Raw genomic sequence first — 42,351 nt, 5'->3', positions numbered from 1 at the left:
AGCTATGAACACTTTAAAGCGAAAATTTTATTAAATAATTTATCTAAGAAAATTGGGATTCATTTAGGATAATCGGGGTGCCGTGTAATATCACTTCACCCCAACATTTGACATAGAACCTTTTTTGTTTATAGGACAAGATATTTTTATTAATGCTAACGACTTGAAAATGAGATAAACTATAGTCATACATAAAAAGAAAAAAATGGAGAAAAAGCATATGCCAAATCCAAAAAAGAAAATTGTTTTAAATGAAATACTATATTGGAAACAAAATCGATTACTACCGGACCACTACTGTGATTTTTTAATGACCCTTTATTCGGAAGGGAATGGAGACGAACTTATTGAAGAAATCAGTCATAAAAAGTCTATCATAGCGACTGAAAACAAACGTAAATGGATTTTTTCTATAAGTATCATCCTAATTAGTTTAGCCTTATTTGTAGCGTTATTTACTGTTACTAAGTGGGTTGGGCTCGTTTCAATATTCGTTGCAATCATTGCGATTATCCTTTTAATAAGTGCTTTCCTATTCTCTAAAAAGGAAGTAACGTTCGCACCATTATTACCGATTGGGGCAGCTTTACTAATATTTGGCTTATCTGTCAAAGTATCAATTGAATATTTCCCCGATCGTTCATTTGTTTTATATGGTTTACTTATCGCCAATTGTCTTATTTGGTTATTTACTGGATTGAAATTAAAATTACTTTATTTTACTTTGTCTGGCGGAATTGCACTTGTGATTGTTTTAGGATATCAATTCTTTATTTAAAAAGATTTTGTGGCGGTATAACCGTAGAAGGGTTTAAATAGCTTAAAAAGATGGGTAATATGATGATGATATTAAGAATATCGGAAATATGATGTTCATTTCAAAAATAGTTTCAAACAACTCAATCTAAATTCATGTTTGGATATGGGTATATGAAAGACAATGAAGTGGAAAGATATTTAAAGGATACTTTTAGAAAGTAGGATTGCCCTTTTAAAATGCAAAATAAGTTATTACAAATTAATTTTTCCAACATTAACTTATTATTGTCGATTTTGTGTCAATCCTTGTAAAAGTTGGTGTTTAGGTCTTTTCGTTTTTCAAATAATGAAGTACAATAATTAATGTTGACTAGATTCTATATTAATAGATGTAGAAAAATGAATTAAAAAAGGAGGGTAACCTATGAAAAACAATCCAATTATTCCTTATATTCTTATTATGGCATTCGGTATCGGACTTATCTTCTTCATGTCATTAGAAGGTGCTGGAAATAAAGAAGAGATTGCTGAAGGTCACGAAGAAGAAGCTACTACTGAAGAAGGTGGAGCTGCTGAAGAGGGCGGAGCAACTGCAGAAGGAGCAAACGGTGAAGAACTAGTTTCTACATGTATCGGTTGTCACGGTGGTGACTTAACTGGTGGTATGGGACCTAAAATTGCTGGTTTAGATGCTGAACATATTAAAGATGTATTAGCTAACGGTATTGAAGGTACACCAATGACTCCAGGTTTAAAAACTGGTGCTGAAGCGGAAGCAATCGCTGAGTACATTTCTTCATTAGAATAATAATTAAACGACGAGAGGCTGTCTTATTAAGTATTTACTTATAAGACAGCCCTTTTAACTTCATAGGTTATTGATTTTCCTCGCATTACATAACTGAATTTCTATTCCAGCATCATTTTAGGACAAATATTTTATTTTTTTTATATAATATGACATAGAAATTAGAAAAAGGCGGTTACTATATGAACGCACAAAAATTATCAAAACGATTAGAGGCAGTTGCTTCCTTTGTACCAACGGGAGCGATTGTTGCAGACATAGGCAGTGATCATGCTTATTTACCATGTTATTTAATCCATAAAGGTATTGTGAATAAAGCCATTGCAGGAGAAGTGGTGAAAGGACCCTTTGAATCTGCCGTAAAACAGGTGAAATTGGAAGGACTTGAAGAGTCTATTACGGTTCGCCTTGCTGATGGGCTAGAAGCGATAAAAGAAACTGATGGGGTAAATACGGTTACAATCGCTGGTATGGGAGGGCCTCTTATCGTTTCCATTCTAGAAAAAAAACCAGAACTTTTACAAACTGTAACAAGACTTATTTTACAACCGAACATTCATGCAAAAGTAATTAGAGAGTGGGCTTTAGCAAATGGTTGGGCGATTTTAGATGAAGTTATATTAAAAGAAGACGAAAAAATTTATGAAATTCTTGTTCTTCAACGGGGCGATATGGAGTTATCAGAACAGGAAATATTGTTAGGAAAACATCTAATGGCCAATAAATCGGACGTGTTTGTAGAAAAATGGACGAAGGAAATTCAAAATTGGAGACGTGTTTTATCTTCTATTGAACAAGCAGAAGAGACGTCAGATATTGTTGCAAAACGTAAAGAACTTTTACATTTAATCGAACTAGTGAAGGGGGCTTTACCAAATGAAAATCGCTAATGGTCATGAAATTATCCAACTTTTTGAAAGCTGGTCGCCAAAAAAATTAGCCTGTATGGAAAACGACCCAATTGGTCTTGCTATCGGAACTTTGAATAAAGAAGTGACAAAAGTATTAGTAACGTTAGATGTGAATGATGAAGTTGCAGATGAAGCGATTCAAAAAGGATGCCAATTAATCATTGCCCATCATCCTCCCATCTTCCGTAAGTTAGCCAATTTAAGAACAGATACTCCAGCTGGTAAACTGTACGAAAAACTGATTAAAAATGATATTGCTGTTTATGCAGCCCATACGAATTTAGATGTGGCAACGGGTGGAGTAAATGATTTATTAGCAGATGCATTACAACTAGAGAATAAACAAATTTTAGAAAAGACTTATCATGAGAATTTAATGAAGCTAGCTGTATTTGTTCCAGATGAGTACGCTGAAAAAGTACGTTTCGCTTTAGCTAAAGCTGGTGCAGGCCATATTGGGAACTATGACTCTTGTAGTTTCTCAACGAACGGTCAAGGCCGTTTTAGAGCGTTAGAAGGGGCAGATCCATTTATCGGAGAAATTGGTGAGATGGAAACGACAGATGAAGAAAAAATTGAAGTAGTTTTCCCCCAATCTATAAAAAACAAAGTTTTAAAAGCGTTACTTAACGCCCATCCCTATGAGGAACCTGCTTATGACGTATATACATTGGCGGTGGAAACGAAGGAAATGGGGATTGGCCGGGTTGGAACTTTAAAAGAACCGATGACTTTGAAACAGTTCGCTCAATTTGTTAAAACCCAATTAGATGTTCCAATGGTAAGACTAGTTGGTCAAACGGAGACATTGGTTTCAAAGGTAGCGGTTCTAGGTGGTGACGGTAATACGTATATTCATGCAGCTAAACGGTCCGGTGCCGATGTATTTGTAACTGGTGATGTGAAATTCCATATTGCCCAAGACGCTCAAAATCTAGGGTTAAACATTATTGACCCAGGACATCACGTTGAAAAGGTTATGATGAAAGGAGTGGCCGATAAAATGGTTCAATTATGTTCGAGCTCAAAATTATCGGTGGAATTTATCCAATCTGAAATCGTTACCGAACCTTTTATTTTTATTTAAACAAGGAAGTGTAATGAGTGGGGAATAACGGAAAAGTTTGGTTAATGATCGGAGGACTAATAGTTGTTATCGGAGTTGCTTTTTCCATCTTTTTTTCCTTCGTTTCAGAGAAACAAATAAATCAACTTGTGAAAAGCTGTGAAAACGATGGTGGAGAAGCGATTGTTACAAAACATGGGTTTCTCGTAACAACTTCCTATGAATTCGAATGTAAAAAATAAAGAACGTAACTTCTCAGTTGAGAAGTTACGTTCTTTTATTAAGCATGTACTTTTGATTGAGTGATTTGAGCATTTACTTTTTCATCAAACTCTTTTTCCGATTTTGACACAACAACTGTTGCGACACCGTTACCAATTAAGTTTGTTACGGCACGAGCTTCTGACATAAAGCGGTCTACACCGATTAATAGGGCAATCCCTTCGACCGGAATCATTGGGAATGCTGCTAATGTTGCTGCTAATGTAATGAATCCAGATCCAGTTACTCCTGCAGCTCCCTTAGATGTAATCATCAAAATACCAAGAAGAGTTAATACTTGAATCCATGTTAATTCAACATTATAAGCTTGGGCGATGAATAGGGCAGCCATTGATAAGTAGATCGCTGTACCATCTAGATTAAATGAATAACCAGTAGGAACTACTAAACCAACAACTTGTTTTGAACAACCAAAGTTTTCTAATTTACGCATCATAGAAGGTAAAGCGGATTCTGATGATGACGTACCAACAACTAAGAAAATTTCATCTTTAATATAAGCAATGAATTTAAAAATATTAAACCCATAAAATTTTGCAATGGAACCTAGAATGACGATTAGGAACAGCGCCATTGTAATATAAACAGCAGCCATCAATAAACCTAAGTTACCTAAAGATTCTAAACCGAAGTTCCCAATTGTGTATGCCATCGCACCGAAAGCACCAATAGGAGAGAACTTCATTACCATACCAACAATTTTAAAGAAGATTTCAGACACTTGCTCGAAAATTTGAATAACCGGTCTTGATTTTTCACCTAATGCCGCAGCAGCCATACCGAATAATACAGCGGCAAACAGTGTTGGTAATAATTCACCGTTCGCAAGGGCTCCTACAAAGTTTTCTGGAATAATACTAGAAATGAAGGCACCAATTCCATGTTCTGTTTCTTCAGCAGCAGTCGTATATTTTGAAATATCTGCACTATTTGCTTCAGACGTATCTAGTCCATCCCCAGCGTTTACTAATAATGCAACCCCAATACCAATTGCTAGGGCGATTGTTGAAACGATTTCGAAGTAAATTAATGCTTTACCTCCGATTTTACCAACCTTTTTCATATCTCCCATGCCACCGATACCGATGACAACTGTTAAGAAAATAATTGGAGCTATTAACATTTTAATTAATTTAATAAATAAATCCGCTAATATTTTTAAACCAGCACCAAACTCTGGCCAAATTGCTCCAACAATAATACCTAAAATAATCGCAACGATTACTTGAAACGTTAAGTTTTTAAGTAATTTCATTTCTTTTCTTTCCTCCTTGTAAACTTACTGTAAATAAAATGTTATCGCTTTCATTGAAACTATCATAACTGATAGTTTTCTGAAAAAGCGGTTTAGTTTTTAATGGTTATATCGTTCATTTCGTTCAATTTATTGTGAATTCTATCACAAAACCTCTATAAATCAACGAATTTACTGTTATAATACTGATTGAAGAGGCTTCTTTTTTGTTATAGTACAAAGGTGGAGTATATAAAAAAAACTACCTTTTTGTAAAAGGTAGTGACATTTTGTTCATTTTGTTCAATGGAATGATGGTATGGAACGATTCATTTCATCTAATAAATCATCTAAGTAGTGATCATTAATTGTATTTTCATAATGTTTATATATCGGTTGGAGTTGTTCTTTCCATTGATTTTTGTTTGTTTCATCCAATTCGTATATGATAACGTTTGGATCAGATTGAAGATCTTGTAAATTTTGCTCATTAAATTTTTGTGCTTGTTCAAACTGCCAATCTTGCATTTCCTCGAGGGAGTCTAAAATAATTTGTTGATATTCCTCATCTAATCCATTCCAAAATTGTTCATTCATTAGGACGGCATAAGCTAAAATACCATGATTGGAAAGGGTAATATGATTCTCCATTGTATGAAATTGTTTTGAGTAAATATTGGAAATCGTATTTTCTTGAGCATCAACTACATGATTTTGCAAGTCACGATAAACATTGCCAAAAGAAGTAGCAACCGGTTCTGCTTCAAGAAGAGTAAATTGCTTTCTTAAAATGTTACTAGGCATCATACGAATCTTTTTTCCTTCAAACTGTCCTACTTCTACTATCGGTGTTGTCGAAGCGATTTGTTTAAAACCATTGCTCCAAAATGTTAACCCTTTAATATGAACTGTATCAAGCTCTTTTAGAAGGGATTGACTGACGTTACTGTTTAAAACCTCCTTTAATTGCTCATTATTCTCAATAAGGAAGGGTAAATCAAGAACTTGCCAGTTTGGTAACATATCCGTCATTTTCGAAATAGTTGGAGCAATCATTTGAACTTCATTATCCAGCAGTGCCTTTAGTTCATTATCATCACTGTACAACATGCTGTTCGGATAGACTTGTACAACGAGACGACCATCACTTTTTTCCTCAACAAGTTGGGCAAATTTTTCTGCTGCTATTCCCTTTGGCGTATTTTCCGCCACAACATGGCTAAAATGAATCGTTATTTGATCCTTTAAACCTTCTTGTTCATCATCATAAGGTAATGCTGTTGGAGAAAAAATATTTTGACGATACCCAAATAGTACGATTAATATAATGATGGTAATTAAAGATCCAGTTAGAAAGTATTTCATTATCTTCACCACGATTATTGTAGAATAAATATAAATCATTATAAACATAAAGAATGCCAATAGGACAGTGAAAATTAAAGGGGGGTATTTGATGAGAAAACGTAAATTATCAATGAATAAAAAAATTATGTTTTTAACGTTTTTCATTATAGCCTTTTCCTTTTTAATAGCAGGGACTTTCGTTATCGGAAGCTTATTTCAAGAAAAAGAAGAAGACATTGGTCAAGAAGCTATGCTTGTTAGTAGAACGGTAGCGAATTTACCAGAGATTAAAACATTATTACAAAGGGAAAATTTTCAAGATTCATCAAAAAAAATCAATGAAATTATCGGTGAAATACGTTATATCAACAAAGCAGATTACATCGTCGTTATGGATATGAATCGAGTAAAGTATTCCCATCCATCAAAAAATGAAATAGGACAAGTTAGTGAATCGACCGATATGGATGCAGCCTTTGCTGAGCATTACTATTTATCAAAGGCGAAGGGGGAGGAAGGTACGATGATTCGTGCCTTTGTCCCAATTATGAATGAACTAAATATTCAAATTGGAGTCGTATTAGTCGGTTACTTACTACCATCCTATCTTCAAATAGTTGCTGATTATCAGTCAGAATTTATTGTAACGTTATCATTATCAATCTTGTTTAGTGTATGGGGGGCCCATACTCTTGGTCGCCATATTAAGAAGCAAATGTTCGGATTAGAGCCCCATGAAATTTCTAAAATGTATGTGGAAAGAACGGAAACATTCAATGCCATGCACGAAGGAATTATCGCTGTGGATAAAGAGTTAAATATTACGATCTTTAATAAGAAGGCTTGTGAAATATTAGGGGTTGGTGGAGATCCATTCCAATATTTAGGACGCAATATATATGACGTTTTACCTGACACGAGATTGCCTGAAATCGTTTTTACAGGAAAACCGGTTTATGACCAGGAAATCTATGTGAATGAACATAGTATTATTAGTAATCGAATCCCTATTCTCGTTAATGAAGAAACGGTTGGAGCTGTCGCAGTGTTTAAAGATTTAACAGCTTTTAAACAGCTTGCGGAAGAACTAACAGGTGTTAAAGCCTTTGTACAAGCATTACGTGTCCAAACCCATGAGTATAAAAACAAATTACATACAATTGCTGGACTTCTACATCTAGGGCACTCTCAACAAGCGTTAGCTTATTTGTCCCAAGTGAAGGATGAACACGACAATGTTACGAAATTTTTAAACGAACGAATCTACAATGAAAATATTTCTGGTTTATTATTAAGTAAAATAAGTCGTGGTAGAGAACTTGGTATCACGGTTAATATTGATAAGGAAAGTAAGTTTACCCAATTTCCAGAGAAACTAGATCATCATGATTTTGTCGTATTATTTGGGAATTTAATTGAAAATGCCTTTGATTCATTAGTAGCTATTGATAAAAAAGAGAAAGAGATTCATATTTCTATTGATGACAATGATGGCATACTTGCGATCTTAGTAAGCGATAATGGTATTGGTATGACAGAAGAAGTAAAGGCTCGCATATTTGAAAGTGGATTTTCAACAAAGGATAGGGAAAATAGAGGAATTGGTTTATTTTTAGTGAAGGAAATTGTCGATAAAGGAAATGGTACAATTGATGTTACGAGTGAACCAAAAAAAGGAACAACTTTCGTTATTACATTTGAAATATAAATGTGAAGACGTAGCAGCTTAATCCTTAAGTTTCAATTCAAACTTGAAATGGGGAGCACCTAGTAGACGTAAAAAAAATGAAAATGGGCACTAATTTAGGAGGGACCATGTTTGAACTTGATAAAAGTTTTGCTCGTAGAAGATGACCCAATGGTAAGAGAAGTAAATCGACAATTTATTGAGCGAGTAGATGGTTTTAAAGTGGTTGCAATGGGCAACAATGGAATTGAAGGATATAAAAAAATAGAAGAATTAAGACCCGATTTAGTAATTATGGATATTTTTATGCCTGAACAAGATGGGCTTATCACTTTGCGCAAAATTCGGAGCGCTAACATACCTGTTGATGTAATAACAGTAACAGCAGCCAATGATATGCAAACGATTCAACAAATTTTACATTTAGGCGTCTATGATTATATTATGAAGCCTTTTACATTTGAACGAATGCAACAAACGCTACTAAATTACTTTAAATTTAAGGTGAAAGCGGAAGAAGTACACGATTTAACCCAAAAAGAACTGGATGAAATGATTCATCCTTATCGTGAAATCGAGGAGTCCGTTGAAAATGAAATTTCTATTTTAACTGAGCTTCCGAAGGGGTTTAACCGTTCTACCCTTGATAAAGTATTAAAATATGTGAAGGATTCCAAAGAAGGGGTATCAGCGGATGAGGTAGCTTCGGGCATTGGGGTAGCCCGTGTAACTGCTAGAAGATATTTAGATTTTCTGGAAAAACAAAACTTTATTAAAGTGGATGTTCATTACGGTGGAGTAGGAAGACCGATTAATCATTATTTTATTTAATATTATGTTTTGAAGTGTATTTTGCATTTATTGCGAATACACTTTTCTTTTTGATAAATCTATTGAAATTGTACATTTAAAAGCCTATTTGCATATGATACCTTTAGAACAACTTTCGTTAAAAGATGCCGGAAAGGAGATTACTATGCGTCCTCAAAGTTTCTATCAACAAGTGCCACAAGGTCGTCCCTTTAATCATTTCCCTGGACCTATGCCTGGTCCTGGACGTGGGCCAATGCCAAACTTTGGTCAGCAAATGCCCCGTGGATTCCAACCGGGAATGATGCCACCACCTGGACCTATGCCTGGCCCCGGACTTGGCTCTGGAACTATTCCAGGTTTTGCACCAAAAACGTCAACACCGAAATTAGAGTCGTTTATGGATACAGCAAATAAATTCTTAGCTACTGCCCAATCTTTCCAACCATTAATCCAACAAGCTACACCGATGATTAGAAATTTACCTGCCCTATGGAAATTATATAAAGGTTTCCAAAGTATGCCTAGTTCAAATGAGACAGAGCCAAAGCAAGAAAGAAAAGGTAGTAAAAGAGATTCCTTTGATTCTATTTCAACGTCAAGCCGATCCAAAAAAGTAAGTCCAGAAAAACTTGCAACCCGTCCATCGAAACCTCTTATTTATCAACCGCCATATGATTTTTAATACTTAAAAATAGAAAAGATTAGTTGGAAGTTTTGTATTAAACGTGTTGCTCCGGTATAATAAAACTATGTACCAACAAAAGGAGTGACATAATGCAAGTCATTAAAATAAATCCAAGAGGTTACTGTTACGGGGTTGTAGATGCGATGGTTATTGCCCGTAATGCCTCATTAGATAAAACATTACCTAGACCAATTTATATATTAGGAATGATCGTACACAATAAACATGTGACAGATGCATTTAAAGAAGAAGGTATTATTACATTAGATGGGGAAAATCGAAAAGAAATTATCGAAAAAGTTGAAACGGGTACCGTCATCTTTACGGCCCATGGTGTTTCTCCAGAAATTCGTGAGATTGCTAGAAGAAAAGGATTAGTTTCCATTGATGCGACTTGTCCGGACGTAACAGTGACCCACGATTTAATTCGTGAAAAATCAGCAGAAGGTTATGATATTATTTACATTGGTAAAAAAGGGCATCCCGAACCAGAAGGGGCAATTGGAGTTGCTCCAGACCATGTACATTTAGTGCAAACGATGGAAGATATAGATAATTTACAATTAGATAACGATAAATTGCTTGTAACGAACCAAACGACAATGAGTCAATGGGACGTGAAAGCGGCTATGGATTATTTAAAACAAAAATATCCCCACATACAAGTACATGAAGAAATTTGTCTTGCTACACAAGTTCGTCAAGAAGCGGTAGCAGAGCAAGCAGGTGCTGCAGATTTATTAATCGTAGTAGGGGATCCGAAATCCAATAACTCGAACCGTTTAACGCAAGTTTCTGAAGAAATTGCCAATACACCTTCCTATCGAATTGCTGATTTATCAGAATTGAAGTTAGAGTGGTTAGAGGGGATTGAAACAGTGGCAGTTACTGCTGGTGCATCAACACCAACACCGATTGTAAAAGAAGTGATCACCTTCTTGGAGAAATATAATCCAGAAGATCCTTCAACCCATGAAATTAAAAGAACCGTTACGTTAAATAAAATTTTACCAAAAATCAAAGAACCAAAACCAGTTGATAAAATAATGCCTTATTAATAATGAACTTTAAAAAATCAGGATGAATATCCTGATTTTTTTATTTTCCTGCCCTATGAATATATTAAATATTCAAAAAGCCTTGATATTATTGGGATGAACAGTTGTTTTGTTGTGCTTTGCATTTCCAAAATGGTACAATATGAAACATGTTAGGAGGTACGAAAAATGTCGAAGTACTCAGATTATGATTTTAAGCCATTTTTAAGAGAAGCAATTGCAAAACTTGGCTTTGAAGAACCAACTCCTATTCAAAAAGAGATGATACCTCTTATTTTGAAAGGGAAAAGTGCAATTGGACAAGCCCATACGGGAACAGGTAAAACCCACAGTTTTCTATTACCGATTGTCCAACGCATTAATGAAGAAAAGCAAGAGGTGCAAGCGGTTATCACTTCTCCAACGAGGGAGCTTGCCCAACAAATTTTTGATGCATTGAATCAGTTAATTGAAGAAACGGATATTCAAGCAAAACTAATTATTGGTGGTACAGATAAACAACGGACAATTGATAAGTTAAAAACACAGCCTCATATTGTTGTCGGTACACCAGGTCGAATTCGTGATTTAGTGAAGGAAGGTGCACTACTAGTTCATACTGCTCCAATATTAGTAGTAGATGAAGCTGACCTTGCCTTTGATATGGGATTCATTGAAGATATTGATGGATTTGCAACCCATATGCCGGAAGATCTAGAAATGTTTGTATTTTCTGCGACAATTCCCGCAAAATTACAACCTTTCTTGAAGAAATATATGGAGTCGCCAGTCCATATCCAAATGAATGATAAAAAACCGGCAGCAGAAGGAATTGATTTTATCCTCGTTCCCGTTCGCTCGAAATCGAAAAATCGCCGATTGATGGAAGTAATTGAAGCAATTAATCCGTTTTTAGCTGTGATTTTTTGTAATACGAGAAAAAATGCAGAATCTGTTGCTAGCTATTTAGCAGAACAAGGGATCCGTGCTGGTCAAATTCATGGAGATTTAAGTCCACGGGACCGTAAAAAAATGATGAAACAAATTCGTGATTTAGAATTTCAATATATAGTTGCGACTGATTTAGCAGCGCGGGGTATTGATATCCAAGGAATCTCCCATGTCATCAACTACGAAATTCCTGAAGATCTTGAATTCTTTATTCATCGAGTTGGTCGAACAGCGCGTGCAGGAAATAAAGGAACTGCTATTACGTTATTTGAACCAGAAGATGAAGATGCATTAGTACGAGTTGAAAAAATGGGTATCCCATTCGTTCAAAAAGATGTGAAAAATGGGGAATGGATCGAACTAAAAGAACGCCATGCTCGAAAAAATCGTGTGAAGCATGAAAATGAAATAGACGTTATAGCAAAAGCTCGTGTTCGTAAACCGAAAAAAGTAAAACCAGGATATAAACGAAATATGCGTTGGGAAATGGAAAAAATTAAAAAGAAAGAGCGTAAAAAGCGCAATCGTATGAAGTAATAGGAGGAATTTGAGAATGTTGATAGGTTCACACGTTTCAATGAGTGGAAAAGAGATGCTTCTTGCATCAAGTAAAGAAGCTGCCTCTTATGGTGCATCAACCTTTATGATTTATACTGGTGCACCTCAAAACACTCGCCGTAAACCGATTGAAGAATTAAATATAGAAGCAGGACTAGCACATATGAAGGAACATGGTCTTTCCAATATTGTTGTTCATGCACCATATATTATCAATATTGCGAATACGACAAAACCTGAAACTTTTGCATTAGGCGTAGAGTTTTTGCAAAAGGAAATTGAACGTACTGCTGCGATCGGTGCAACACAAATTGTGTTACATCCAGGTGCCCATGTCGGTGCAGGAGCGGAAGCTGGTATTGCGAAAATTATTGAAGGATTAAATGAAGTATTGGCAACGGATCATCCTGTACAAATCGCACTGGAAACGATGGCTGGAAAAGGTTCTGAAATTGGTAGAACCTTTGAAGAATTAGCTCAAATATTTGACGGAGTAAAAAATAATGATCGTCTATCCGTTTGTTTTGATACTTGTCATACCCATGATGCAGGCTATGATATTATTAATGACTTTGACGGTGTACTAGAGCAATTTGATCGATTAATTGGTATTGATCGAATTAAAGTTGTTCATATAAACGATAGTAAAAATGTATGTGGAGCGGCAAAAGATCGCCATGAAAATATCGGTTTTGGCCATATTGGATTTGAGGCCCTCCATCGCATTGTTCACCATGAAAAATTTAAAGATGTTCCAAAAATTTTAGAAACACCTTGGGTAGGAACGGATTCAAAAAATAAAAAAGCCCCTTATTTATTTGAAATTGAAATGTTAAGATCAGGTAATTATAAACCTGAAGAAATTGAAGCATTAAAAGGTTAGTTATAAAGTAGATGACTTTTCATATAAAGTTATCTACTTTTTTTATTCTTTAGCTTAGAAGTAGGTCCAATTGAATAAACTAGTAAAAGTAAAAATTCTATTGCAATTACCCATGGGAGGAATGGATGAAAAAGAAATTACTAATTTCAATTGTTGCGTTGTTCTTATTTTTAAATCATGTTCCTTTAGTAAAAGCCTCTAGTTTAGACAATACAGTTTTGAACCAATTAGGTAATGAAAATATAAGTGTTTCATTGAGGGCTTTAAACAATGGAGAATTGCTATATGACAACAATGGTGATGTAGCTATGAAACCTGCCTCCACATTAAAATTGTTAACAGCAGCTGCAGCCCTCGATATGCTCGGTTCTGATTATCGGTTTCGTACAGAGTTTTCGATTCATGGGAATCAAAAAGGAAATGTGTTCAATGGAGATGTTTATATTAAAGGGGAAGGGGATCCTACACTTCAAAAGAAAGATTTTATAACCTTTGCTAGTATATTAAAGCATCACGGAATTGAACAAATTAATGGAAATCTTTATGGAGATGATTCGTTATTTGTTGGCGAACAGTTAACGCCGGGTATTTCGAAGGAAGATGAAAGCTACTATTTTGCTGCAAGAACTACAGCCCTTACACTATCACCGGATAATGATTACGATGCAGGAACGATGATTATTCATGTCACTCCAACTAAAGTCGGTGGGCCCCCTAACATTGTGGCTGATCCAAAGGTTAGTGGAATGGACATTCAAAATGAGGCTGTAACGGTTCAACAAAATCAAAGGAACACGATTGAAATTGAACGGCAATATGGAACAAATAAAATTATCATTACTGGCAATATTCCGGTTAATACTACTTTTAAAGATTGGGTAACCTTTTATGATCCGACCATCAATACATTACAAGTTTTAAAAACAACATTAGAGGAATTTGGTATCACCCTTTCAAACAATACAGAAATTAAGCGTAATAAAGTTCCAAAGGATGCTCAAACGATATTTGTTAAACATTCGTTATCATTAAAATCTTTAATGATTCCCTTTTTAAAATTAAGTAATAATAGTATTGCTGATATTTTAGTGAAAACAATAGGTAGGGAAGTGAATGGGAAGGGGCATCTTAAAGAGGGAATAAAAGCACTACAAGAATACGGTGCGCTACTAGGACTCGATATGGAACAATGGACGTTAGAAGACGGTTCGGGCATGTCCCATAATAATCGCGTATCAGCGAACGAATTAACCCATTTGTTAACGAATATTCAAATGGAACCCCAGTTTAACATTTTATATAAAAGTTTACCAATTGGGGGACAATCCGATCGATTAATTGGGGGATCTTTAAAAAATCGATTTAACGAAGGGATATACGAAAATCGTGTCATTGCCAAAACGGGACACATTACAGGTGTCTATACGTTAGCTGGATATGTCAAAGCAAATAGTGGGAAAACATATGCCTTTGCAATTATGACCCAACATCAAACAGCCGTTATGCTTTCTGCTATTGATGAAGTCGTGAAACAAATCATTAAGGATTATTAAGAGAGGTTCCCATTTGGAAACCTCTCTTTTTCAATAGTTCTCTAAATATTTTAGAAGTTTTTTTAATTTTTTCTTTCCAATAATACTTTCGACTTCCTTTAAAAAAGAGTTGGGGATACCTGTAATAAGCCATGTAATAGAAGCTTTTTGGGAAAGCGGTCTTAAACGTTGCACTTCCTCCAAGGTTAAATCAATATCGTATTGTCTTGCGAATTTCACAATCTCTTTATCCGATTTTGTTAAAAACTGTTCAATAAATTCAACTTGTTTCAAAGATGACATTCCTTTCTAATAATGGATGTATTCGTTAAAGGGATCTTTGTATTTCTTTTTAAGATTGTTCCCTTTACATTTAGCAATGAATAGACTATACTAACAAATTGTAAATCGTAATGATTATGAATTAGAAAGAAGAGGAAAAATGAGTCAAACATTGATTGAAATGAAAAACGTGTCTTTTCAATATGAATATACACAAGTATTAAAAAACATATCGTTTAAAGTGGATGAAGGGGCATTTCTGGCGATACTTGGTCCGAATGGTTCAGGTAAATCCACTCTATTAAAATTATTGCTAGGATTATTGAAACCGATGACAGGAGAAATTCAATTGTTCGGGCAACCCATTGATGCCTTTCGTCAAAGGGAATGGATTGGCTATGTTTCTCAAAAATCCAATGCATTTAATTCAGGCTTCCCAGCAACAGTAGAAGAAGTCGTAAAAAGTGGATTAACAAAAAAAGTTGGGTTATTTAAACGAATGCCAAAAGATGTTGACTTAAAAGTAGAGGAAGCATTGAAATCCGTTGGAATGGAAGCGTTCCGCTCCCGTAATATCGGCCAACTTTCAGGTGGTCAACAACAACGGGTGTTTATTGCTAGAGCATTGATTTCTAACCCGAAAATTTTAATTTTAGATGAACCGACTGTCGGAATCGATCATGAAAATGTCCAATCATTTTATGATATGTTAGCAACTTTAAACGAGGAACAAAATAAAACAATTATTTTAGTTACCCATGATGTCGATACCGTTTCCAACCGTATTAGCCATGTAGCTTGTTTAAACCAAACGATCCATTTCCATGGATATAAAGAGGATTTTGATACGATTTCACAAAATCAATTGGATAATTGGTATGGCCATGCGGTTCGAAAGATTCATTAAAGAGGAGAAGGCAAATGATTGAAGCAATTTTAAACTATGAATTTTTACAAAATGCCTTTTTCTCAGGGCTAATTATTGGAGTGATTGCACCGGTATTAGGTGTATTTATTGTTGTAAGAAGAATGTCCCTTATTGCGGATGCATTGTCCCATGTGACATTAGCGGGAATTGCAGGAAGTTTATATTTAAGTCAAACTTTCACTGCCTTTGCATTATTAAATCCAATTTATTTAGGAATTATTGCATCGGTTAGTGGATCCATTTTAATTGAACGATTACGTAGACTTTATAAACATTATGAAGAGCTTGCCATACCGATTATTATGTCGGGGGGAATTGGTCTTAGCGCCATTTTTATTTCATTAGCTAGTGGCTTTAATACAGATTTAATGAGCTATTTATTTGGCTCTGTTTCGGCTGTTTCTAGACAAGATTTATGGGTTGTCATCGGTATTGCGATCGTTGTCTTTTTATTTTTATTTGCTTTTTTCAAAGAAATGTTCGTTTTATCCTTTGATGAGGAATATGCCAATGCGAGTGGCCTACCCGCAAAATGGATTCACTTTTTATTTATGATTGTTGTGGCGTTAGTCATCGCAGCAAGTATGCGAATTGTCGGTATACTATTAGTTTCTTCTTTAATTACTCTTCCAGTTGCGGCAAGTATGCGAATAGCACGGGGCTTTAAACAAACAATCATTTATTCCATTTTGTTTGGGGAAGCTGCTGTGATTATCGGATTGGTCAGTGCCTTTTATTTAAACCTAGCACCCGGTGGAACGATTGTTGTTACTTCTATACTTATCCTATTAATTGTTATAATAACAAAAAAGATCATTCTACATTTAAAGCAAGGAAGGGGAGCAGTTAAATGAATATTACGAGAGCATGGGAAATTTTAAAAGATAACGGTTATAAAAAAACAGATAAACGTGAGCTAATTTTGAATATGTTTGAAGATACGGATAAGTATTTAACTGCTCGAGATCTCCTTTCTGTATTGAAAAAGGATTTCCCGGGAATGAGTTTTGATACAATTTACCGAAATTTAGCTACTTTTGTTAATCTTGGCATATTAGAAGAAACCGAGCTAAATGGCGAAAGAAATTTCCGAATGCATTGTGAATCAGAACACCATCATCATCATTTTATATGTATGGAGTGTGGAAAAGTGAAGGAAATATCTGTTTGTCCAATGGAAATGATACAAGAGAAATTGCCAGATTGTGCGATCGAATCCCATAAATTTGAGATTTACGGGAAATGCCAAAATTGTGTACATGAAACCGTTTAACTTCCTTTAAAAATTACTGTTCATTTATTTGGGAAAATATGATACATTGCAATTAAGTGAATACGTTTGCAGGAAAAAGATGCGATGATACGCTTAATAGGGAATTCGGTGAGATGCCGAAGCTGTGTCCGCAACTGTATGTGTTTGTTTCAAGAAAATGCCACTGTCTAAAGGGATGGGAAGGCTCTTGAAACGATAAACACGAGCCAGGAGACCTATCTTTTTCTGATCGTAACAAACCTCTTCGGAACTAAAGAGAATGTGCGGCATTATTTTATAATTTTTTTGTTCTATATTGTAATTTATGCCATCCGTTCTCGGTTGGCTTTTTTATTGCCATGCTTTCCTATCCGAAGGGATGTTATCACTAAGAAAGGGGTGTTCCTATTCGAAAAGATAGCCGTTACAGCTGTTATCCATTTATGAGGGAGAAAAGTTGTCTAGTTGACTTCGAGATTCGAACTGATTCTCTTACAACAAAAATAGGGGTAGTATTGCCTTTGTTGCAAGAAGAGGAGAATTGCCGAGTTGTTTTAGATGATTTGCACAAACTCCATCCGATGGCCTATCACGTAAATGGATCAGTTCGTGGGAAGTTATCGGTAACAGAAGAAGATTTAAGTTGGTTAAGCAGTCGATATGATTTTTATGTTGAACAAGTGGGGGAAGAGATAAAGCAATTTTTACTGCCTCAGGGGTGTCTAGCTGCAACATTTTTACATATTTGTCGTAGCGAAGCGAAAAAATCTTACCGGGCTCTTCATAAAGTAAGTGAGGAGAGGGAAGTACCGGAAATACTATTTAATTATTTAGGGCTACTAGCCAATGTATTTTTTGTCATGGCTGTTTATACAAATAAAATGCATGGTATTGAAGAAGTCCCATTTATAAGTAAATCCTATCCTAATAAAAAAAGAAAAAAAGAGGAAGTGTGACGATGAAATTTTTCAACAAGAAGTGGATGGCACCACTTGCCATCTCATTGCTATTAGTTGGTTGTTCTGATGGGGAACAAAAAGCAACGAATGATACAGATTCAAAAACAAACAGTACGGAAGAAAGTGGTCCCTATACAGTAGTAGATGACCGTGGACAAGAAGTAACTTTTGAAGAAGTCCCTGAAAAAATCGTTTCTCTACAACCAAGTAATACAGAAATTTTATTCGAGCTAGGTGTAGGGGATCAAATTATTGGAGCATCGGAATATGATACATATCCGGAGGAAGCTTTAAAAATCGAACGTGTAACAGATTCCATGACGGTAAATACTGAACGTATTATTGAATTAAATCCAGATGTCGTATTTGCTTATACAACTGGAGAAGAAGCTCAAATTGACCAATTGGAAAGCGCAGGACTTAAAGTATTCGTTATTCAATCAGCAACTTCTATTAACGATGTTTATGGTGATATCGAACAAATGGCTGAAGTAATGGGAGTGGAAGAAGAAGGAAAACAAGTTGTAGAAGATATTCAATCTCAAATTGCAGCTGTTCAAGAAAAAACAAAGTCGATTGAACAAAAGAAAAAAGTTTATTTTGAAATTTCACCAGCTCCAGACATTTGGTCTATCGGTTCTGGTACATTCCAACAAGAAATGATTGAGGCAGCAGGTGTGGAAAATATTTATGCTGATCAACAAGGATGGTTTGCAGTAACAGAAGAAGATCTAATTACAAGAAATCCTGAAGCGATTGTTTCGACGGTAAATTATATAGAAGATCCAAAGGGTGAAATATTAGCTAGAGAAGGATGGTCTACAATTTCAGCAGTTCAAAATAAAGAAGTGTATCTATTAAATGCGGATATTATGGATCGTCCAGGACCACGTATCGGTGAAGCAGTTGAAATGATTGCCCAAACGATTTACCCAGAATTATTTAATGAATAATTAAGTAAATAAATCTGCTTGATGACTACGATGCTTAGCCGTAGAAAGATAGCAGATTTTTTTTATTTTATTTGATATGGTTAATAAGGGAAAGAACGTATTTATTTTGTGAATTTTTTCGAGGAGCTATTTATGGGGAAAATCATTTTTATTACTGGCGGTGTTCGTAGTGGGAAAAGTGCCTTCGCAGAACGTTATGCGAAGCAACTTTTTCAAATCTATGACCGAAAGCGTCTACTTTATATTGCATCTGGGGTAGCAATTGATGAGGAGATGGCAGAACGAATTAAACGTCATCAACAAGATCGATTCAACTCTTCCGTTCAATGGGAAACAATTGAAATTGTAGATGACTTAGTATTTAATGACGAGTTGTTTGCAGAACATCCTATCGTTGTGTGGGATTGTCTTACTACTTGGTTAAATAATGTGCTCTATAAAACGGAGTTATTAAATGGAGAGGCAAGGACACATGAAATAAACCGATATATACAAGCGTTAAAGGAACAAGTACTAAAATGGAAAGAAGTAAATGATTGTATTTTATTGCTTGTATCAAATGAATTATTGGATGAAGCTCAATCTAAGTTTTCAGAAGTGAATCGATATTGCTCCCTATTAGGGAAAATGCATCAATGGATTGTTGAAAAGTGTGACGAAGCATACGAAATGGACTATAGTTTAAGGAAACGTTGGAAGTAGGGAGGAGAACTATGAAACATCATTTGATTGGATTTCTATTATCATTTCAATTTTTTTCTTCTTTCCCTATTCGTAAACAGTTGAGTATGAATGAAAAAACTATATCTGCCATGTTTTACTTTTTGCCGTTATTAGGTGTTTTAATGGGAACTTCCCTTAGCATTATAATAATACTGAACGATGCATTTTTTCAGTTTTCCCCCTTGTTATTGGCTATTATACTAGTAGTAGCAGGAATTATTATGACTGGCGGTCTCCATTTAGATGGTTGGATTGATATGAGCGATGCTTATTTTTCCTACCAAGATCAAAAAAGAAGACTTGCTATTTTGGACGATTCCCGTGTAGGAGCCTTTGGTGCCATCAGTTTATTTGTTTTAATCCTTTTAAAAGTCGGTTTTATATATGAAATTATTTATCAAGGAAATAGCATTTTTATGTTGTTTTTATTCGTCATTCCTTTTTTAAGTAGAATAGCTCTATTACTATTTTTCTTAACAACCCCTAATGGGAAAGAAGAAGGATTGGCCGTTTATTTTAAATCCAAAGTGAATGTGAAAAAGATTTGGATTGCCCTTATCCTCTATACAGCCCTATTTTGCACATTGACTTTCTATCTTTTTAACAATGTAGCATTTCTAATATTTATCTCTATGGTACTGTTTGTTTTCATTTACCGAAAATGGACGATGAAAAATTTCGGAGGCATGACGGGGGATTTATTAGGTGCCTTATGCGAAGGGATGGAGGTATTCCTATGGGGAATGGTGTTATTGTTCATTTAATCCGTCATGAAAAAACAGACGGAAATGTAAAAAGAAAATATGTTGGTTGGACGGATGAATCGATTATCACAAAAAGACAACATTTTGATGTTCCGATTCAAACAAGTGAAGTGTTTGGAAGTGATTTAAAACGGTGTATGGAGACGGCTCAACTTTATTTTCCTAAAGCAAAATACCGTTCCGATAAAAATTTAAGGGAAATTTATTTTGGCGACTTTGAAATGAAAACATATGAGCAATTAAAAGAAAATTCGACCTACCGAACGTGGATAGAAGAGCCAACGGTCATTACGCCTCCAAATGGTGAAAACTTTTTGGCTTTTAAAAAAAGAGTTCTTAAAAGTTTTCAACAAATTGTTTGTCAAAATGGACAATTTACTTTCATTGTTCACGGTGGGGTTATTCGGACTATCTTATCCTTATTTTCTCCAAAGGTTGAAAGCTTTCAACAGCTTGTTGTTACCCATAGAACAATTTATACATTAAGTTGGGCTCAAATAGAAGATGTGAAGGAGGGGAGAAGATGCGAATCATTATTGGTGGTGCCTATAATGGAAAAAGAAAATTTGTCATCGACAAACTAAAAAATAGTCCCCTTCAAAACTATTATTTCTTTGAAGGAAATATTCCATCGGAGCGAAGCTATACGAAAGATGAAGCTATTGTCATTGGAAGTTTTGAAAAAATTATTTTTCAGCACATGGATTTAGACGAAGAACAAATTGCTGCTCGCATTTACGATGAACTATTGAAGTTAGATAAAGAAACAAATGTTATTTGTATTTGTACAGATATAGGAAGGGGCATTGTTCCACTTCAAAGAGAAGAGAGAAAATTACGAGATACATGTGGAAGATTGTATCAGAAATTATTTGCAGAAGGTGAAAGTGTCATTCGAATTTGGTATGGCATCCCACAGTTGTTGAAAGGTGAAGATTGGACATGGAGAAAAAGCATCATTTAACCCTTGTTGTTCTAACGGCATTAATTGCTGCATTATGTGGGATTGGCAGTTTAATAAAAGTACCTGGTATCATTACGTCCGCTGCTTTAGATTCTGCACCAGCCTTTATTAGCGTTGTGTTTCTACCACCATTATATTCGGGTTTTGCTGGTGCAATTGGTCATCTCGCGACAGCAATCACTTCAGGATTCCCTTCTGGCCCTTTTCATGGGCTAATAGCAGTAGAAATGTTTGTGATTGTCTATTTATTTAATCTTTTACATAAAAATGGATTTAAAGTTTTGAAGTGGATGTTTTTAATTATTGCCAATGGCATTCTCTCTGCTTTTCCTTTCTATTTCCTTATCTCACCATCTTTCTTTATCGGTATTTTACCTAGCTTAATCATTGCAACTATAGTAAATGTAATCATTGCGATAGTTACAATGCCTATTTTAACTAAAGTTATAAAAGGAAGAAGGATACATAAATGAGAAATGCAAGTAAAGTAGACGAAAATACAGTAGTGACGATGGACAATTCAGGCTGTATTGGGGAAAAACAATTGGATGTAGTCTATGCGACAAATGAGGTGACGGCTTATTACACAACTCGTGTTGCATTAATAGAGCAATGGTGTGCAGGGGCTCATCCTTCCAATATATTCATGGCCAATTTCACAAGTGATGCAGCTTGGGATGATTACATAAAAGGGATTAAAAGGGCATTTGATGAAATAGAGGATACGATGCCGCCTATAAAAGGCTCTACAGAATCGAATTTTCAATCGTTGCAATCTGGGTTAAGTTTAATGATGATTGGAAAGATTCAATTTGATCTGGACACTAAAAATTGTGACTGGTATGTAATAGGAAAGCCTTTAGTTGGACCAGAAGTCATTGATGAAGAGAAACATGTTGCTAAACTAAAGGAATTGTATCAATTATTAAAAAGGGGAATTATAAAGCAAGTATGGCCAGTTGGATCGAAGGGAATCCAGGCAGAACTAGAGAGAATTTTTCCGGGAAAAGAGGTAACATGCTCCCTTCCATTACATAAAACAAGTGGTCCATCAACGTCCGTTATTGTTGCCGTGAAGAAAAATGAAGAGAACCATTTAAATGAACGATTAACGACACCATATGAAAAACTAATCATTACGTAATAACAATAAAAAAACTTCCCCTCAAGCAATGTTGAAGGGAAGTCTTCTACGATTCACCTAATTCTTTCATTTTCGGATTATTATAAACGTCCTTATTGATTTCACCTGTTATTCTTGAAGTTGTTATCCCAGCAACCATTGAACCACTGACATTTAAAGCAGTACGCCCCATATCAATTAATGGTTCAACGGAAATTAAAACACCGGCTAGAGCAACGGGTAAATCAAGGGCAGAAAGGACGATAATCGCGGCAAAGGTTGCTCCTCCACCGACACCGGCGACTCCGAAGGAACTTATCGCTACTACAACGATAACTGTAATAATAAATCGTATATCTAATGGGTCAATTCCGACAGTAGGGGCAATCATAATGGCAAGCATTGCAGGGTATACACCTGCACAACCGTTTTGTCCAATTGATAATCCAAAGGAGCTGGCGAAGTTTGCAATTCCTTCAGGTACCCCAAAACGTTCCACTTGGGTTTTCAAGTTCAATGGTAACGTACCTGCACTAGAGCGAGAAGTAAAGGCGAACAATAATGTTTCCATCGCTTTTTTAATGTAAATAATAGGACTTAAACCGGAAAGTAAAATAATGATTAAATGAATAATAAATACAGTGATTAAGGCAATGTAAGAGGCGATAACAAATTTACCTAAATTATAAATGGCACCGAAGTCGCTTGTTGCAACGGTTCTAGCCATGATAGCCATTATTCCGTATGGCGTTAATCGTAAAACAATTGTAACAACGCCCATTATTAATGAATAAATCCCATCAATTGCTTTTTTAATCGTTTTGGATGTTTCCCGTTCTTTGCGTACAATTCTTAAATAAGAAAATCCTAAAAATGCAGCAAAAATTACGACAGCGATAGTGGAAGTGGAGCGGGCGCCCGTTAAGTCTAGAAATGGATTTGCAGGTATTAACTCTACGATTTGTTCAGGTAAAGTTGAAACTTCTGTTACTTTTTCTTCTAAAGTCGCGCCTCGTTCCCTTTCTTCTTCACCGTGCACTAATTGGGATGCGTCTAAATCAAATAAAGTAGCTGAAATGATTCCAACTGTTGAAGCAATTGCAGTCGTTCCAATTAATAATAATAAAATCAGACCTGCGATTTTTCCGAGATTACTTCCTAATTTTAATTTAGAAAAGGCAGATAAAATGGAAATGAAAACAAGTGGCATTGCAACCATTTGAAGTAGCTTTACATAACCGGTACCAACAATATTAAACCACGCAACTGATCCAGCAATTATGTCCGATGTCGCACCAAATATAACTTGTAAAACAAGCCCAAAAAGAATGCCTAAACCTAATCCGGCAAATACCCGATTGGAAAATTTAACATGCTTTTTATTTAAAATATATAAGAATGCTAATAGCACGATAAAAATAGCAACATTAGTAAAGATGATAAATGTCAACTGTACCTCCTCCTAAATAACCAATTACATGTATGCTTATATTGGGGAACTTCGAGATTTTTATGCACGATGAATCATTCCGAACATTTGCTTTAAAATGAAACATTTTTATTCAATATTTGATACAATGTTGAATAGACGTTTGTTTGGAGAAAGGATTGAAAATATGAATTCACCATATACTTTTAAACATATACCACCTATGATGAATAACGGTGACAGCCGTCAACCTGCCATCTTTTTATTTCACGGATTAGGAAGCAATGAGGATGATTTAATACAATTAGTTGGTGAAATAAAAGACCACTGTCATATCTTTAGTTTAAGAGGGCCAATTACCCATTCACCTGGATATGCCTTTTATACATTTGAAGAAGAGGGGAAACCAACTCGAGAAGTTTTTGATAAAATGATGGGGTACACTCAAAATTTTATATTAGAGGCAATCGAACATTATGAGCTTAATGTGGACAAAATCTATTTAATTGGATTTAACCAAGGAGCTGTTGTAGTGGAAACCCTTACCCTTTTACTAGGTAAAATGATACGAGGAACGGTCGCATTAAGCGGGTTTTTACCTGACTTTGTCATCACTGAATATAATAAAGCTCCGCTTGCTGGTACAAAAATCTTTATATCCCACGGGGAATATGATTACGTATACCCAATTCAGTGGGGAGAAAGCAGCAAAAATTATTTCCAAAGTCAAGGTGCGGAAGTTATCTATAAAACATATCCAGATGGTCACGGTGTAACAGAAGACAATCTACGTGATTTAGTGGAATTTATTGCTCAAGACTTAAACAATCCGGTAAATTAAAAAATTTATAGATGAAAAAATCTGCTCTTTTCTTCTGGTTTAGATGACGCTAATCCATAGAAATGTAGCAGATTTTTTATTACAAAAATTTTAATATAGCAGTTTTTCTGCCTCTTCAAGGGGCATTGGCTTGTGGAAATAAAAGCCTTGTCCTGTAGAACAACCCATTTTTTGTAAAATGGCATACTGTTCCGACGTTTCGATTCCTTCTGCTACAACATGCATTCTCAAATTGGAAGCAAGTTGAACGATTGTTTTTACAACTGCATGCATATCGGCATCGTTAATATCATTAATAAAACTTCGGTCGATTTTAATTTCAGAAAAAGGAAGCTGTTGTAAATAACTTAATGAAGAAAATCCTACACCAAAATCATCAATCGCGCTTTCGTAACCTAATTTTTTTAATTCTAACAGAATTTCCTTTGCCTTTTTATAATCAAATAGTTCGACACTTTCTGTTACTTCAACCTGAATTAGATCTGGGCTTATGTTATATTTATTCACTAATGAAATAAAATCATTTACAAATGTATCACTATAAAAATGAACGGGCGATATGTTTACGGCGATAGGTACAATTTTTTGTCCCTTTTGTAGTCGTTCATTTTGGAATTGTAATACTTTTTTCAAAATTATATTATCGACTTCATTAATCTTACCATTTTGCTCTGCAATCCGTATAAATTCCACGGGAGAAACTTGTCCTAATACTGGGGAATTCCATCTTGCCAAAGCTTCAAAACCTTCTAACTCAGAAGTAGCTAAATTAATTTTTGGTTGCAAATAGACTGTAAATTCTTCATTTTTTAATCCGTATCGTAGTTGATTTAAAATATCGAGTTCCCTTTGAATTTTTTCATCCGTCTCTGCTTCAAAATAGGACACGACGACATTATGATTTTTTGCATTTGTTAAGGCGATATCTGCGCGGCGAATACTTTCATCGACCGATAAAGATTTATCGAAATAAGAAACACCAATTCTTAGGGTTATAAAAATTTCTCTTCCTGCAATCGTAAAAGGAACAGATGTCACTTGTAGTAAATCTGATATTAATTCATTTAAATGTTGATTCGTTTGTTTTATGCCTAAAATGAAGGAGGAGCTAGAGAATCGTCCAAAAATAATTTCATTGTTAATACCGTCCATTGACTTTAGTCGGCTGGTTATTTGACGAATTAATTCATCCCCAAATTTTCTTCCATAGGAATCGACAATGCTAGAGTATTCATTAGGTTGAATTAACAAAATAGAGCCTACAATGGATTCCTGTTGCCAATTTACTAAATTAGTATAAAAATAATTAAAATTAGGAATGCCGGTACTAATATCAAAATAGGCAAGCCGTTTTAAATCTTGCTTTTGTTCTACATATTTCATAGAAAGGGCAATAATAGGTGTAAGTTTATTTAAAAAATCCATGTCTGTTTCTCTTAATATAGAATTGTTTTTTATGTATATTGAAAAATAGCCAAGTAACTTTTTTTCGTGATTAAAAATTGGTTTTGACCAACAAGTTGAAATATTGTATTGGCTTAATAAATTTTTTGTCTCTGCATCTTGAACAGTTAAACGATCTTTTATAATTGAATTTTGGTCAGAATGCAACCGTTCACTTATTTTTTTATGATGGATAGATTGAATAATTGATAATGGGAGAGTCCCGCTAGCAATAGCATCCAATTGATAATCTTGTTGAAGTACGTGAATCGCGCAATAGATATCTTGAATATAAAATCGTTCTACTTTTTCTGTAATGAGTTGAAGGATATCTTTAAGCTCACCATTTTCTTCTAATTCGATATAAACTTCATGTTCTAGTTTAGATAGCATTCTACTTAACATTTGTTCCGTTATATCCTTACAATGAATCATGGCATAAGTAATAGTGCCCTTCGAATCTTTAATGGGTTGATAAGAAAGGTTATTCCAGAATGCTGTGCCGTCTTTATGATAATGGATGATGTTTTGATCAAATGGAACTTTTTTTGAAAACTGATTATAAAGATTCTTTTCTAGTACAGAATTCGTTTTAATTCCATTAAGTGAGCGAATGTTTTTACCGATTAATTCTTCGTTATGATAACCAGTCAATGTTGAAAAAGCACTATTAACATAGACAAAGGGAAAATCATTCTTTTCTAAATCGATGATTGCTATACCTGTATGATACTGCTCACTAATACTGCAAAGAAAGGGTAATAATTCATCCTTTGAAAGAGGCATTATCGTATTGTACATGAGCTTTCCCCCGATGTGAAAAATGTATAAAAAAAGTATATCAAATTTATTAGAACTAGGGCAGAATTATTTTTTAATAGTTTGAAAAATTATATTTATTGAATTAAATACACTACTTTATTCGCATTTTTCCTATTATTTGTAAATATCTTTACAAAATTATGTAAATGATTGTAGTATCTTATAATAATTTCCAAATATTATAAATTTGTATATTTATAATTTTATCATATTCTTTCTGTATATCGAATAAAATGGACTCAAATCAATCGTTTTAGTATGAAATAGTCGCGCTAAATGGAATAGTAATTTGTTACTTGTAACATGAACATTGATCCAATTTTAAATTAAAATTATTCTTTACCAGTTTATATATTTTATTTTTTATATTTCAATCGTCCAAATTTCGTTCTAATTTTTATTTTAATGAAAGCTTTGTTTGTTTTGTAAGTGGTAGACAGGCTGTGTTATGAATATTTGCTAGAAGGGAAGGTAGAATGAAAATTGACGATGATATACTGGAGAGATTAGGCATTTATTTTGTTTATCATGATATTTATAATCGTTTTGGCATTTCGTTTGAAACCTTCGTTGACCGGTGGGAGAGGGGAATACTTGAAGTATAGATGACATGTAATCTTCTTCAAGAAAAGACTTATACAAAATAAATGTCCCAAAAGAGTCGTTATCGAAACTTTTGGGACAACTTATTTTAAAAGTGTTTTTGAATCCAATGATTGGCTTCTTTCCAATTAGAAATTCTAATCACATTTGTTGGAATAGGCTTTCGATTATAAGGTGTATCGAATAATAATACCGGTATATTGAGTTCCTCTGCAAGCATCACGGCATTATCATGCTTATCCTCAAAAAATACATCCACATTATGCTTTTTTGCTACCATAAGTTTGTCATGACTACCTATTAATTCAATATGATGAAAGGGTACTTTGTTGTCAATAAACCATTTATGGGTAACATCATATACGTCTGAATGGCGAGCTGAGATGTAATAAAGTTCATATTGTTTCTGCCAATTCGTTAAAATAGCTTGAGCATCCTTTGCGATAGCACTAACGGAATACATATATGCTTCATTTTCCTTAAACCATTTAGAAAATTCGTTACGGTCTACGGGGTAAGGAAATGCACTTAAAAAGTCATATTCAATCACGTCATCTAACACGATATTCGTTTTATATTGTTCATTAATATGAGGTATCAATGTGTCTGGCGTTGTAACAGTACCATCAATATCAATCCCGAAACGGGGTTTTTGCTTGAACGTCATAGAAACCTCCTAGCTTAATGATTCGGCTTCTTTTTTTGCTCGTTCTTCAGCCATTTCAGCTGCTAATTTATCAATTTCTTTTTTCAGTTCTTCTACCATTGTTTCTTCAGGTACTTTACGAACCGTTTTTCCTTTCATAAATAGCAAGCCTTCTCCGCGGGCACCAGCAATTCCGATGTCAGCTTCACGGGCTTCACCAGGACCGTTTACAGCACAACCAAGTACGGCAACTTTTAAAGGGACATTTAGTTTAGAAATATATTCTTCTACTTCGTTGGCAATGGAAATAAGGTCGATTTCAATACGTCCGCAAGTTGGACAAGAAATTAACGTTGCCATATTCGAAGCAAGTCCGAATGATTTTAATAATTCGCGGGCAACTTTTACTTCCTCAACTGGATCAGCAGATAAAGAGATACGTAAAGTATTACCAATCCCTTTTGATAAAATAGCACCAAGTCCAGCGGCAGATTTAACAGTACCAGCGAATAGTGTTCCTGATTCTGTAATACCTAAATGTAATGGATAATCGAAAGCTTGAGCTGCTTTTTCGTAAGCTTCAATTGCTAAGTTTACATCGGAAGCTTTCATCGACACGATAATATCATGGAAATCTAAGTCTTCTAAAATTTTAATATGATGTAATGCAGATTCAACCATTCCATCCGCAGTAGGGTACCCATACTTTTCAAGAATATGGCGCTCTAGGGAACCAGCGTTAACACCAATTCGAATTGGAATTCCTTTTGCTTTTGCAGCATTTACTACGGCTTCTACTTTTTCACGGCGACCGATGTTACCTGGATTGATACGTACTTTATCAATCCCATTTTCAATGGCCATTAAAGCCAACTTATAATTAAAATGAATATCCGCTACTAACGGAATATGAATACGTTTTTTAATATCAGCAATCGCATTGGCAGCACGCTCATCAGGTACTGCGACACGAACGATCTGACAACCCGCTTCTTCTAAACGTAAAATTTCTGCTACAGTTGCTTCTACGTCATGTGTTTTTGTTGTACACATACTTTGGATGAATAGTTCATTACTACCACCAATCGTTAAATTACCTACACGTACTGGACGCGTTTTTGAACGGTGAATAATTTCACTCATGAAGATTCTCTCCTTTTAGAGGTACGTATCTTAATGCACTCGTACCACACATACATTATTTTAGCAGTGTAGTGAAGGTACGACAAGGAAGAAACGTTACTTTTTTATTTTCTACAGTCATTCTCTATTTTATCATAGATTGGTATTTTAATAAGTTCTCCAGGAACCATAGCTTGTTTTTGTAAATGGGGATTTAGTTCATAAAATTGTGCCATTTTCTCAGGAAGTGAGATTTCAACTTCCGAAGGGTATGATGCTAATAAACTTTGAACAGTATCTCCTTCGATTGTTACGACGGAAATACTTTTAATTTGAATTTGTTCATTACATGCCTGTTCTTCTTTTTTATCGAATGCTGCTAATGGGACAGTGCCTTCTGTTAAATCTATTTTAATAACAGTTGCAACTAGAAAAAAGACAACCGTAAAGATTAGAAATCTCAAAAAAATCCCTCCTTTCTCTCACTATATGAAGAGAAGAGGGATTCATGCCTATTATTTTTTAGGTATTTTAGGATATTTTATTGATGATAAAGCTAATATAAAAATAGTAATGATTGCTTCTATTAAAGTAGATAATGAATTGGATAATTGAATGATCGAAAATAGAATTGTCAATAGAGTCCCCCATGTGATGGCTAGTGCAGCAGTTCGCCACATATGACGATATTCTCCTCGACGACTCATAAGTTTTAGTAACACAACGCCAATAAAGGCATAAATGCTAATTTTTACAAATAATAGAATCGTTGTCATAATCGTCTGTAATATAAAGGCAAAAGGATATAGTAACCATTGAATATCTTCGACATATTCCGTTAATCCTTCTATATTATAGATACTTTCAGAAACGCCTGATAAAAATTGAGAAAACGAAAAGATTGAAATGACAGCTATTAATAGAAAAACATATTGAATGGTTTTACCAATTGTTAATAATCTATAAGCTGCTAATTTTTTTGGATGTATTAGACTATCAATGAATAATTGTGAGTGTTTAACCATAATTTCTCCTCCATATGAGAGTTTACCATGAATTGAAACATTCTTTAAAGTAACCGTTAAGAAATTTATTGAAAAGTTCTGTTCCTTATAACGTGAAACTTTTTCTTTTTTTCAACGTATATGTGGATAAGTAATTGGATAGGAGATGTTATTTTTGGATATTGTTGCATGGATATTAATTATTGCTAGTTTCATTATTGCATTTGTCGGTTTAGTTTACCCGATTATTCCATCTGTCCTATTTATACTATTAGGATTTATAGTATATGGATTATTTTACTCCTTTGCAGATTTCGGTTGGTTATTTTGGACAATAGAAATTTTATTTGTTGTTCTATTATTTGCTGCCGATTCCATTTCGAATTTAATAGGCGTCAAAAAATTCGGTGGTACAAAAGCAGGGATGTGGGGAAGTACAATTGGATTACTAGTAGGTCCTTTCATTATTCCAGTTGTCGGAATTTTAGTTGGACCTTTTTTAGGGGCAGTGATTGGTGAGTTAGTTGTAACAAAAACGGATTTAAAACAAGCAATGAGAGCTGGAGTAGGGTCCCTTGTCGGATTTTTAACATCAGTGGTGACAAAAGGTATCATTCAAATTATTATGATTGTTATTTTTATCATCGCTATTTTATAGCAATATAGAAGTTAAAAGAATCCATTATTTCCGTCTAAAGGCTGAAATGTGTAATTCTTCAGTGTTAAATGATTGAATGGTTTACACAATTTTGATAACCTAAGAAATGTAATCAACATTACTTATTTTGAGGGAGGAAATTCACAATGGCTTATGAATTACCAAAATTATCTTACGCATACGATGCATTAGAACCACATATCGATGCAAAAACGATGGAAATTCACCATACTAAACACCATAACACATACGTAACAAACTTAAACGCAGCAGTTGAAGGTACTGAATTTGCTGGTAAAGATCTTTTAGACCTTATCTCAAATATCGATGCACTACCTGCTGACAAACAAACAGCCGTACGTAATAATGGTGGTGGACATGCAAACCACTCATTATTCTGGGAAATCCTAACTCCTGGTGGATCTTCAACACCAACTGGCGAATTAGCTTCTGCAATTGACGCTAAATTCGGTAGCTTAGATGCTTTCAAAGATGAATTCGCAAAAGCTGCAGCTGGCCGTTTTGGTTCAGGTTGGGCATGGTTAGTAGTTGATGGTGGAGAATTAGCAATCACTTCAACTCCAAACCAAGACTCTCCAGTTATGGAAGGTAAAACACCAATCCTAGGCTTAGACGTTTGGGAACATGCATACTACTTAAACTACCAAAACCGTCGTCCTGACTACATTTCAGCATTCTGGAATGTTGTAAACTGGGATGTAGTAGCTGAAAAATTCGCAGCTGCAAAATAAGATTAGACATTATAATATTTTAATGGATATGTAAGATGACCGCTAATTTCGTCTCGAAATTAGCGGTTTTTATATGTATTTTTCATTTTTAATAGGAATACATTAAGTTGAATTCATTTACATGCGACAGTTTATAGGAGTATGAATGGAGTGAATAGTTGATTGCCTTTGTTAGTTTGATAAGCATCGTTTTGTTTACTTTATTATTAGGCTCGCTATTTCGAGGACAACATAAAGAAAATTATTTAACAAGTTGTTTATCGATGTTTGTTGCAATGACAAAAAGTACATTAATCGGCATTCTCGTCGCCCTTTGGATACCGGATATCGTATTTTCAACAATTATTGCGATATTACTAAGCTTTTTATTCATTAGTATCATGACGTATCAACTGGCAACAAAAATAGTTTTAGAATGCCTAAGTGCCCTTTTTATGGGATCGATGATGGGTACAATGTTAAGTATAATGACAACTGAAAATGAAATCATTAGTCTATTATTTTTTACTTCTTTATATTTGATAAGTTGCATTATATCAGCAGGGTTATGGAATAAAGATCATGTTCAAAATTTCTTTAAAGGCATACCTACTAAGGTGACAATTACTTCCTTATTGATTGTTATTCTACTTGCCTTTACAACAGTCGTTGATTTGCTATCTCTTACAACAAGTGAAGTAGAAAGAGAACATCATGAGCATCATGAATAATAAAAAAGTATGAAGTTTTATACCTCATGCTTTTTTGTCTCTAAAAGCATAATTAAGCCGTAACAAGTACAAATTATGCTTGATGGAGGTGAAGAAATTGTCCAAAAAGAAAAAGAATACGTTGGATCGTGAAGAGTACGGACATGGTTTTGATTTAAGTCCTGATGATTTTGATGTCATAGGAGAAAATGACCATGCAAAAAAACAACAACAAAAACAAAAGAATAATGAACGTGATAATAAACAAAACCCATCCAGATTAAATAAGTAACGGTGAAAAAGTATTTGGTTTTTAAAAGGTAGTGCCTTTTATACCAAATGCTTTTTTATATAGAAGGAAAAGCTATAGTAGGTTCTAAATCTCTCTTTTCATTCTTATAATGTATAAAGAATGAATAAAGGGGGAGAGTTATGCTTATTGATGGAGTATTCTCAGGTGGTGGGATTAAAGGATTTGCGTATGTCGGAGCATTACAAGTGTTAGAAGAACAAAATTATCGCTTCAAACGAGTTGCTGGAACGAGTGCTGGAGCGATTATGGCTTGTTTTATTGCTGCGGGATACCAAGCAAACGAAATTGAAGAAATATTAGACGATCTTGATTTAAAAGGTCTTCTCGATCCTCCCAAACTTGCTCGTACTCTTCCTTTTTTAAAATGGCTAAACCTTTACTTTCGAATGGGATTGTATAAAGGAAAAGCACTCGAAAAGTGGTTTTACAAAAAGTTGGTCGCAAAGGGCATTATTACTTTTAATGATCTGCCAAAGGGTTCATTAAAATTAGTAACATCTGATTTAACAAACGGTCGCATGATTGTGATACCCGATGACTTAGCTTCTTACGGCATTAACTGGAAAACGTTCCCTGTATCAAAAGCGTTAAGAATGAGCTGTGGTATTCCTTTTTTCTTCGAACCAATCAAATTAAAGGACAACAAAGGAGAATGTATATTTGTCGACGGGGGTGTTTTAAGCAATTTCCCCCTATGGATTTTTGATAATGGCAATAAAGAAAGACCTTTAATCGGATTGAAGCTTAGTAATCCTAGTGAAAAGATGGAACCTCATGAAATCGAAAATGGTTTTCATTTGTTTGAAGCTCTTTTTACAACGATGAAAAATGCCCATGACGAACGTTATATTTCAAGAAAAGATGAAAAAAATATTATTTTTATTCCAGTGGAAAATTATAGTGCTACACAGTTTGATATTGATCAAGAAACGAAAGAAGCATTAATTGATATAGGCCGGAAAAGAACTTCTAAATTTTTAGAAACATGGCAAGTAGAAGAATTGAAAGAATCAAGGATATTGAAAGTGTAATGAAGCCATACTAAAAACAAGTATGGAAAAAGGAGATAACAATATGGCAAAGACTCCAGAAGAAACGGCAGCTAAAATATTGGATGATAATATGGTTGGTACGATGGCTACGATTGAAGGAGATAAACCCCATTCCCGATATATGACGTTTTTTAATGATTCTTTTACTTTATATACGGTGACTAGTAAAGATACCCATAAAGTAGACGAATTATCGAAAAACCCCTTTACACATATTTTAATTGGATATGATGGGAAAGGACTAGGGGATGAATATTTAGAAATTGAAGGAAAAGTAGAGATTTCAACGGATGAATCGATGCGAGAAAAGATTTGGAACCGGGTATTAAAGTCGTGGTTTAGCGGTCCGGATGATCCGAGGATGACCATTTTAAAAATCACACCAACTCAAATTAAATTAATGAATACGAAAGGGGAAGACCCTGTAATTGTATCAATTTAATTTGGTATGAACTCATTTCTACGAATAAAGCGGTTGCTATCCTAATATAGGGTACAACCGCTTTAATTTAGTAGTCTAATTATTTTTCAACGAGCATTTCTTGAATAATTTGTCGATTTTTTTCTTGGAATTTTTCATTATGGGAAGAAACCATTTCAAATTTATTAGCTAACGGATCAATATAAACTTTTGCACTATTTACAGCATTTACAGCATCCTGGAACGTACCGACTAATAAATTTACTTTTCCTTCGTAGGATAAAATGTCACCAGCGGCAAAAATTCCTTCCTTCGAGGTTTTGCCTGTAGCAGTGCCCTCATAATAATAATCATCTTTTAACTTTAAAGAAGTTTCATCGGAGAATTGTAAAGAAGCATCCCGGTTGTATCCATGACTTACAATAATGTGATCAATCGGTTGATATAATTCTTCTACCGTATCGTGCTTTTTCAAGACCACTTCACTTACTTTTGTTTTTTCTTTATTGGCAATTAACTTTTCAATCGTTGTATTTAGTAAAATTGTAACTTTTGGATTCGATTGTAATAGGGCAACTTGTGCTTCATGGGCAGTTAATTGATCCTTTCGATAAACAACGATGATTTCATCCGCAATATCTAACATTTCTACCGCCCAATCGATTGCACCATTCCCACCACCGGAAATTAATACCCGTTTATGTTGAAATAATTTGAAGGAAGGGACGGTGTAATGGAGATTAGTCATTTCAAATTTCTCCGCACCTTCGATGTCTAACTTTTGAGGATTGTAAATTCCACCACCGTTGGCCATAATAATTGATTTGGAATAATGTTTTTGGCCATCATTGGTTGAAATGATAAAAAGATTATTGTCGTTTTTATCAATAAAGTCAACCTTAGTATTTGTTAATATAGTTGGTTGAAAGGTTTTCGCTTGTTCAATCAATTGAATGACAAATTGTGCTCCCATTATCGGAGGTTGTCCTCCAACATCCCATATCATTTTTTCTGGATATAGTAACACTTTACCACCTAATTGGGCTTGAGATTCGATTAATTTTGTTTTCATATTTCTCAATCCGCTATAAAAAGTTGAATATAATCCAGCAGGGCCACCACCGATGATCGTCACATCGAAAATTTCACTCATACTTCTCGCTCCATTCGAAGGGTATATAAAAAATAAAAATTTTGTTTGACAATTAATAGTTCTGTAAATATGATTATATCGTAGTTGAAAATGATTATCAATATCATGATTTAGAGGAGTGAAGAAAAGTGCGCTTGCAAGTGGAGGATATTCGTGTAGGTTATGATGAACAAACGATTGTCCATGATATAAGTATGGCGATTCCTGATGGGAAAATTACGACGATAATAGGTGCGAACGGTTGTGGTAAGTCAACTTTACTAAAGGCGATTACACGAATTATCAATCATGAAAGCGGCCAAGTTGTTCTGGACGGAAAAAACATTCGCAAAATGAAAACGAAGGAATTAGCAACACAACTCGCTATTTTACCTCAAAGTCCCGAAAGTGCGCAAGGCTTACTTGTGGAAGAATTAGTGTCCTATGGTAGATTCCCTTATCAAAAAGGATTTGGCAATTTATCGGCAAAGGATAAAGAAATGATCGATTGGGCACTAGAAGTGACGGGGACAAAGGATTTTCGACATAAAGCAGTAGATGCCCTATCTGGTGGACAACGCCAAAGGGTATGGATTGCGATGGCGTTAGCTCAAGAAACCGATATTATCTTTTTAGATGAACCAACAACTTATTTAGATATGGCTCATCAATTGGAAGTACTCGAACTGTTACATATGTTGAATGTTAAAGAAGGTAGAACAATTGTTATGGTGCTTCACGACTTGAATCAAGCCGCAAGATTTTCTGATTATATATTAGCCCTATCCCAAGGGCATCTTATTCGCGCAGGTGCACCGGAAGAAGTAATGACTACTGAAGTTTTAAAAGAAGTGTTTAACATTGACGCTGTCATAGGTAAAGATCCTCGTACAAACAAACCAATATGTTTAACTTACGATTTAATTAAAGGAGAATAGAAAATGAAAAAATGGTTGTTAGCTTTAGTTGCTGTTTTAGTACTCGCTCTAGCTGCTTGCAGCGGTAGTGATGGGGAAAAGAATTCCGGAAATTCATCAGAAGACAAAAAACAAACAGAAACATCTTCAGATACAATTATATATGAATCAAGTAAAGGTCCAATAGAAGTACCGGCCAATCCAGAACGGGTTGTTGTACTTTCGTCATATGCAGGGGATCTGATTCAACTAGGAGTAAATATTGTAGGTGTTGACTCTTGGTCTGCGAATAATCCTAATTTTGAAGAACAGTTAAAAGATGTACCAGTCGTTTCAAACGAAGATTTAGAAAAAATAATTGAATTAGATCCAGATTTAATTATTGGCTTAGATAATATTAATAATGCTGATAAATTAAAAGAAATTGCACCAACGGTTTTATTTACTTATGGAGAGTATGACTACTTGCAGCAACATATTGAAGTTGGTAAAGCGGTAAATAAAGAAGCAGAAGCTACAGCTTGGGTTGAAGATTTTAAAAAACGTGCAGCTGATTTAGGTGAAAAAATAAAAGCTAAAATTGGTGAAGACGCTACCGTTACCGTTGTGGAAAACTATGAAAAACAATTTTATTTATTCGGTGATAATTGGGGCCGTGGTACAGAAATACTTTATCAAGCAATGGGCTTAAAAATGCCACAAAAGGTGCAAGATGTCGCTTTAGAACCAGGATATTTTGCCATCTCCCAAGAAGTATTAGGGGATTATGCTGGGGATTATATTGTGATGAGCTTAGTATCTGAAGGACAAGATACGAGCTTTGTAGATGCAGATTGGTATAACGAAATTGACGCAGTGAAAAATGGTCACACTTTTGTAGCAGATGGTCAAAGATTTTACTTTAATGATGCCCTTTCATTGGACTACCAGTTATCATTCTTTGAAGAATCTTTTTTAGGAAATAATTAATTAGAGAGAGAAGTAATGTGATGAAATCATCTCATAAAATTTCTTTTTTCGTAAAACTATTTTTAGCGGTTTGTATCTTGTTTGTCATTGCATTTTTAGCTATAACGAACGGTGCTGCTCATACAACTTTAAGTGATGTATGGGATGCGATGGTTGCGAAAGAAGAAGGACAATATTATTCAGAACTTAGAGAAATAAGATTTCCTCGAACAATTGCTGCCTTTTTTGTAGGTAGCGCCCTTGCCGTTGCGGGTGCTATTATGCAAGGAATGACGCGAAACCCGATTGCCGATCCTGGACTGTTCGGTTTAACTTCAGGTGCAAATATGATGCTGGCAATTACCCTTGCCTTTATACCATCTGCTTCCAATTTGATGATCATGTTTGCCTGTTTCATGGGAGCGGCCATTGGGATGATCATCGTATACGGTATTGGTATGACAACAAAAGGCGGATTATCTCCTATGAAACTTGTTTTAGCAGGAGCAGCTGTTACCGCCTTTTTACAAGCCATTGCTGATGGAGTAGGAATACTATTTGAAATTTCCAAAGATGTATCGATGTGGACTGCTGGGGGATTAGTTGGAACAACATGGACGTCATTACTCATTGTTCCATTTATTGTTTTCGGTCTTATCGTAGGCATTTTCATTAGTAGACAATTAACGATTTTAAGTTTAAATGAAGAGGTTGCTGTTGGATTAGGACAAAACACAGTCTTTATCAAAACGGTGATGATGGTTGTCGTCGTTATTTTAGCAGGAGGGGCCGTTTCATTAATAGGTAACTTAGCCTTTGTCGGTTTAATTATTCCTCATATTGTTCGAGCAATTGTAGGTCATGATTACCGATTGATTATCCCGATGAGTATTATCGTTGGTGGTGCTTTTATGACATTAACTGATTTCATTAGTCGAGTTATAAACGCCCCATTTGAAACACCAGCCGTATCCTTAATCGCTTTAATCGGTTTACCGTTCTTCTTAGTTTTAGTGCGAAAAGGGGGACGTGAAATTGGCTAATATTCATAGAAAGAAATTTCGGATTTGGTTTATTTTCTTCTGCCTTTTATTTGTTGCGGCTATCCTTTGTGGTATTTCTATGGGAGCTTCTTCCGTATCTATTACGAGAATTATTCCTACTTTTTTAGGACAGGGAACTTTTAAAGAAGAATTCGTTTTATTTTCAGTTAGATTACCCCGTGTCATTATATTAGCATTAGGAGGCCTCGCATTAGCAGCCGCTGGTACGATATTCCAAAGTGTTACCCGGAATGATCTAGCTGACCCTGGCGTAATAGGTGTAAACGCTGGGGCTGGAGTCGGCGTGACCGTATTTTATTTATTCGCGAGTACAAACCTTCAACAATATGTATTTATGTTGCCGATAGCTGCTTTTTTAGGAGCGCTTTTGACAGTAGGATGCATCTATTTATTTAGCTTTGAAAAGGGGCAAGGAATTCAACCTTTCAAACTTGTTCTAGTTGGTGTTGGATTTGCTACTGCCCTTTCAGGTTTAATGGTGTTACTCATGTCCACAGCCGAAAGAGCGGATGTTCAATTTATTTCAAAATGGCTCGTAGGAAACATTTGGGGTATTGATTGGCCTTACCTTTGGGCATTGTTACCATGGTTCATTCTTTGTTTACCGATTCTATTTTATAAAGTGAATGTTTTAAATGTTTTATCGATGAAGGAATCGACAGCTATTGGCTTAGGTGTGAATTTAAACAAGGAACGAGTGCTATTATTATTCCTAGCTGTTGCCCTTGCTGGTTCAGCTGTTGCAGTTACAGGTGCGATCAGCTTTATCGGATTAATGGCTTCCCATATTGCCAAAAAATTGATTGGGCCAAAACATCAATATTTTTTACCAGTTGCTCTTTTAATTGGTGCTACATTATTAGTTATAGCAGATACGATAGGGAGAATACTTTTATCATCCGCTACGATCCCTGCTGGACTAGTTGTGGCGTTTATTGGGGCCCCGTATTTTATTTTTTTACTAATTCGAAATAAATAATTGATGAGAAGTTGTTCTAAAATGGACAACTTCTTTTTTATACTATAGTGAACTTCTATTTTAGGAGGAAAAATCGTTGTATAAATGGAAAAGTTTTAAATAATTAGTTCTATCTTGTCCAATTTTTCTTACACTAAAGTAAGAAGATGAATTGAGGTGAAAAAGATTGGCAAAAAAATGGGGAATTGCAGCAATTATTTTGTATGCAGTTTACGCTTTGGCTATGTATTTTTACATATTTCATATTAGTTCAGGCGGTATACCTGATGCGATTAAAGGAACCGTTGCGGATCCGCAAACATTTATGACCGAACGTGAACTATACTTAAGTGATGAATATTCGAAAATCCGAAACTTCCTCTTTTTTGTAGTGACTCCCTTTGAATGGCTAATGTATATTTTGATTTTATTTATGGGACTTTCAAAGGTGTTTGAAAAATGGGCAGACGTTGGTAAGTGGAAAGTTATTCAAAATGGTGCTTATTTATTTCTATTATATTTATTTACGACGGTAGTCTTTTACCCAATCGATCTATATCGATATTGGTTAAGTAAAGATTACGGCATCGGTACCCAAACATTCGCATCTTGGATGAGGGATTACGTGTTGGATTTTTGGATAAATTTTGGGACAACTTTAATCGTTGTTTTAGTTTTATATTGGTTAATACGAAGAAGTGCTAAGAGATGGTGGTTATATGCATGGCTTTTAACCATTCCGTTTGCGATTTTTATGATGTATATTCAACCGGTTGTGATTGATCCACTTTATAATGATTTCTACCCGCTCCAAGATAAAGAGTTGGAAGAAAAAATATTAGCCCTTGCTGATAAAGCAGATATTCCGTCAGAACATGTCTTTGAAGTGAACATGTCCGAAAAAACGAATTCATTGAACGCTTATGTGACGGGGATAGGGGATAATTCAAGAATTGTTTTATGGGATACAACGTTAAAAAGTTTAACAGATGAAGAAATATTATTTATTATGGCGCATGAAATGGGTCATTACGTTGAAAAGCATATTTATGTCGGTATGGCTTCCTATATCTTTTCGATTTTAATTGGCTTATGGTTAATCTCTAAAATTATGCCATGGTTAATACGAAAATTTGGAACGATATTAAAAATAGACAATATGAAAGACATCCATTCATTGCCGCTCATGCTATTGTTAATATCCTTTTTACTATTTTTATCTAATCCGATTTCCAATTATATTTCCCGTTATCAAGAAACGAGGGCAGATGAATATGCGATGGAGTTAACAGATGATCCTGAGGCTGCCGTTAGTACATTCCAAAACCTAGCAAAGGCAGGATTGAGTGAAGTGAATCCTCCATTATTAGTGAAATTGTTCCGTTATACGCATCCACCAATGTTGGAGCGAATTAATACCGTTGCTAAATTTGCGTCAAAGGAATCGACGGAATAAGGAATATAAAAAAAGCTAGCATTGGAGTCAATGCTAGCTTTTTAGCTTTTAAATAACATTTGCTTCAAGCAAGCGTCCCGCTATTTTAATATAAAAAGTTGATATTGATAAAAGCCAACAATAGTTCATCTTTTAGAAATAAAAAAGGTATTTTTGTGATGAAATGAGCAATTTTTGTCATAAATGAATGATTTTATTTTCGGAATTGTGCGTCATTTCAGGGAAGTTCTATGTTATAGTATTAACATTACTATAAAAACGATTGACTTACTTCGATTTAATATGTAGTAAGTCTTACTTTTTATAAAAGGAGTAGATAATATGGTAGTAACAAAAATTCAAGCACCCTTTCGACATGATCATGTAGGTAGTTTTTTAAGACCTCAGGCTTTAAAGGAAGCTCGCTCAAAATTTCAAAATAAGGAAATTACATATAGTGAATTAAAATTAGTAGAAGATGAAGAAATTATTCGTCTTATTAATAAACAGAAAGAAGTAGGCGTGTTAGCTATTTCGGATGGTGAGTTCCGTCGTAGTTGGTGGCACTTTGATTTTTTAGGTAGTCTAGAAGGTATGGAGTATTATGAAAAAGAACATGGATTAAATTTCCATAACTTAGAAACTCGTAAAGAAGGGGTTCGTGTTATTGGAAAAATTGATTTTGGCGAACATCCATTTTTAGATCACTTTAAATTTATACGTGACCATGCTGGAGATTCTGTTGTAAAGTTCACGATTCCAAGTCCTAACATGTTACATGCACGCGCGGATAATAATGTTGACGTTTATGCAGATGAAAAGGATCTTATTGAAGATACAATTAAAGCATATCAAAAAGCGATTCAAGCCTTTTATAATGCAGGGTGCCGCTACTTGCAGTTAGATGATACTTCATGGGCTAGTCTTTTCTCAGAAGAAAAACGAGCTGACTTAGTAGCTGAAGGGAAGGACCCACAACAGTTTATGAACACATTGCAATATGTCATTAATGAGACGGTTAAAAATAAGCCAGCTGATATGACAATTACGATGCACATTTGCCGTGGGAACTATAAATCCACATTCTTTTCTAGCGGTGGCTATGATTATGCTGCAGAAGTCATTTTTGGTGGCTTAAATGTGGATGGATTATTTTTAGAATTTGATGACGACCGTTCTGGTAGTTTTGAACCTTTAAAATATGTAAATCGCAAAGATTTAAAAATTGTTTTAGGTTTAGTGACATCTAAATTTGGGGAATTAGAAGATAAAGAGTTCATAAAGGCACGTATTCAAGAAGCAGCAAACTATGTTTCATTAGATCAACTTTGTTTAAGTCCTCAATGTGGATTTTCTTCAACAGAAGACGGCAATATTTTAGAAGAGGAAAACCAGTGGCAAAAATTGAAGTTAATTAAAGAAATCGCTGAAGAAGTTTGGGGATAATCGATGTAAACTTGAATCTACTTATGTAGGTTCAAGTTTTTTTATTAATTCTTTTAAAACCACGTGCTCTGCACGTGTGAAAATATACTTTTAGAGTGGTAATGGAGATGGAATTAAAAACTCCTCTCGATATAATGAAAATGGCCGTCAAACCA

At 34.8% G+C, this 42,351-nt stretch carries 47 protein-coding genes and 1 riboswitch; of the genes, 37 read left to right on the top strand and 10 right to left on the bottom strand.

Going from position 1 to position 42,351, the window contains the following annotated elements:
- Nucleotides 1-220 precede the first annotated feature (220 nt).
- From EC501_RS12095 to EC501_RS12075, 5 genes are all read left to right on the top strand, one after another.
- Nucleotides 221-778 carry a hypothetical protein gene (locus EC501_RS12095; RefSeq protein ID WP_122972559.1) on the top strand — a complete coding sequence of 186 codons (558 nt, stop codon included), beginning with the start codon at nucleotides 221-223 and terminating at the stop codon, nucleotides 776-778.
- Nucleotides 779-1,183: 405 nt separating this feature from the next.
- Nucleotides 1,184-1,567 (top strand): c-type cytochrome, encoded by a 384-nt coding sequence (locus EC501_RS12090; protein ID WP_122972558.1) that lies wholly within the window; start codon nucleotides 1,184-1,186, stop codon nucleotides 1,565-1,567.
- A gap of 182 nt (nucleotides 1,568-1,749) precedes the next feature.
- Nucleotides 1,750-2,457, top strand: a complete 708-nt coding sequence (locus EC501_RS12085; RefSeq protein WP_122972557.1) for a tRNA (adenine(22)-N(1))-methyltransferase — start codon at nucleotides 1,750-1,752, stop codon at nucleotides 2,455-2,457.
- A complete protein-coding gene (locus EC501_RS12080; protein WP_122972556.1) occupies nucleotides 2,444-3,565 on the top strand; it encodes a Nif3-like dinuclear metal center hexameric protein in 1,122 nt (373 codons plus the stop codon). The genes EC501_RS12085 and EC501_RS12080 overlap by 14 nt, the downstream gene beginning before the upstream one ends.
- Nucleotides 3,566-3,582: 17 nt before the next feature.
- Nucleotides 3,583-3,786 carry a hypothetical protein gene (locus EC501_RS12075; protein ID WP_122972555.1) on the top strand — a complete coding sequence of 68 codons (204 nt, stop codon included), beginning with the start codon at nucleotides 3,583-3,585 and terminating at the stop codon, nucleotides 3,784-3,786.
- A gap of 38 nt (nucleotides 3,787-3,824) precedes the next feature.
- Here the strand turns inward: EC501_RS12075 and EC501_RS12070 are convergent, their stop codons facing one another.
- On the bottom strand, nucleotides 3,825-5,081 hold the full coding sequence (locus EC501_RS12070; RefSeq protein WP_122972554.1) for a dicarboxylate/amino acid:cation symporter: 1,257 nt from the start codon (nucleotides 5,079-5,081) through the stop codon (nucleotides 3,825-3,827).
- A 282-nt stretch (nucleotides 5,082-5,363) separates the two neighbouring features.
- A complete protein-coding gene (locus tag EC501_RS12065) occupies nucleotides 5,364-6,425 on the bottom strand; it encodes a DctP family TRAP transporter solute-binding subunit (protein WP_122972563.1) in 1,062 nt (353 codons plus the stop codon).
- Between the two features lie 91 nt (nucleotides 6,426-6,516).
- On the opposite strand from EC501_RS12065, the gene EC501_RS12060 reads away from it, so the two are divergent.
- From EC501_RS12060 to dacB, 7 genes are all read left to right on the top strand, one after another.
- Complete coding sequence (locus EC501_RS12060) at nucleotides 6,517-8,115, top strand: ATP-binding protein (RefSeq protein WP_122972553.1); 1,599 nt, start codon at nucleotides 6,517-6,519, stop codon at nucleotides 8,113-8,115.
- Nucleotides 8,116-8,226: 111 nt separating this feature from the next.
- Nucleotides 8,227-8,925, top strand: a complete 699-nt coding sequence (locus EC501_RS12055) for a response regulator (protein ID WP_122972552.1) — start codon at nucleotides 8,227-8,229, stop codon at nucleotides 8,923-8,925.
- Nucleotides 8,926-9,070: 145 nt separating this feature from the next.
- Entirely contained in the window at nucleotides 9,071-9,589 is a 519-nt protein-coding gene (vrrA, locus tag EC501_RS12050; protein ID WP_158599707.1) for a VrrA/YqfQ family protein, read from the top strand.
- Between the two features lie 92 nt (nucleotides 9,590-9,681).
- Nucleotides 9,682-10,650, top strand: coding sequence for a 4-hydroxy-3-methylbut-2-enyl diphosphate reductase (locus EC501_RS12045; RefSeq protein WP_122972550.1), 969 nt, complete (start codon nucleotides 9,682-9,684; stop codon nucleotides 10,648-10,650).
- A 168-nt stretch (nucleotides 10,651-10,818) separates the two neighbouring features.
- The gene (locus EC501_RS12040; protein WP_122972549.1) at nucleotides 10,819-12,117 is read left to right on the top strand and encodes a DEAD/DEAH box helicase; all 1,299 of its coding nucleotides are present in this window, start codon (nucleotides 10,819-10,821) and stop codon (nucleotides 12,115-12,117) included.
- Nucleotides 12,118-12,133: 16 nt separating this feature from the next.
- Entirely contained in the window at nucleotides 12,134-13,021 is an 888-nt protein-coding gene (locus EC501_RS12035; RefSeq protein ID WP_122972548.1) for a deoxyribonuclease IV, read from the top strand.
- 125 nt (nucleotides 13,022-13,146) lie between these two features.
- Nucleotides 13,147-14,574, top strand: coding sequence for a D-alanyl-D-alanine carboxypeptidase/D-alanyl-D-alanine endopeptidase (dacB, locus tag EC501_RS12030; RefSeq protein WP_122972547.1), 1,428 nt, complete (start codon nucleotides 13,147-13,149; stop codon nucleotides 14,572-14,574).
- Between the two features lie 30 nt (nucleotides 14,575-14,604).
- On the opposite strand, the gene EC501_RS12025 is transcribed toward dacB, so the two are convergent.
- Nucleotides 14,605-14,847, bottom strand: a complete 243-nt coding sequence (locus tag EC501_RS12025; RefSeq protein WP_122972546.1) for an endonuclease IV — start codon at nucleotides 14,845-14,847, stop codon at nucleotides 14,605-14,607.
- Nucleotides 14,848-14,995: 148 nt separating this feature from the next.
- Here EC501_RS12025 and EC501_RS12020 point away from each other — a divergent pair, with 148 nt between their 5' ends.
- From EC501_RS12020 to EC501_RS11970, 11 genes are all read left to right on the top strand, one after another.
- Nucleotides 14,996-15,742 carry a metal ABC transporter ATP-binding protein gene (locus EC501_RS12020; RefSeq protein WP_122972545.1) on the top strand — a complete coding sequence of 249 codons (747 nt, stop codon included), beginning with the start codon at nucleotides 14,996-14,998 and terminating at the stop codon, nucleotides 15,740-15,742.
- 14 nt (nucleotides 15,743-15,756) lie between these two features.
- Nucleotides 15,757-16,617, top strand: coding sequence for a metal ABC transporter permease (locus EC501_RS12015; protein ID WP_122972544.1), 861 nt, complete (start codon nucleotides 15,757-15,759; stop codon nucleotides 16,615-16,617).
- Nucleotides 16,614-17,036, top strand: a complete 423-nt coding sequence (locus EC501_RS12010; protein WP_122972543.1) for a Fur family transcriptional regulator — start codon at nucleotides 16,614-16,616, stop codon at nucleotides 17,034-17,036. Before EC501_RS12015 ends, EC501_RS12010 begins: the two co-directional genes overlap by 4 nt.
- 60 nt (nucleotides 17,037-17,096) lie before the next feature.
- Nucleotides 17,097-17,273: riboswitch (cobalamin riboswitch) on the top strand.
- Nucleotides 17,274-17,422: 149 nt separating this feature from the next.
- A complete protein-coding gene (locus EC501_RS12005) occupies nucleotides 17,423-17,971 on the top strand; it encodes a hypothetical protein (protein WP_122972542.1) in 549 nt (182 codons plus the stop codon).
- Nucleotides 17,972-17,973: 2 nt separating this feature from the next.
- Nucleotides 17,974-18,927, top strand: a complete 954-nt coding sequence (locus EC501_RS12000; RefSeq protein WP_122972541.1) for an ABC transporter substrate-binding protein — start codon at nucleotides 17,974-17,976, stop codon at nucleotides 18,925-18,927.
- Between the two features lie 132 nt (nucleotides 18,928-19,059).
- Nucleotides 19,060-19,629 (top strand): bifunctional adenosylcobinamide kinase/adenosylcobinamide-phosphate guanylyltransferase, encoded by a 570-nt coding sequence (locus EC501_RS11995; RefSeq protein WP_122972540.1) that lies wholly within the window; start codon nucleotides 19,060-19,062, stop codon nucleotides 19,627-19,629.
- A gap of 11 nt (nucleotides 19,630-19,640) precedes the next feature.
- Nucleotides 19,641-20,414, top strand: a complete 774-nt coding sequence (cobS, locus tag EC501_RS11990; RefSeq protein ID WP_122972539.1) for an adenosylcobinamide-GDP ribazoletransferase — start codon at nucleotides 19,641-19,643, stop codon at nucleotides 20,412-20,414.
- Nucleotides 20,387-20,998, top strand: a complete 612-nt coding sequence (locus EC501_RS11985) for a histidine phosphatase family protein (protein WP_122972538.1) — start codon at nucleotides 20,387-20,389, stop codon at nucleotides 20,996-20,998. Before cobS ends, EC501_RS11985 begins: the two co-directional genes overlap by 28 nt.
- Nucleotides 20,938-21,378: a bifunctional adenosylcobinamide kinase/adenosylcobinamide-phosphate guanylyltransferase gene (locus EC501_RS11980; RefSeq protein WP_122972537.1), complete on the top strand. Its 441-nt coding sequence runs from the start codon at nucleotides 20,938-20,940 to the stop codon at nucleotides 21,376-21,378. The genes EC501_RS11985 and EC501_RS11980 overlap by 61 nt, the downstream gene beginning before the upstream one ends.
- On the top strand, nucleotides 21,357-21,851 hold the full coding sequence (locus EC501_RS11975) for an ECF transporter S component family protein (protein WP_122972536.1): 495 nt from the start codon (nucleotides 21,357-21,359) through the stop codon (nucleotides 21,849-21,851). The genes EC501_RS11980 and EC501_RS11975 overlap by 22 nt, the downstream gene beginning before the upstream one ends.
- On the top strand, nucleotides 21,848-22,522 hold the full coding sequence (locus EC501_RS11970) for a hypothetical protein (RefSeq protein WP_122972535.1): 675 nt from the start codon (nucleotides 21,848-21,850) through the stop codon (nucleotides 22,520-22,522). Before EC501_RS11975 ends, EC501_RS11970 begins: the two co-directional genes overlap by 4 nt.
- A 46-nt stretch (nucleotides 22,523-22,568) precedes the next feature.
- Here the strand turns inward: EC501_RS11970 and EC501_RS11965 are convergent, their stop codons facing one another.
- Complete coding sequence (locus EC501_RS11965) at nucleotides 22,569-23,951, bottom strand: L-cystine transporter (protein WP_241559330.1); 1,383 nt, start codon at nucleotides 23,949-23,951, stop codon at nucleotides 22,569-22,571.
- A 166-nt stretch (nucleotides 23,952-24,117) separates the two neighbouring features.
- On the opposite strand from EC501_RS11965, the gene EC501_RS11960 reads away from it, so the two are divergent.
- Nucleotides 24,118-24,771, top strand: coding sequence for an alpha/beta hydrolase (locus EC501_RS11960; protein WP_122972534.1), 654 nt, complete (start codon nucleotides 24,118-24,120; stop codon nucleotides 24,769-24,771).
- 90 nt (nucleotides 24,772-24,861) lie between these two features.
- Here EC501_RS11960 and EC501_RS11955 read toward each other — a convergent pair whose 3' ends face one another.
- Entirely contained in the window at nucleotides 24,862-27,015 is a 2,154-nt protein-coding gene (locus EC501_RS11955) for a sensor domain-containing phosphodiesterase (RefSeq protein WP_122972533.1), read from the bottom strand.
- A 497-nt stretch (nucleotides 27,016-27,512) separates the two neighbouring features.
- On the opposite strand from EC501_RS11955, the gene EC501_RS18725 reads away from it, so the two are divergent.
- Nucleotides 27,513-27,641: a hypothetical protein gene (locus EC501_RS18725; RefSeq protein ID WP_263604292.1), complete on the top strand. Its 129-nt coding sequence runs from the start codon at nucleotides 27,513-27,515 to the stop codon at nucleotides 27,639-27,641.
- An 86-nt stretch (nucleotides 27,642-27,727) separates the two neighbouring features.
- On the opposite strand, the gene EC501_RS11950 is transcribed toward EC501_RS18725, so the two are convergent.
- From EC501_RS11950 to EC501_RS11935, 4 genes are all read right to left on the bottom strand, one after another.
- A complete protein-coding gene (locus tag EC501_RS11950) occupies nucleotides 27,728-28,306 on the bottom strand; it encodes a hypothetical protein (RefSeq protein WP_122972532.1) in 579 nt (192 codons plus the stop codon).
- 9 nt (nucleotides 28,307-28,315) lie between these two features.
- Complete coding sequence (gene ispG, locus EC501_RS11945; protein WP_122972531.1) at nucleotides 28,316-29,428, bottom strand: flavodoxin-dependent (E)-4-hydroxy-3-methylbut-2-enyl-diphosphate synthase; 1,113 nt, start codon at nucleotides 29,426-29,428, stop codon at nucleotides 28,316-28,318.
- A 104-nt stretch (nucleotides 29,429-29,532) separates the two neighbouring features.
- On the bottom strand, nucleotides 29,533-29,871 hold the full coding sequence (locus tag EC501_RS11940; protein WP_122972530.1) for a hypothetical protein: 339 nt from the start codon (nucleotides 29,869-29,871) through the stop codon (nucleotides 29,533-29,535).
- A 51-nt stretch (nucleotides 29,872-29,922) separates the two neighbouring features.
- Nucleotides 29,923-30,432: a DUF1189 family protein gene (locus EC501_RS11935; RefSeq protein ID WP_122972529.1), complete on the bottom strand. Its 510-nt coding sequence runs from the start codon at nucleotides 30,430-30,432 to the stop codon at nucleotides 29,923-29,925.
- A gap of 154 nt (nucleotides 30,433-30,586) precedes the next feature.
- Here EC501_RS11935 and EC501_RS11930 point away from each other — a divergent pair, with 154 nt between their 5' ends.
- The 6 genes from EC501_RS11930 (at nucleotide 30,587) to EC501_RS11905 (ending at nucleotide 34,317) form a co-directional block, all read left to right on the top strand.
- Nucleotides 30,587-31,069 (top strand): DUF456 domain-containing protein, encoded by a 483-nt coding sequence (locus tag EC501_RS11930; protein ID WP_122972528.1) that lies wholly within the window; start codon nucleotides 30,587-30,589, stop codon nucleotides 31,067-31,069.
- A 146-nt stretch (nucleotides 31,070-31,215) separates the two neighbouring features.
- Nucleotides 31,216-31,821, top strand: coding sequence for a superoxide dismutase (locus tag EC501_RS11925; protein ID WP_122972527.1), 606 nt, complete (start codon nucleotides 31,216-31,218; stop codon nucleotides 31,819-31,821).
- Nucleotides 31,822-31,979: 158 nt separating this feature from the next.
- Nucleotides 31,980-32,531: a hypothetical protein gene (locus tag EC501_RS11920; RefSeq protein ID WP_122972526.1), complete on the top strand. Its 552-nt coding sequence runs from the start codon at nucleotides 31,980-31,982 to the stop codon at nucleotides 32,529-32,531.
- An 88-nt stretch (nucleotides 32,532-32,619) separates the two neighbouring features.
- A complete protein-coding gene (locus EC501_RS11915; protein ID WP_241559332.1) occupies nucleotides 32,620-32,802 on the top strand; it encodes a hypothetical protein in 183 nt (60 codons plus the stop codon).
- A 140-nt stretch (nucleotides 32,803-32,942) separates the two neighbouring features.
- A complete protein-coding gene (locus tag EC501_RS11910; protein ID WP_122972525.1) occupies nucleotides 32,943-33,854 on the top strand; it encodes a patatin-like phospholipase family protein in 912 nt (303 codons plus the stop codon).
- 43 nt (nucleotides 33,855-33,897) lie between these two features.
- The gene (locus EC501_RS11905; RefSeq protein WP_122972524.1) at nucleotides 33,898-34,317 is read left to right on the top strand and encodes a pyridoxamine 5'-phosphate oxidase family protein; all 420 of its coding nucleotides are present in this window, start codon (nucleotides 33,898-33,900) and stop codon (nucleotides 34,315-34,317) included.
- 79 nt (nucleotides 34,318-34,396) lie between these two features.
- Here the strand turns inward: EC501_RS11905 and EC501_RS11900 are convergent, their stop codons facing one another.
- Nucleotides 34,397-35,449: an NAD(P)/FAD-dependent oxidoreductase gene (locus EC501_RS11900; RefSeq protein WP_122972523.1), complete on the bottom strand. Its 1,053-nt coding sequence runs from the start codon at nucleotides 35,447-35,449 to the stop codon at nucleotides 34,397-34,399.
- A gap of 128 nt (nucleotides 35,450-35,577) precedes the next feature.
- Between EC501_RS11900 and EC501_RS11895 the strand changes: the two genes are divergently transcribed.
- From EC501_RS11895 to EC501_RS11870, 6 genes are all read left to right on the top strand, one after another.
- Nucleotides 35,578-36,366 carry an ABC transporter ATP-binding protein gene (locus tag EC501_RS11895; protein WP_122972522.1) on the top strand — a complete coding sequence of 263 codons (789 nt, stop codon included), beginning with the start codon at nucleotides 35,578-35,580 and terminating at the stop codon, nucleotides 36,364-36,366.
- Between the two features lie 3 nt (nucleotides 36,367-36,369).
- On the top strand, nucleotides 36,370-37,314 hold the full coding sequence (locus EC501_RS11890; protein WP_122972521.1) for an iron-hydroxamate ABC transporter substrate-binding protein: 945 nt from the start codon (nucleotides 36,370-36,372) through the stop codon (nucleotides 37,312-37,314).
- A 20-nt stretch (nucleotides 37,315-37,334) separates the two neighbouring features.
- Nucleotides 37,335-38,336: a FecCD family ABC transporter permease gene (locus EC501_RS11885; RefSeq protein WP_122972520.1), complete on the top strand. Its 1,002-nt coding sequence runs from the start codon at nucleotides 37,335-37,337 to the stop codon at nucleotides 38,334-38,336.
- Nucleotides 38,329-39,336, top strand: coding sequence for a FecCD family ABC transporter permease (locus EC501_RS11880; protein ID WP_338322899.1), 1,008 nt, complete (start codon nucleotides 38,329-38,331; stop codon nucleotides 39,334-39,336). Before EC501_RS11885 ends, EC501_RS11880 begins: the two co-directional genes overlap by 8 nt.
- A 166-nt stretch (nucleotides 39,337-39,502) precedes the next feature.
- On the top strand, nucleotides 39,503-40,771 hold the full coding sequence (locus tag EC501_RS11875; protein ID WP_122972519.1) for a M48 family metallopeptidase: 1,269 nt from the start codon (nucleotides 39,503-39,505) through the stop codon (nucleotides 40,769-40,771).
- A gap of 321 nt (nucleotides 40,772-41,092) precedes the next feature.
- Nucleotides 41,093-42,196 carry a 5-methyltetrahydropteroyltriglutamate--homocysteine S-methyltransferase gene (locus EC501_RS11870; protein ID WP_122972518.1) on the top strand — a complete coding sequence of 368 codons (1,104 nt, stop codon included), beginning with the start codon at nucleotides 41,093-41,095 and terminating at the stop codon, nucleotides 42,194-42,196.
- Nucleotides 42,197-42,351: the final 155 nt, after the last annotated feature.

Source organism: Lysinibacillus halotolerans, from assembly GCF_003711845.1.
Lineage (GTDB): Bacteria > Bacillota > Bacilli > Bacillales_A > Planococcaceae > Ureibacillus > Ureibacillus halotolerans.
The sequence above is the reverse complement of the archived record's forward strand: the minus strand, read 5'-3'. Positions and strand labels throughout refer to the sequence as shown.

What these genes read in the sequence shown, in the direction of transcription:
- cobS (WP_122972539.1), top strand. Translation starts at nt 19,641, where the DNA reads ATGAAACATCATTTGATTGGATTTCTATTATCATTTCAATTTTTTTCT.
- EC501_RS11955 (WP_122972533.1), bottom strand. Translation starts at nt 27,015, where the DNA reads ATGTACAATACGATAATGCCTCTTTCAAAGGATGAATTATTACCCTTT.
- dacB (WP_122972547.1), top strand. Translation starts at nt 13,147, where the DNA reads ATGAAAAAGAAATTACTAATTTCAATTGTTGCGTTGTTCTTATTTTTA.
- EC501_RS11870 (WP_122972518.1), top strand. Translation starts at nt 41,093, where the DNA reads ATGGTAGTAACAAAAATTCAAGCACCCTTTCGACATGATCATGTAGGT.
- EC501_RS12020 (WP_122972545.1), top strand. Translation starts at nt 14,996, where the DNA reads ATGAGTCAAACATTGATTGAAATGAAAAACGTGTCTTTTCAATATGAA.
- EC501_RS12035 (WP_122972548.1), top strand. Translation starts at nt 12,134, where the DNA reads ATGTTGATAGGTTCACACGTTTCAATGAGTGGAAAAGAGATGCTTCTT.
- EC501_RS12010 (WP_122972543.1), top strand. Translation starts at nt 16,614, where the DNA reads ATGAATATTACGAGAGCATGGGAAATTTTAAAAGATAACGGTTATAAA.
- EC501_RS11885 (WP_122972520.1), top strand. Translation starts at nt 37,335, where the DNA reads ATGAAATCATCTCATAAAATTTCTTTTTTCGTAAAACTATTTTTAGCG.
- EC501_RS11910 (WP_122972525.1), top strand. Translation starts at nt 32,943, where the DNA reads ATGCTTATTGATGGAGTATTCTCAGGTGGTGGGATTAAAGGATTTGCG.
- EC501_RS11970 (WP_122972535.1), top strand. Translation starts at nt 21,848, where the DNA reads ATGAGAAATGCAAGTAAAGTAGACGAAAATACAGTAGTGACGATGGAC.
- EC501_RS18725 (WP_263604292.1), top strand. Translation starts at nt 27,513, where the DNA reads ATGAAAATTGACGATGATATACTGGAGAGATTAGGCATTTATTTTGTT.
- EC501_RS11890 (WP_122972521.1), top strand. Translation starts at nt 36,370, where the DNA reads ATGAAAAAATGGTTGTTAGCTTTAGTTGCTGTTTTAGTACTCGCTCTA.
- EC501_RS12070 (WP_122972554.1), bottom strand. Translation starts at nt 5,081, where the DNA reads ATGAAATTACTTAAAAACTTAACGTTTCAAGTAATCGTTGCGATTATT.
- EC501_RS11925 (WP_122972527.1), top strand. Translation starts at nt 31,216, where the DNA reads ATGGCTTATGAATTACCAAAATTATCTTACGCATACGATGCATTAGAA.
- EC501_RS12045 (WP_122972550.1), top strand. Translation starts at nt 9,682, where the DNA reads ATGCAAGTCATTAAAATAAATCCAAGAGGTTACTGTTACGGGGTTGTA.
- EC501_RS12015 (WP_122972544.1), top strand. Translation starts at nt 15,757, where the DNA reads ATGATTGAAGCAATTTTAAACTATGAATTTTTACAAAATGCCTTTTTC.
- EC501_RS12090 (WP_122972558.1), top strand. Translation starts at nt 1,184, where the DNA reads ATGAAAAACAATCCAATTATTCCTTATATTCTTATTATGGCATTCGGT.
- EC501_RS11950 (WP_122972532.1), bottom strand. Translation starts at nt 28,306, where the DNA reads ATGACGTTCAAGCAAAAACCCCGTTTCGGGATTGATATTGATGGTACT.
- EC501_RS11975 (WP_122972536.1), top strand. Translation starts at nt 21,357, where the DNA reads ATGGAGAAAAAGCATCATTTAACCCTTGTTGTTCTAACGGCATTAATT.
- EC501_RS11995 (WP_122972540.1), top strand. Translation starts at nt 19,060, where the DNA reads ATGGGGAAAATCATTTTTATTACTGGCGGTGTTCGTAGTGGGAAAAGT.
- EC501_RS11960 (WP_122972534.1), top strand. Translation starts at nt 24,118, where the DNA reads ATGAATTCACCATATACTTTTAAACATATACCACCTATGATGAATAAC.
- EC501_RS11905 (WP_122972524.1), top strand. Translation starts at nt 33,898, where the DNA reads ATGGCAAAGACTCCAGAAGAAACGGCAGCTAAAATATTGGATGATAAT.
- EC501_RS12085 (WP_122972557.1), top strand. Translation starts at nt 1,750, where the DNA reads ATGAACGCACAAAAATTATCAAAACGATTAGAGGCAGTTGCTTCCTTT.
- EC501_RS11985 (WP_122972538.1), top strand. Translation starts at nt 20,387, where the DNA reads ATGGGGAATGGTGTTATTGTTCATTTAATCCGTCATGAAAAAACAGAC.
- EC501_RS12060 (WP_122972553.1), top strand. Translation starts at nt 6,517, where the DNA reads ATGAGAAAACGTAAATTATCAATGAATAAAAAAATTATGTTTTTAACG.
- ispG (WP_122972531.1), bottom strand. Translation starts at nt 29,428, where the DNA reads ATGAGTGAAATTATTCACCGTTCAAAAACGCGTCCAGTACGTGTAGGT.
- EC501_RS12080 (WP_122972556.1), top strand. Translation starts at nt 2,444, where the DNA reads ATGAAAATCGCTAATGGTCATGAAATTATCCAACTTTTTGAAAGCTGG.
- EC501_RS12095 (WP_122972559.1), top strand. Translation starts at nt 221, where the DNA reads ATGCCAAATCCAAAAAAGAAAATTGTTTTAAATGAAATACTATATTGG.
- EC501_RS11980 (WP_122972537.1), top strand. Translation starts at nt 20,938, where the DNA reads ATGCGAATCATTATTGGTGGTGCCTATAATGGAAAAAGAAAATTTGTC.
- EC501_RS11900 (WP_122972523.1), bottom strand. Translation starts at nt 35,449, where the DNA reads ATGAGTGAAATTTTCGATGTGACGATCATCGGTGGTGGCCCTGCTGGA.
- EC501_RS12040 (WP_122972549.1), top strand. Translation starts at nt 10,819, where the DNA reads ATGTCGAAGTACTCAGATTATGATTTTAAGCCATTTTTAAGAGAAGCA.
- vrrA (WP_158599707.1), top strand. Translation starts at nt 9,071, where the DNA reads ATGCGTCCTCAAAGTTTCTATCAACAAGTGCCACAAGGTCGTCCCTTT.
- EC501_RS11935 (WP_122972529.1), bottom strand. Translation starts at nt 30,432, where the DNA reads ATGGTTAAACACTCACAATTATTCATTGATAGTCTAATACATCCAAAA.
- EC501_RS12065 (WP_122972563.1), bottom strand. Translation starts at nt 6,425, where the DNA reads ATGAAATACTTTCTAACTGGATCTTTAATTACCATCATTATATTAATC.
- EC501_RS12000 (WP_122972541.1), top strand. Translation starts at nt 17,974, where the DNA reads ATGAAATTTTTCAACAAGAAGTGGATGGCACCACTTGCCATCTCATTG.